The 49,626-nt window shown below is 38.4% G+C and carries 34 protein-coding genes; 8 read left to right on the top strand and 26 right to left on the bottom strand.

What is annotated here, in order from left to right; all coding sequences use genetic code 11:
• The 4 genes from MTN96_RS30015 to fabB all read right to left on the bottom strand — a co-directional run.
• Nucleotides 1-1,490: FimV/HubP family polar landmark protein (locus tag MTN96_RS30015; RefSeq protein WP_282452134.1), on the bottom strand; the 1,490-nt coding region annotated here is incomplete at its 3' end.
• A gap of 351 nt (nucleotides 1,491-1,841) precedes the next feature.
• Complete coding sequence (locus tag MTN96_RS30010; protein ID WP_013465468.1) at nucleotides 1,842-2,858, bottom strand: aspartate-semialdehyde dehydrogenase; 1,017 nt, start codon at nucleotides 2,856-2,858, stop codon at nucleotides 1,842-1,844.
• 45 nt (nucleotides 2,859-2,903) lie between these two features.
• Nucleotides 2,904-4,025 carry a 4-phosphoerythronate dehydrogenase gene (locus MTN96_RS30005; RefSeq protein WP_248533855.1) on the bottom strand — a complete coding sequence of 374 codons (1,122 nt, stop codon included), beginning with the start codon at nucleotides 4,023-4,025 and terminating at the stop codon, nucleotides 2,904-2,906.
• Nucleotides 4,026-4,133: 108 nt separating this feature from the next.
• Complete coding sequence (gene fabB, locus MTN96_RS30000) at nucleotides 4,134-5,345, bottom strand: beta-ketoacyl-ACP synthase I (protein WP_248533853.1); 1,212 nt, start codon at nucleotides 5,343-5,345, stop codon at nucleotides 4,134-4,136.
• A 179-nt stretch (nucleotides 5,346-5,524) separates the two neighbouring features.
• On the opposite strand from fabB, the gene mnmC reads away from it, so the two are divergent.
• Together mnmC and MTN96_RS29990 are read left to right on the top strand one after the other, a co-directional pair.
• On the top strand, nucleotides 5,525-7,534 hold the full coding sequence (mnmC, locus tag MTN96_RS29995; RefSeq protein ID WP_248533851.1) for a bifunctional tRNA (5-methylaminomethyl-2-thiouridine)(34)-methyltransferase MnmD/FAD-dependent 5-carboxymethylaminomethyl-2-thiouridine(34) oxidoreductase MnmC: 2,010 nt from the start codon (nucleotides 5,525-5,527) through the stop codon (nucleotides 7,532-7,534).
• A gap of 290 nt (nucleotides 7,535-7,824) precedes the next feature.
• Nucleotides 7,825-8,460 carry an NAD(P)-binding oxidoreductase gene (locus MTN96_RS29990; RefSeq protein WP_069438653.1) on the top strand — a complete coding sequence of 212 codons (636 nt, stop codon included), beginning with the start codon at nucleotides 7,825-7,827 and terminating at the stop codon, nucleotides 8,458-8,460.
• Here MTN96_RS29990 and MTN96_RS29985 read toward each other — a convergent pair.
• From MTN96_RS29985 to MTN96_RS29900, 18 genes are all read right to left on the bottom strand, one after another.
• Nucleotides 8,453-9,211 carry a sulfite exporter TauE/SafE family protein gene (locus tag MTN96_RS29985; RefSeq protein ID WP_248533849.1) on the bottom strand — a complete coding sequence of 253 codons (759 nt, stop codon included), beginning with the start codon at nucleotides 9,209-9,211 and terminating at the stop codon, nucleotides 8,453-8,455. The two genes, MTN96_RS29990 and MTN96_RS29985, sit on opposite strands and share 8 nt — an antisense overlap.
• Nucleotides 9,212-9,725: 514 nt before the next feature.
• Nucleotides 9,726-11,909 carry a protease Lon-related BREX system protein BrxL gene (gene brxL, locus MTN96_RS29980; RefSeq protein WP_248533847.1) on the bottom strand — a complete coding sequence of 728 codons (2,184 nt, stop codon included), beginning with the start codon at nucleotides 11,907-11,909 and terminating at the stop codon, nucleotides 9,726-9,728.
• A gap of 12 nt (nucleotides 11,910-11,921) precedes the next feature.
• Complete coding sequence (gene pglZ / locus MTN96_RS29975; RefSeq protein WP_248533845.1) at nucleotides 11,922-14,660, bottom strand: BREX-1 system phosphatase PglZ type A; 2,739 nt, start codon at nucleotides 14,658-14,660, stop codon at nucleotides 11,922-11,924.
• Between the two features lie 4 nt (nucleotides 14,661-14,664).
• Entirely contained in the window at nucleotides 14,665-15,399 is a 735-nt protein-coding gene (locus tag MTN96_RS29970) for a hypothetical protein (protein ID WP_248533843.1), read from the bottom strand.
• Nucleotides 15,392-16,087 carry a hypothetical protein gene (locus tag MTN96_RS29965; protein ID WP_248533841.1) on the bottom strand — a complete coding sequence of 232 codons (696 nt, stop codon included), beginning with the start codon at nucleotides 16,085-16,087 and terminating at the stop codon, nucleotides 15,392-15,394. Before MTN96_RS29965 ends, MTN96_RS29970 begins: the two co-directional genes overlap by 8 nt.
• Nucleotides 16,084-16,728, bottom strand: a complete 645-nt coding sequence (locus tag MTN96_RS29960) for a hypothetical protein (protein ID WP_248533839.1) — start codon at nucleotides 16,726-16,728, stop codon at nucleotides 16,084-16,086. Before MTN96_RS29960 ends, MTN96_RS29965 begins: the two co-directional genes overlap by 4 nt.
• A 331-nt stretch (nucleotides 16,729-17,059) precedes the next feature.
• Nucleotides 17,060-19,633, bottom strand: coding sequence for a nuclease domain-containing protein (locus MTN96_RS29955; protein ID WP_248533837.1), 2,574 nt, complete (start codon nucleotides 19,631-19,633; stop codon nucleotides 17,060-17,062).
• A gap of 2 nt (nucleotides 19,634-19,635) precedes the next feature.
• Nucleotides 19,636-21,762, bottom strand: coding sequence for an McrB family protein (locus tag MTN96_RS29950; protein ID WP_248533835.1), 2,127 nt, complete (start codon nucleotides 21,760-21,762; stop codon nucleotides 19,636-19,638).
• Nucleotides 21,763-21,785: 23 nt separating this feature from the next.
• Entirely contained in the window at nucleotides 21,786-25,133 is a 3,348-nt protein-coding gene (pglX, locus tag MTN96_RS29945; RefSeq protein WP_248533833.1) for a BREX-1 system adenine-specific DNA-methyltransferase PglX, read from the bottom strand.
• Nucleotides 25,134-25,595 carry a hypothetical protein gene (locus tag MTN96_RS29940; RefSeq protein WP_248533830.1) on the bottom strand — a complete coding sequence of 154 codons (462 nt, stop codon included), beginning with the start codon at nucleotides 25,593-25,595 and terminating at the stop codon, nucleotides 25,134-25,136.
• A gap of 1 nt (nucleotide 25,596) precedes the next feature.
• Complete coding sequence (pglX, locus tag MTN96_RS29935; RefSeq protein WP_248533828.1) at nucleotides 25,597-29,307, bottom strand: BREX-1 system adenine-specific DNA-methyltransferase PglX; 3,711 nt, start codon at nucleotides 29,305-29,307, stop codon at nucleotides 25,597-25,599.
• A gap of 83 nt (nucleotides 29,308-29,390) precedes the next feature.
• On the bottom strand, nucleotides 29,391-31,184 hold the full coding sequence (locus MTN96_RS29930; RefSeq protein WP_248533826.1) for a DNA-processing protein DprA: 1,794 nt from the start codon (nucleotides 31,182-31,184) through the stop codon (nucleotides 29,391-29,393).
• Nucleotides 31,185-31,270: 86 nt separating this feature from the next.
• Nucleotides 31,271-33,373 (bottom strand): ATP-dependent DNA helicase RecQ, encoded by a 2,103-nt coding sequence (locus MTN96_RS29925; RefSeq protein WP_248533824.1) that lies wholly within the window; start codon nucleotides 33,371-33,373, stop codon nucleotides 31,271-31,273.
• Nucleotides 33,370-34,611 carry a hypothetical protein gene (locus tag MTN96_RS29920; protein ID WP_248533821.1) on the bottom strand — a complete coding sequence of 414 codons (1,242 nt, stop codon included), beginning with the start codon at nucleotides 34,609-34,611 and terminating at the stop codon, nucleotides 33,370-33,372. Before MTN96_RS29920 ends, MTN96_RS29925 begins: the two co-directional genes overlap by 4 nt.
• 26 nt (nucleotides 34,612-34,637) lie before the next feature.
• On the bottom strand, nucleotides 34,638-35,252 hold the full coding sequence (gene ssb / locus MTN96_RS29915; RefSeq protein WP_282452133.1) for a single-stranded DNA-binding protein: 615 nt from the start codon (nucleotides 35,250-35,252) through the stop codon (nucleotides 34,638-34,640).
• Between the two features lie 8 nt (nucleotides 35,253-35,260).
• Nucleotides 35,261-38,950, bottom strand: coding sequence for a BREX system P-loop protein BrxC (gene brxC / locus MTN96_RS29910; RefSeq protein ID WP_248533819.1), 3,690 nt, complete (start codon nucleotides 38,948-38,950; stop codon nucleotides 35,261-35,263).
• A 35-nt stretch (nucleotides 38,951-38,985) separates the two neighbouring features.
• Nucleotides 38,986-39,591: a DUF1788 domain-containing protein gene (locus MTN96_RS29905; protein ID WP_248533817.1), complete on the bottom strand. Its 606-nt coding sequence runs from the start codon at nucleotides 39,589-39,591 to the stop codon at nucleotides 38,986-38,988.
• Entirely contained in the window at nucleotides 39,591-40,202 is a 612-nt protein-coding gene (locus MTN96_RS29900) for a DUF1819 family protein (RefSeq protein ID WP_248533815.1), read from the bottom strand. The genes MTN96_RS29905 and MTN96_RS29900 overlap by 1 nt, the downstream gene beginning before the upstream one ends.
• A gap of 477 nt (nucleotides 40,203-40,679) precedes the next feature.
• Here MTN96_RS29900 and MTN96_RS29895 point away from each other — a divergent pair, with 477 nt between their 5' ends.
• Nucleotides 40,680-41,519, top strand: coding sequence for a hypothetical protein (locus MTN96_RS29895; protein ID WP_248533813.1), 840 nt, complete (start codon nucleotides 40,680-40,682; stop codon nucleotides 41,517-41,519).
• Nucleotides 41,516-42,265 carry a hypothetical protein gene (locus MTN96_RS29890; protein WP_248533811.1) on the top strand — a complete coding sequence of 250 codons (750 nt, stop codon included), beginning with the start codon at nucleotides 41,516-41,518 and terminating at the stop codon, nucleotides 42,263-42,265. Before MTN96_RS29895 ends, MTN96_RS29890 begins: the two co-directional genes overlap by 4 nt.
• A gap of 330 nt (nucleotides 42,266-42,595) precedes the next feature.
• Here MTN96_RS29890 and MTN96_RS29885 read toward each other — a convergent pair whose 3' ends face one another.
• Nucleotides 42,596-42,802, bottom strand: coding sequence for a hypothetical protein (locus MTN96_RS29885; protein ID WP_248533809.1), 207 nt, complete (start codon nucleotides 42,800-42,802; stop codon nucleotides 42,596-42,598).
• Between the two features lie 810 nt (nucleotides 42,803-43,612).
• On the opposite strand from MTN96_RS29885, the gene MTN96_RS29880 reads away from it, so the two are divergent.
• Nucleotides 43,613-44,491 (top strand): hypothetical protein, encoded by an 879-nt coding sequence (locus MTN96_RS29880; protein WP_028834970.1) that lies wholly within the window; start codon nucleotides 43,613-43,615, stop codon nucleotides 44,489-44,491.
• Between the two features lie 35 nt (nucleotides 44,492-44,526).
• On the opposite strand, the gene MTN96_RS29875 is transcribed toward MTN96_RS29880, so the two are convergent.
• The 3 genes from MTN96_RS29875 to MTN96_RS29865 form a co-directional block, all read right to left on the bottom strand.
• Nucleotides 44,527-45,474 carry a replication initiation protein gene (locus MTN96_RS29875; protein ID WP_248533807.1) on the bottom strand — a complete coding sequence of 316 codons (948 nt, stop codon included), beginning with the start codon at nucleotides 45,472-45,474 and terminating at the stop codon, nucleotides 44,527-44,529.
• Between the two features lie 710 nt (nucleotides 45,475-46,184).
• Entirely contained in the window at nucleotides 46,185-46,469 is a 285-nt protein-coding gene (locus tag MTN96_RS29870) for a hypothetical protein (protein WP_248533806.1), read from the bottom strand.
• A 130-nt stretch (nucleotides 46,470-46,599) separates the two neighbouring features.
• The gene (locus MTN96_RS29865; protein ID WP_248533804.1) at nucleotides 46,600-46,992 is read right to left on the bottom strand and encodes a hypothetical protein; all 393 of its coding nucleotides are present in this window, start codon (nucleotides 46,990-46,992) and stop codon (nucleotides 46,600-46,602) included.
• A 653-nt stretch (nucleotides 46,993-47,645) separates the two neighbouring features.
• Between MTN96_RS29865 and MTN96_RS29860 the strand changes: the two genes are divergently transcribed.
• The 3 genes from MTN96_RS29860 to MTN96_RS29850 all read left to right on the top strand — a co-directional run.
• On the top strand, nucleotides 47,646-47,837 hold the full coding sequence (locus MTN96_RS29860) for a hypothetical protein (protein WP_024601266.1): 192 nt from the start codon (nucleotides 47,646-47,648) through the stop codon (nucleotides 47,835-47,837).
• A gap of 104 nt (nucleotides 47,838-47,941) precedes the next feature.
• Nucleotides 47,942-49,093: a site-specific integrase gene (locus MTN96_RS29855; protein WP_248533802.1), complete on the top strand. Its 1,152-nt coding sequence runs from the start codon at nucleotides 47,942-47,944 to the stop codon at nucleotides 49,091-49,093.
• A 252-nt stretch (nucleotides 49,094-49,345) separates the two neighbouring features.
• Nucleotides 49,346-49,626: transposase (locus tag MTN96_RS29850; protein ID WP_193038655.1), on the top strand; the 281-nt coding region annotated here is incomplete at its 3' end.

The raw sequence follows: 49,626 nt of genomic DNA, 5'->3' as shown, positions 1-49,626 counted from the left end.
TCAATATCCGCGTCTTTACTCTCTACATTAGCGGGTTGCTCTGCATCGAGTAAATCGTCAATATCAAATTCGTCATCGTCTGCTGATGTGTCAGTTGCCTGCTCATTATTTTCATCGAGTAAATCATCAATATCGAAGTCTTCGCCCTCTTCGGCGAGCTCTTCACTGAGTGCAGCCATATCATCATTCGATTCACCTTTAGGTTCATCTGGCAGAGCATCGTCATCTTCTTCATCAAGCAGGCTATCTAAATCATCCGCACTTAAAATATCATCCGATTCGTCAAGATTAATTGCATCGCCCGTGTCATCTTCATCAGGGCTATCAAAATCTTGTTGCATGAAAACATCAAGTTCATCGCTCTCAGTATTTTCATCTTCAAAAACAACATCATCATTAAGTAAGCTTTCTAACTCATCTTGATCTAATAAACTGTCATCATCGAGATCATCATTAAACTCCACTTCATCAAGTAATACGTCATCCATGTTCTCATCTAACTGCACACTTAAATCATCAAGTGGATCGGGAGCAGGCGCTTCGTCAAGCGTGGGTTCTGGCATTTCATCTAGAGGGTCAGTATAAGCAGGCGCTTGTGATATAAATTCATCATTGTTACTCTCAGGCTCTTGGTTATTACCACGCTTACGCAGCCACATAACTACAGCAAAAATAATCAACAACGCTGGAATGGTCATTAATAAAATGAGTACCAAAGGATTCGAGAGTAATGCAGCAAAGCTAAATTCATTCTCTTGCTCTGCATCTTTTAATTTTTGCTGCGCAATAATCTCGTTTTGCTTAACGATTAATTCTTTTAACTGTTGTTGAATTTCACTATCTTGGCTTAGTTGTAAACGAACTTTTTCTAACTCGTTTGAAATACCTGTCAGCTGTTTTTTAAGATTGTTGTTTTCAACTAAAATCTCTTCTACGTTACTAACCGAACTTTTAAACTGCTGCTGAAGCTCAACTAATTTATTACCTTGATCTGTTTTAATCGCTTTTAATTCTTGTTGTAATTCTTTTTTGGCTTCATCAACGTCTGCTTTGCGGGCTTGGGTTACTTGTGTTTGTGCTGAATTGATCTCTGCTTGAGTGAGTGTGCCATTTTTCTTTTTTTCCCACAGTTCATCGTCTTGCTCAGAACGTTGCTTAGCTAATTGCGGGTTTACTCGTCTAATTTCTGCCAAAGTAGGTATTTTTAAATACGAACCACTTTGCATGTGATTTAAGTTTTGTTCTAAAAATGAGTTGGGGTTTTTGTTATACAAGGCCTGCATTACTTGATAAATGCTGACTGAGTTATCTGGGCGAACTTTAACGGCAATACGCCAAAGTGTATCGGTTGGTTTTATTGGCCCAATAGAGCGACTCTGCGCGCCATAATCTGCGCCTTTAGGCCCTCTTAATTGGGTACTGTCTTGAGAGTAAACAGTCGTTACCATCAGTGCAGACGCTAATATAATAAGTGAAACGAAACCGCGCATGCTGATCCTTTAATGTTTAAATGTTAACGCAGCGCTTTAAAATTGGCGCTTAAACATTGATTATTCTTGCCGTTGTTAGCCACGTGGCCAACGCACATTTTTATTACAATCTATTTTTATTGCAAGCTCTATTCCAGTTACAAACTATAAACCAGTTAAGCCATAATATCCATCGCAACGCATTGAAAATAAATACCTTAAACATCATGATAAAAATGTTTTTATGTTGTTTATCAAGATGTTTACACTCTCTCAGTTAATAAGTGGCAAAAAAATGGCGGTTAAAGCATAAAAAAACGGCAAACCACTGTGGTTTGCCGTTTATTGAAATCATCACTATTTTCAGGCTAATTACATATAATTAGCAATCAGTTCTTCTGCTATTTGTACACTATTGGTTGCAGCCCCTTTACGGGTATTATCACTTACTACCCACATATTTAATCCATGTGGGTGTGAAATATCAGCACGTAAACGGCCGATATAAACAGTATCATTACCACTGGCATCTGATACAGCCGTTGGGTAGTCGCCAGCATCATCAATTAACTCAACACCTGGCGCATCACTCAAGAGTTGCTTTACATGCTCAAAATCATAAGGCATACGCGTTTCAATATTAATTGACTCAGAATGACCAAAAAATACAGGGACGCGAACACAAGTCGGGTTTACCGCAATGGTTGTATCGCCTAAAATTTTATGCGTTTCGTTTACCATTTTCATTTCTTCGCGCGTATAGCCGTTATCTTCAAAGCTATCGATTTGCGGTATCACATTAAACGCAATTTGCTTAGGAAATATTTCGTTTTCCATTGGACGTGCATTCATTAAATTTGCAGTTTGTTTAGCCAGTTCATCAACTGCCTCTTTACCCGCTCCCGACACCGCTTGGTAAGTTGAAACGTTAATACGATCAATGCCGTATGCATCATAAATAGGCTTAAGCGCAAGCATCATTTGAATGGTTGAACAATTAGGGTTGGCAATAATATTGCGATTTCTAAAATCGGCTAAGCTCGATGCATTTACTTCTGGCACAATAAGCGGCACTTCAAAGTCATTTCTAAAGTGCGATGTGTTATCAATAACGATACAGCCAGCGTCTGCGGCAATAGGGGCATATTTTTCAGATACACTGCCACCAGCAGAAAATAAACCGATATGCGCTTGGCTAAAGTCAAAGCCTTCAACATCACGTACTTCTATGGTCTCACCACGAAACTTTATATCTTCGCCAGCACTGCGGCTGCTTGCTAATAAAAACAGCTGATCGACCGGAAATTTACGATCTTCCAAAGTTTCAATGATTTGACGACCTACAAGGCCTGTAGCGCCGAGTACGGCAACGTTATATTTTTGCGACATATTTCATCCTCTGTAAGCACGATTAAAACAACCGTGCTAATTAAATTAGTTTGCTGTAGTAAAACCAAGCTGCGCAAGTGCAGCAAGCTCGGTGCTATCACCTTCAACCACCACGGTGCTAAATTCACGTCGGGTTGGATAATTTTTTCGTAAACTGTCAAAGCCTTCATCGGTCAAGTGACGCAGTAAAATGCCATCATCACGGCGTACGTCATAAACTAAATGCACTAAACGAGCTATATCTGTTTCGCTAAAACTATTTCCTAGGGCGACTTTTTTAATTGCAGGAGGCGGTAAAAAATCATCAAGCGATTTTATTGCGTTAACCCCTTTTAGCTCACACAAGCTTTGATACAACATTTGTGTGCCCCGAGCTTTACCCTCAAGAGTATGTCCGGCAATGTGCACACTGGCATAGCGAACATGCTCAAGTAACTCGGTTAAAATGTTAGGTTCGTTTTCCCACACATCCAACACTAAATCGAGCTCAGCGCCGGCTTCCATCACCTCAAGTAATGCTTGATTATCAATCACATCACCTCGGCTGGCGTTAATTAAAGTAAGCCCAGGTTTAAGCGTAGTTAAACGCTTTTTATCAAGCATGTGCAGTGTTTTATGCGTACCTGTTTTTACTAACGGCACATGAAACGTGACTATATCTGACCGCGCTAATAGCTCATCAAGCTCAACATGCTCGGTTAATAGCCCTTGCTCATGCTTAATTGGGTCGCACAATAGTAAATTAACGTTAAGTGCTTTTAGCTTGTGCGCGAGGCAACTACCAATATTACCCACACCCACAATACCAATTGTTTTCCCGCTTAATGGGCTGGCGTTTTCTTGACTTAATGCAAATAAACTACTGATCACATACTCAGCAACCGCAATCGCATTGCAGCCAGGTGCACTGGTAAAATCAATATTTTTTGCGTTGAGCAAATCGGTATCAATATGATCCACACCAATAGTGGCTGTACCTACAAAGCTTAGCTTATTAGCCTGTGCTAATAATTCACTATTGACCTGGGTGACTGAACGAGTCAGTAATACATCAACATCAATGAGTTGTTCTGGAGTTAATTGCCTGCCATCAAATCGCTCAACCTCACCCATATCTTTAAAGAATTGCTCAACTAAAGGCATATTTTGATCGGCAAGAATTTTCATTGTGAATCCGTTTGGCAAAATGAGACCCTATTGTAACGAACAACCGCCTATTTGCACAAACGAAAAAGCCGAGCATTTTGCTCGGCTTTAAAATAGTTAAAGGTTAACTTAGCCTTTGTATTTGCTCATTACTAATGTGGCATTAGTACCGCCAAAACCAAAGCTGTTAGACATAACCGTGTTTAGTTCAACGTCTTTGGCTTCAGTTACAATGTTCAAGCCCGCTGCTTGCTCATCAAGCTCATCAACATTGATAGATGGCGCAACAAAACCATGCTCAAGCATTAGCAATGAAAAAATGGCTTCATGTACACCTGCCGCACCCAGTGCATGGCCTGTCATTGCTTTAGTGGCACTGATCATTGGCGAGTTACCACCAAATACTTCTTGAATAGCGCCTAGCTCTTTAACATCACCTACGGGTGTAGATGTACCGTGGGTATTTAAGTAATCAATGCTGTCAACGTTTTGCATAGCTTGGCGCATACAACGTGCCGCACCTTCACCCGATGGTGCAACCATGTCGTAACCATCTGAGGTTGCGCCGTAACCGGTAATTTCAGCGTAAATATGCGCGCCACGAGCAAGTGCATGTTCAAGTTCTTCAACAACCACAATACCGCCACCGGCTGAAATTACAAAACCATCGCGGTTTGCATCATAAGTACGTGATGCTTTTTCAGGTGTGTCGTTGTATTTAGTAGAAAGCGCACCCATAGCGTCAAATTCCATTGCTAACGTCCAGTGAAGTTCTTCACCCCCACCTGCAAAAATAACGTCTTGCTTGCCTAGTTGAATTTGCTCAACGGCATGGCCAATACAATGCGCAGAGGTTGCACACGCAGAGCTGATTGAATAGTTAACGCCTTTAATTTTAAATGGCGTTGCTAAACAAGCCGAGGTGGTGCTCGCCATAGTACGTGGCACCATGTAAGGGCCAACGCGCTTAACGCCTTTTTCGCGAAGGATATCGGCCGCTTCTACTTGCCATTTTGATGAACCGCCGCCAGAACCCACTAATAAACCAGTGCGCTCGTTTGATACTTGTTCGTCGCTAAGACCCGCATCTTCAATAGCTTGCGCCATTGAAATATAAGAGTAAGCAGCCGCATCGCCCATAAAGCGCATTGCTTTACGATCAACATGCTCTTTAACATCAATATCAATTTTACCTGATACATTGCTACGCAATTTGTAATCAGCAAATTCTTGATTAAAAGCAATGCCACTTTTACCCGCTTTTAGTGACTCTAATACTTCTTCTTTATTATTGCCGATGCTTGATACAACACCGATGCCTGTTATTACGGCTCTTCTCATGGGTAATTCCCTTAGCTTAATACTTAATTGGGTTCTATTTTACGCGAATTTAATCACCGAAGTGGTCAGCTTTCTAGCGTACACTTGTACTCTGAACCTAAAGCTTATAAATAACGCCAGACTATTTCAAAGAAAACACGTAAAATAATTAAAAAATTATCTATAAAATTGAATTGGTCATGATAAAAAACGCCCACATACACTTTAATGATTTAGGGACACCGGTTGCTAATGACTTTGACGATGTTTATTTTTCTAATGACGACGGCCTCGCTGAATCGCATTATGTGTTTTATCAACAAAACAGTATAGATACACGGTTACAAAATCATGACCGTGAACACTTTGTTATAGCCGAAACCGGTTTTGGTACAGGGCTTAATTTTTTAAATGCATGGCAGCAGTTTTATGACCACCTGCAGTGCCTACAAGTTCAAAATGAACAACCAAATAAAGTGCAGCGATTACATTTTATTTCTTTTGAAAAATATCCACTTAGCGTAAATGATTTAAAACAAGCCTTGCAAGCTTGGCCTAGTTTAAGCCATTTGAGCGACCAACTCGTTGCCCACTATCCGATTAATTTAAATGGCTGCCACCGACTTGAATTTGCCAATGGCCGTGTAATCCTCGACCTCTACTTTGGCGACGTACTGGAATGTATTAATAGTATGAGCTACCCACAAAGTGGGCTGGTTGATGCGTGGTTTTTAGATGGCTTTGCGCCAAGTAAAAACCCCGACATGTGGCAGCAAAGTGTATTTAATGCCATGGTCGATATTTCCAGAAGCAACGCCACATTAGCCACATTTACCGCTGCGGGCTTTGTTCGTCGTGGCTTAATTGAAGCAGGCTTTAGCATGCAAAAAGCTAAAGGCTTTGGCCGAAAACGTGAGATGCTAGTTGGCACACTCGCTCAGGCTAATCTAAAACAATCAGCCCCCGCCTATTTTGAACATCACCACACTCCCCTTACTAATGTGGCTGTTATTGGCGGTGGTATAGCGAGCAGTTGTATTCTTTATAGCCTCGCCAAACGCGGTATACCAAGCCACTTATTTTGCCAAGATAAACAACCGGCTATGGGTGCATCACATAATATACAAGGGGCGGTATATCCACATTTACAAGCAAAAAATTCGCCACACAGTGAGCTATTTGCCCATAGTTTTTTATACGCAAAGCGGCTTTACAATCAATTACTCAACAATGGCTTTTTGTTTGATCACCAGTGGTGTGGTGTGCTGCAACATGCAGTAAAACAGCCATTGGCAGAGCGTCATCAAAATCTCGCTGATAAACAGCTGTGGCCAGAGCAGCTTATGCGAAATGTGACTGCTGATGAGGGTGATGCTATCGCTGGGGTTAAAACAGGTTACTCAGGGGTGTTTTTTGAACAAGGCGGCTGGGTTAATCCCCCCCAGTTAGTCTGTGCTATGTTAGATGCCGCACAGCAATTAAATAAGTTTGAGAGCCTATTTAATTGCCACATTGAGCAACTTAACAAACAACCCGATGGCTGGTACTTAACCACGCAAAAACAAACATTTGGCCCCTTTAGCGATGTGATTATTTGCGCCGGTGAACACAGCGATGCATTTGCGCAAACTAAAACGCTCCCTATTGTTGGCGTACGCGGACAGGTGTCACATGTTCAAGCAAGCACGCAATCACGTAAGCTAAAAACCGTGTTGTGTCACAAGGGGTATTTCACCCCCGCTTACTTAGATCACCATTGTATGGGTGCCACCTTTGAAAAAAACAGTAAAAGCCGTGAAGTGACCGAGCAAGATAATCAAACTAACCGTGAACAATTACTGAGTTTTTATAACAACACTGAATTTGCCACCAGCTTGGGCAAAATTAGTTCAGCTAAAGCCGCTGTTCGCTGTAGTTTTATTGATCACTTACCTATGGCCGGTGAATGGGTGGAGCAAACTGACTATACACATGCATTTGCTAATTTACGTTTGGGTAAGCGCTATCAATACCAAGCATTAAAAAAACCACAACAGGGCCTGCATATTTTTACCGGCTTTGGCGCGCGAGCATTATGCAGTGCACCGCTATCTGCCGAGCACTTAATTAGTAGTTTAAACAATGAACCTCGCCCACTAAGCGAACGCGTAAGCCAAGCTATTCACCCAGGCCGCTTTATTGTTCGTGACCTTATTCGCAATAAAATTTAAAGGTAATAATACCTACAAAGCTATTTACTGTAATTACCAAGAACGCAGTGTACGTATTGGCTTATACCACCGTAGCTTTGTAACCGAAGTAAGTATAATGATCGAGTAAAAAGCTCTAAAAAACGCCTTAAAAAATAGCTAATTTTAATACTCAGTTAAGTAATAACTTTTCACTAATATATTTTTTTAAATAAGCTCGTTTAAATCCCATTTACTCTTTAAAAATAATTTCCTACCCCAAGGTCTGTTTGTACGAACAATCTTTACACTATATTGAGAAGGAATTAATTATGAGTAAGACTTTAATTATTGGCGCAAGTGGTCAAATTGGTAAAATGGCTACCAAACTACTTTTAGAAAATGAGCAAAATGTTGTTGCACTTGTAAGAGACAAAAGCAAACTGCGTGATTTAGATAGCCCATTTTTAAGTATTGTTGAACAGGATTTAGAAGGTGACTTTTCAAATGCCGTTAATGGCTGCGACCAAGTTATCTTTGCAGCAGGTTCAGGTGGAAGTACAGGCACAGATAAAACCGTACTTATTGATTTGTGGGCAGCGACAAAAGCAGCAACTTATTCTAAAGAGCACGGTGTAAAACACTTTATTATGGTCAGCTCTATTGGTGCAGACGATCCTGATGCGATAGATAGTGACTTAAAGCCTTATCTTGTAGCAAAACATATGGCTGATGAGCATTTAATTCACAGTGGACTCAATTACACAATTGTCCGCCCAGGAACATTAACTAACGAAAGTGCCTCTTTGGAAGTAACAACAGAGCGCCCTAGCGATCAGTCAAAGGCTAAAATTAGCCGCGAAAATGTAGCCAACGCATTGCTTCACGTTGCTACAAACTCATTTAATAGCAATCGTATTTTTGAGTTATTTGATGGCGATAAACCAATAAAAGCCGCTACTAAGTAAGCATTACACTCACCCCTTGCCATGCAAGCTGCATGGCAAGCAGAGTTAAAATCACTTTAAAAATAACCCTAAAACGCGCCACCGAGAGCCGCTTAAGTAAACGAATGCCTAACCAGGTGCCAATGGCTCCGCTTAAAATCATCGCCAGTGTTAACGGCAACCATTGCGAAAAGCTAAAACCTAGCCCCGCATAAACAACGGCTTTTAAGCTATGCTGCAAGGTCATAATACTTGAAAAAGTCGCGGTAAATTTAAGCTTATCGTAATGATTAATGTGTAAATAACTTGCCACGAGAGGCCCACTTGCTCCCACAAAAGTAGAAATAAATGCCGTAATTACACCCGCTATTAAACGCCCTAATCGTGAGTCTTTATTAAATTCAGGGATTGTTCCCCACAGTAAATAAATCACAAATAAAGCCACAAACAGCTTCATACTATCAAGGTTAATATCGCTCACTACTTGGCTTGATAACCCGGCACCAATTAACCCACCCAAAGTAAAATATAACAACATCGGCTTATCAAGATGAGCAATACTTAACAATAATCGATTGGCATTAGAGCCTAACTGCACTAAACCATGTACCGGCACCACCACTGCTATCGGCATAACCGACGCCATGACCACCAACAGCATTAACCCGCCGCCCGCACCAAAAGCCGCCGATACAAACGAAGTAAACCCCGCCAGTAAAATGAGTAAAAGCGAAATTAAAGGGGAAATGTGTTCAGCTGTAAAAATATCCATATCAAAGCTCGCAGTTAATCATTGGCTCATAATACAAAAAATAGGTAAGTAAGCGACTAGTCTTTTAGTGGTATGGGGTTCGGGGTTCGGGGTTCGGGGTTCGGGGTTCGGGGTTCGGGGTTCGGGGTTCGGGGTTCGCAAGATAAACCAAAGCACAATAAATTCAATCATTTTAGCCATAAAAAAACCCGCGACTTGATTGCTCAAGTTGCGGGTTTTTTAGGGTTTTTTAGGGTTTTTAAACAAACGAATTTAAAAACCGTTATTGGTGGAGCTGGGGGGATTTGAACCCCCGCCTACCTCTTTAAAAACAATAGCTTAAAATCATTTGTGTATAAATGGTGTATTTTTTAAATTTGTATACCCTATATTTATAATCATCATGCGTAACTTTGATGAAAGAAACTGCCTAGCATTTGAGAATTAACTGTCATTTTTTCACCTATTATTTAAGTTAATTCCATTACTTTAAAGAGCTGTAGTTTCAATCAAACAAAATATTGCCCCACTTACATTAATTCACTCCAAGCGCCTTATAAACAGCATCAACAGGGTCACTGTAAAAACTTACCTGAAACTTAGTAAATGTTTCTGCTGGGACTGATGGGATATCACTGGCAGATGCCATTGGCAGGAGTACCTTGGTTGCTCCACCTTCTAGCGCTATTTGCATACTAGACGCCAGGTCTTGTACTGGGTTTACAACGCCTCCTAATGTGATACTTCCTAGAACAACCATTTGTTCTTGCATTGGCTTATTCAGCAATACAGAGCAACTAGCTATTAATGAAGCTAAGCTTGCCGAATGGCTGTTGCCAGAGGTTTGCAAATCAACAAAGTGTAAATGGAATTCATGCTCCGAAAATCGTGAATTAGCTGCAATACGATTTAAATTACCCTTGAAATATTCAAAGCCAACGCGAACTTGCTCTTTTGCAGAAGTGTCAGAGCCAAAGCCAGATGTAGAATGCCTTCCGTTGCCTGGTGTCATTTGAGTTTCAACTCGATAAAGCCCTAGCTTGCCAGCTGCCCCTTCACTAACAAAATGCAGTACCCCAGGGTTAGCTATTCCAGCAGGTATCAAATTAGAACCTCCTTGCTCAGGCACATTTACAAAAAACTCTTCAAACGTTTCGTTATCAATGTAACTAAAGTTAACATCAAAAAACTCCATACCGCCGATTTTCTTTAGCTGCTCTTTTACACGGCGTCGAACTTCTAAAGCATAAGTTAAACACGTTCTTACATCTTCTTTACTGTATTCACCATGAGGTACTAATAACTTTAATAAACCAGACGTTGTTCGACGTACACCAATTACATCTCGCTGATTTAAGTTATTTCCTAGCTTAAAGAACTTATCAATAGAGTCTGAGAACGTCGTCTTACGCATTTCGCGCATGTATTCAGCTAAGTAATCAGTTATTAAACCAAAGCGGTCTGTGAAGAACTCAGGGCGCATTTTAGGTATTTCCCAACCTGGGATGTAACCATGAAAGCGGTCAAAAAATGCAGAATCAATCATATCATCAGGGAATGGCGCTAAAAGGTGACTTGTTTTTACTAAAGTTTCAACACTATGGTCAATATTACCAACAAACACCATTGACGCTTTAGCCTCTATCGAATCACGGCCACGAGAGAACGAACCTGAAGCCATATAATCTTTCATGATCTGAATACCGTCTTTATCTTTAAAACGGATTCCGGCCACTTCATCAAAGGCAACAACGTCCCACATTCCCACTAAACCAATTTGGCGAGACGACATATTATAAAAAAGGTTAGCAACTGTAGTTTGTCCGCCCGATACCAAGAGCGAGTTAGGAGAACACTCTTTATAAACATGCGACTTACCAGTACCACGCGGCCCAAGTTCACAAACGTTATAATTATTTTCAACAAATGGGATCATGCGAGCAATTAAATGCCATTTAGTTCGGTGATCTAAATTAGCAGGTTCCATTCCAATTGAGCGCAGTAGCATATCGATCCACTGATCCATTGTGAACTTACGTCGAGCTTGATATACCTCTTCCATATTCATAGAAGGCATTTGAATTGGCTTTAAGCTAAATACACTAAAAGGTGATACCTTTTGGCCTTCTTCATAGTAATAGCTAACCGTAATAATGCACCAAATACCGCCAGTTAAGAGTTTCTCGTTTTCTTTAACAATTTTATTTGGCACAACCGCATCTTTGATACCGATATTAGATAGACTTGCTTCGTAAATATCTTTTTTCTGGTTTAGCTTAACCGTCACTTTATCTATAACTTTATGTGTGCCTTTTTCACGAATAAGCGACTTGGCCTTTTCTGCCTCATCTGGTCGAACATAGTTTTCCGTTAATATTTTCTTAACGTTTTTCATGCCTTCATCAATTAAGTCATCTTCAGCAGCAGAGCAATACATACCTAAAAGGTATTCCAGTACGTATACAGGAACGTTAGCACCTTCTTTTAACTGCTTTGTTAGATCTTTACGTACGATACGACCTTTAAATTCATTTATCATCAGCTCGTCTAGATCAATACTTCTTAGCTCCCCACGCTCAGTAAGCACCGGTGCAGTGTCGTCTATAGGGTCTATCGTCGCGTCATTTTCATGCATATGAACATGTACATTAATTTCACGTTCTTGGTTGGCAACTTGGTTTTCTTGATTATCATTTTCTAAATTGTCTTTGGTTTCCATTTTATGCCTTCCCTAAAAAAAGTCGTCTTCAAAAGCTAAATCAATAATCACAGAGTGTGTTGTTTTTACTTTGCTCTCTGTATCTTCCATCATTAGCTTGTAGCTCACTGTGCGGTCAAAGCCGCTACCTTCTAATTTTATTTGTACGTTGCGTTTACGATCGTCCATCTTCTCTGAAGTCGATTCAAACAATACCTTTTCACGTGAACTTACCTTTTTTCCATCGGAATCTTCAATCCATATTTCTAATTCACGGACCTTAAATTTCTCGCCTACCGGATCTGTTTGAAGGAATTTGATCCTATCGATATTAGATACTATTTTCACAGGATTATTGAGCGGAACAGCGTTTACTTTCTGCTTTGCGTGTTTCGTTTGAGCCTTTGTATCTAACTCTCTAATTTGAAGAATAGGAACACAAATTTCCTGTGGCATAATACCACCATGAATAAACTTAGCCCCACCAACAAAATTAAAACGATTACTTCCCCTTGGGATCATAAACTCAGCATCATCACCACCGTCAACATCTACGCCAGCAGTGTTAGCTAATTTGCCAGTCCAGTAATAACTGTCTGTAGGTAAGTTTGAGCCTATTACATAACGCTTTTTCGCTTCGGTTGTGCCTGCTGGTTTTGATTTAAGCGCAGTCTTATCTGAATCGGTCACGTCCGTCATTTTAAACAAAAAACCATGATCAGCGGTAATGAGTACTCTACTACCGTTTAAGCGATTAATGATACGACCAATCAATTGCTTAATTTCATCAACGGCATCGCGAGCGGCTTCAAAGGTTTGATTCTCTGTCGCTTGCTTATCGCCTATTGCATCAATCTCATCGTGATAAATATAAACTACCTGAGTATCACGTACTTTGTCTCGCCCTTCTTGATTTGTCCAGTTAAGAACCTCATCCGCTTTAAATGCAACACCACCGTGCTTTTCAAGGATTTTATGGCGGTTTTCATGCCCATGCACAGACATGCCATCAGCTTTATATTCTGGCTTAGTGCCAAGGTGAGCTGTCAGCTTCTGATGAGGTAACAAACTACCCATGCCCAGTTGAGTGTAAGAAGGTACAACGCCTAACTGAGACTTAATCTCAGACTTAAAGCGTTTTTCATCATTAATCTGCTGGTGAATATCATGCGCTACCTCGTATCGAAGTGCATCGGAGATGATGACAAAAACTCGTTTAGTTTGAGTTTTATTTAATACACCTTTAACTTCTTCACGGAAGAAGTCTTGCTGATTGTTTATTCCAGCTAGGCTCCAATTATCCAGTAAGTTTTCATCATCAACTAACTTACCCCAAACAATCGCTAAATCATGCAAGTACCAATCAACATATAAGTGCTCAATATCTTCAACAATACCCGTTGCTTTTAAAATATCAGAGCCGTTTTTACTAATTTCAATCGAGTTTTCACTAAAAATACGATACGCATGGTCAAACTTATAAAGCTCTGTTTCATAAGCTTTGTAAAGGCTCCTTGCACTTTCAAAAGCCAAACCATCAATATGCTTTTCTTTTAAGTCATAAAACTCTTTAGCGGCTCTTAATGCCGTATAAATAGCAGCATAATTAGCACTATCTTTATGTGAATCTGGTGAGCACCAATGGCTGCGTAACTTTTTCGAAACCCATTCATTAATTTCAACAGCGTCATATGCAGGTAAATTCGTTGCTAACGATTTAATTAGCTGCTGATCCGCTTCAACAAAGGTTTCAACATGTATCAGCTCCGACGGATGTTTAAACTCGGCAAGTTTATTCTTAATTTCTAGCTCTTGGGCAACTTCAAATGCCACAGCATTATATGAATCCGATAACGTTCTGCTCTCTCGCCAAGACGACACAAAGTTAACCACAGATGCACGTTTAGATGCCGCGTTCAATAGCAACTCTTTTACGCTCTTTGGTAGTGCCGTTGCTTCTTCGTCGCTAAAGCTCATAGGTAAAGTATGCGCCGAAAGGCTTGAGGCAAAACTAGTGGCTTGAACAGCAACGCCAGATGACTGCAACGCTTGGTAGCAATCAGTGACTAATAACTTAGTTAATAAGTCTTTAAATATAACGAGTTGAGTACTATTGGCTTTATCATCTATCCATAAACATTTGGCGACAAAACCAAACTCTTCAACAGCTAACAGCCAAAACACTTTACCAAGCTCAAATTTATTTAATTCAGATAGCAACTCACCTGCTTTTTCTGGCTGCTCTGCATACAACTTAATTAACTGATATAAAGCCGCAGTAAAAGAAACCGTTTCTACCTTAGCGATAACAGCAATCATCGAAAGCTCTAATGTTTGTTTATCTGCACCCTCTGGTAGCAACCGCTTTAGCTTGTTATAACGCTGCTGGTTTCCAAAAAACTTCTTATAGCGACTTATGTCTTGGCGAAACTCCATTCTCATACCTAGCTCATTCAATATCATCGAGCTTGAATCAGCATAAAACCGCTCTGCGTATAAGCGAATATCATATAGCCAATCGCGTGATGGCTCGTTTTGCGGTTTATTGCTATACAGCAAGAACTTTGAGCTTATTTCTTTTAGTTCAATACGTTGCTTTATTTCAAAATGTGAACACGCATCAAGCTCAATAAGTTCTACATCATTGCTATTAAGTTCGTCGTTTATTGATGGCAACTGTTCTTTAAATTCGACATCTTCATCTTGCCAAAATACCAATCGGCACTTTTCAAACTTGGCTAATACACCTTGTTTTATTTGTTCTAGGTTCATTAGATTACCCCTTGTTAGTCAGGTTGAAATAATTACAATTTCCAGACAAAACAGTGCAATTTAAATTTGCAGCGCCAATAAAGTCTTTGATAGCGATAACTGAGCTATCATCTTCCGTCTGCACTTGCTGCTTCGCCAATAAACTTAGCTGAAGCTCTGATGTTAACTCAGCCCAGAAACCATCAGATGCAACTACTAAAGATTGCTCTTTTGCGATATTAAATTGGAAAAGCTCGGGGTTATATTTTTTTCGCATATTTAAAGAACGGGTCAAAATATGCCTTTCAGGTAATAACTTCATTGAGTCTATAAAACTTTCACCAAAAGGATTGGCGCCAGTATGAACAGGAGAAAGCCAAATTATCTCATCCCTCACAGTGCCTATACGTGAGTCACCTACGGTATACCCCCACACATTGTCGGACTCATATGAAACAAAACACGTAATTAAGCTTGCTACTCCAGATTTGAACGACTGCTGTAACTCAATAATGACTTGTTGAAATACTTCAAGAAAAAGACTGGGTTCTGCAACACTTTCATTAGTGACCCGCTCTAAAATTAAGCCATTAAGTTGCTCTACAAAGCTTGCACAATTAAGCGATGAACTTGTTGAAACATCCAATAAATAAACCAACACTCCACAATCAAGTTCGAAAAGCCCAACAAAGTCCCTATTGCTCTCACGAGCACTACCTTGTTGTGAATAACAATCTATATCCATTACTCTGCTATCCATTGTCAGCAACGCCTTCTAGCCTTTCAAAAATCACCTTTTCTCTATCTAAATCACCATTTGTTAGGCTTTGAATCGCATACTCAAAATTGGAATCTTCTATTAGTAAAAATAATTGCTTTGAGATATAACTCTTCAAAGCCGCTGAAGCACTATTTATTTCTTCTACGATTTCCTCTCGGCCATCAAAAATATTAAGCAAATCTTCTATATCATGGCTAGATAAGCAATCTCCATTGCCACGCCCCAAGTAAGCTTCAATTTTTGTCGCAATAAAGTATTCCGGCGCAACAAGTTTGATCGTCAACTGATCAGTCAATTGATAATCTTGGGCCGTATCTACGGCATCTCTATACCACTTATTTGTAAAGCCGAGTGTTTTCTCATCCACAGGCATAAAATCAACTTTAAGCTCACCTAACAGCATACGGCACATGACTTCTTCACCCATATCTATGCTAAAGCCGTGCTCTCTTAATTGATCTTGTAAACTCGTCCAAGCAGGATACCCTACTACATCAACGATTAAGTCAACATCATCGGTATACCTAATTTGCTCTTTGGTGAAATCGTCTGTAATCAAAAGTCCTGTAGTACAGCCTCCCACAAACACAACTTCTTGAATCAATTGCTCACCAAGTGCTTCTGCTACTTTTGTTAGCATCTGCTTTTGTAAATTTATCGTTTTCATATTGTTGTCTTAAATAGTTGCTGTAAGGTTTCTAAAGCAAAGTTCCGTTCTCTAGGATTACCTAGTCTAATCGCGTCTGTTAACGCAAGGTATGCATACATTCTTGGATCTTTGCGAACAGCTTGAAAAACTTTGGGATGTAAAGGCTCTATAGTTAAACCCTTTGACTTGCCCTTGGCATAAGGCCAAACGGGTGAGAAATCGCCAGATGTCATTAACCTTCCTTGTAGCACAGGAGCAGCAATAGAGGTTGCAATTCCACGCGTTAATACTCCCTCTTTGGCAGGGAATACGTACCTAATACCATAAGCAAGGAACTCCAATAGTGCTTTAACATTTGTTTTAGGCACCGCTAGTTTTCTATCAAGCTTAACTAGCCCAACTTCAGTCATACGCTTTAAGCTCAAGTTGACTTGAGATTTACTAATTCCCGTATCACTTTCTAAAGATCGCATTGAAAAACGACGCTCAATATACTCATCGATTAAACTAGGTTCTTCAAAGTATACCTCCTCGCCATCACTCCAATCATCAAATTGCCAACTGATTTTTAATAATTCGCTTTCAACGGAGTTTTCGCCAAATAGCTCAGTGTGAAGGGACACTAACTTCAGCAACACGACGATATCTTGACTTTTCATTTTTACTTCCTTTTACTGTCCTCAGTCCTAGGACTGAGGACAGTATCCTTTAAACAATTTAAACATGTCAAGAATATTTACATGAAATACAAATAATCCCTTTTCCTAGCTTCGTATATATTACTTCACCGACTTCCCGTGGATAGTTTTTACGTTGTCGAAAGCAATTGCTATACGCTTTTCACACAATGACTTAATTGCTCGTCGCAAAACTCCACTAACTTCGCATATAAATTATTGCAAGTACTGATAAATGCTATTGTTTTTAAGCGATTACCAAACAATAACTCATCTTGATATAAAACTTCTTGAAACTTGTAACCAGTTATCATTAAAAATGCTCCGAACAGGCAGGACATTGAATATTAATAGGCTCTAAAGCCTCAATAGAATGATAATTCCAATAATCGCCGTTTTTAATTAATCTAGTTCTACATTCGCCATTAGAGCAATAGCTATAAATGGTGAAATGCTTACAATCATTACAAGTCGCCCACCATACTTTATCATTGTTACCTTGCGAATAATTTAAGTCGGTGCCACCACATTGAATACAAAACCCGGTTGAATCCGTAAGTGTAATAGGATGCTGTTTATTAAGTTTGTTATTCTCAACCCCATACTGTAAACACATACCTACAAGCCTTTGTAATTCATCCAGGTAACTGACCGTATCGATAGGAGAAAGCTTAATTGCACCATATTTATGATACTGTTGCTCACGCATAGTATCGTCCCAATCAAACATGGTTATCTCACCTAAAAAGCTATGCTGTGCCCAAGATTGCGGGTTAATTGCGACAGGTACAGCGTCATTTGAAGGGTGTAATACAAAAACGCCATTTTGACCCTTCTCTGAATAATCTTTATCAAAATAAAGATGCTTTATAACTTGGCTAATACCACCATGTTTGGGGTCATTAATGTCTTGATAAAACTTTGCGTCAAATACAAAAGACCTACTATTAACTCGTCCATTATCGCCTTGTGCATTAACTTCAAGTAAAAAGTCTGGTGTACGCTTATTACTTAATACTTTCTCGTACCATAAGGTAATACCTCGACCTGCTGCTTTATTTGTAAAAGATATAGAAATGTCTTTTTCATTATTTAATACTGACGCAATAAGTTTTTCTTTCCAGCCTTTTTCTGGCTGATATCTAAATTTAAATATCAACACTTTAAAAAACTGCAATAAGCACCATCTTTCATAAAGAGACGATATATTTATTAACTTCAGATTGTCAGACTTTTGAATTGCCTCAAATACATTATCTTCATTAAAACCAGAAAAATTAATTATGCTCTTATATGCTTTATTAGCATTACTGTAAGTTCGGTTTTGAATGTAGGTCATAGATGAAGGGAAATTGCCCGTCACGCCTATTCCTAATCGTTCAAATTTTACTTGTAGCGATTTTAAAGCTTGAATAAATGGCACAAAATATTGGGTTAAACGATCAGCTATATCTACTTTTGCTCTGAGCCTAGTATGCATTTCCTGTAGTGAGGCAAGTTCACGCTGCTGAGCTGTTTTTTCATTTTGTCGCAGTGGCCTCTTCCAACCGTTTTTCGCTAACGTTTCTGCCTCTGCTTCCATACTATTAATTTTATTGGTGAGCTTTTCAAATTTATCGCTTCCAAGTAAATCTATGCGGTTTAGCCCTCTTATGTTTATTTCGATAACAGACTTCCCTCTTCGGGTTCTCTTATCATATTGCCAATTACCCACAATCCGATATACACAGCCAATCTCAACAGGAACCTTGACACTAAATAAAACCAGATTATAACCATCTAAGCCGTTTAACTTCCCATCATGCCAAGGCTTATTCGCAGAACTTTTAATCTTTGCAAAAAAACGATTTTTACTATCACCAAACTGACCTGTTAAATGAACAAACAATTCCTTGTTAGCGGTTAAATTGTTTTTTGAAAGACTTTTATTAAAATTACCTAACCTTGACTGCATCTGCTTGCGTTGTTCTTTTAATCGACTTATAGCATTTGTTACCGCATCAGCATTAACCAAAACATACTGACTAAACTCATCAATACGAGATTGATAACTTTTTACTTTTCGAGAGTCAGTATCATATTGTTGCTGAGCAATATTCTTAATAACCCCTAACATAAATACGGTTTGCTTTAACATAAAGTGTGCATACCGATTCTCTGCATTATCAGTAGTTGATGTTGCCATTCGGCCACTATAATTTTTAGCGTAGGGGTTTTTTATGTATTCAATAAAGGTTTTATTAGTTGGCCTAACTCTTCCCCTTGGCTGCGGAGATAATGTTTCAATTAAATCGACTTTAGGATTCGCCACAATCGCGGTGATAGACTCAACAAAGGTATCTAACGTTTTAAAAATATCTTCATTTAAAACTAAATTATCAAGTTTACCTCTGCTGGTAAGATAGCTTTCATCATCGAGTAATAGCTCTGAAAAATCGAGCTTAAAGTCAGATAAATATCGGTCAAGCTGTTCATAAGTAAAAGTAGAGGCTGCAACTCTTAGCTCTAATTCTTCAGCGCCTAAACTTAAAATAACCGAACCAACACCCGTCAGCATTCTCGACTGCCATTGGTTTCGGTCGTTATCCCATTTGTCTTTTTCAACCCACCAAGTTAACCCTGTTTTAAAATCAACAACAGGCTGTAGCGGTAGCTTATCGGTTCCATTAATAATAAAAGGGGTAAACTCAACACTATTGAGCGGCCTAACAGCAAACTGCCCAAATTCACTTTTGTCATCGTTTAAAGTTGAGTAGCTAATAATATCAGCACAATATTCACCTTCACCAACAGTCTCAACGTCTATAGGCTGAGCCGATAGTTTCACAGATCCAACATGAGTTTTGTCACGCCAACGAATATTAATAAAACGGGCTTCAAAGTTCATATTTACAGCCAAAAATTAACGTTCCAACCGTTTGCCTCTGCTTTTTTCAACAATGCCCCCAGTAATTTAACTGAAGAAAAAGACTCATTAATTTTTATGTCATCACCAATATCTTGCTTAAGCTCCCCATGCATTTGTAATAGCAATTCATGTTTATGGTATTCACCAACTTTTACTGTGCCATCAAAGTTAAGCTTTGGTAACACCTTAAAAAGAAAAAAGTTATTTAATGCTTCCTGCTCACTAGTGTTTACATCATTAAAATAATGCTGGTAATTCAAGCCTTGTCTAACCGGTCGCATACCAAAGTCTAAACCGAGTGGATGAAAAAATTCTTTAACGTATTTTGTCATTAATTCACAAAAGGGAGACGAAGTATCAAATGCCGGATACTCATGTCTTCTACCCATTTCGGCACTAGAAAACATGACTGGTAAATCAAAGCGAGAAACACCTAATTCATATAACCCCTTCTCTTTATTCAACTCAATCTCTGCTTTAATCCCCGCTAAATCCATTAACAAAGGGCTTTGAAACTGCATCACATGAACACGATCAAGTATTTTTGGCGACAAAAAGTGCGTAGTATCATCAATATTAACAGAGCCAACAATACGAACATTTTCAGGCAGCGTTATTACTGAAGGCTTGTTGGTACGCTCAGCAATTAATCGACGAATATCACCGTGGTATTTAACTAACGACTCCTGATCACTCATGCCAAACGCCAAACGAAGCTTCTTATTAATAGCTTCATCTTGAATCAATTCAACAAAACTCATTGAATCGCCGTTTTGACTGTTACTGCGAGCATCTTGCAATATAGTCAGTACTGTTTTTATTTCTGAAAGGGTATGCCCAACAGAATCATCACTGTATAGGCTTATTTTAGGCGCGCCGTTGCGCTCTTCCATTTTTGACAAAAAGTCAGCAAAATAATATTCCACCTTAGCTAAATTCATTTCGTCTAAACAGATTAAATAAGGTTTTGTAGGGTTATCTCTCGCTTCAATTAGCGCATCTAAAAATGGGGTCGAAATATACTTTTTTTCAATCGGATTATAATAACCCACTAAATCTTCTGAGCCCGTCCAATTAGGTTTAACAGGAATAACCTTAGCAACGCCTCCTATGGCTTTAGCAAATGCCTTAACCAAACTTGTTTTACCTGCGCCAGAGTCACCTGCTAACACAATTAAATCATTACATCGCAATAAGGTAATAAAGTTATCAACAATTTCCTTAGGGTACAAAAAACCATTTTCTGCCAAATTAGCTTGAATATATTGCGAAACCAACGAGTAATCACTGTTAAAATCAGATGAGAAATTCAAATGTTCACCTTCATCCTCTTCTTCAACTTTAGATGACTCATCTACCTTATCAATCAAGTCTAATTGCTCTAAAACTCTCGTTTTTTGTTCTATATAGCGTGTAAGTTCAGATAAAGACTGTTTCATTTCAATTTCTTTTCCCTTAACGCTTTCCAGCGCTTTTTGAGCTTTAATCAGTTGTTCCGTAGCCGAGTCTTTTTGTTGCTGAACTGACGCAATACCACTTTCAATAGCGTTTATTTGCTGTTCTTTAATCTTAACGTCCTCAATTAATGAGGCGTTTTTTTGATCTAACAAATCTTTATTTATATTAGAAACATGTTCGATGATCCCCTCAGTAATATAGCCCCACTGATGTTGCTCATCTTTTAATTCTGACAGCTCAATTAAAGGTTTAATGCTCGAAGGCTGAACCTTTAATATAAAAGGATTATTATGCTTTTCTCTTTCTTTAGCTTCTGATAACTCAACAGCACAGGTTATCCATCTCACGCCTTTTTCCGTGTAAAATTCCCTTGCAACTTTACTACTCAGAAATACCCCTCGCCTTGGAATATCATGTTGAGTGGGTAAATCGACTGGATAGGTTAATAACTGCGTTTGATTAACCGCTTTTACATTCGTCAATTTAATAAATGTGTCTTCAGCCGTATTAATCTCAATTAACTCGCCCCAAACGAGCAATTCATCGCTTTCAATTTGCCAATGTGCTTTTAACACTTGCAGCAAATCATCGTCAGAAAGCGCTTGAGCTTCAGCAATTGTTAACAATGGTTGTGTATTGTCTGTTTCCATCTTATTTCAATAGCCCCATCATATTACTTCACTGCCTTGCCGTGGATAGCTTTTACGTCGGCTAATAGGTTACCAAATTTGCCATAGTTGGCTTTTACGCCGTCGTCTAAGTCCAGCGTAATGCGTTTTTCGGCGTAGTGTTTTAATTGCTCATCGAAAGTGCGCAGTTCGGCTTGTTTCTTCTCGAGTGACTTTAAGTCTTTTTCGATACCACGAGATTCAGTACCTGTGGCTTGTAATTGTTGCTCCGAGAGCAAAGTATGTTGTGCCTCGTATTTACCCATAAGAGGCGTAACATACTCTGTTCGCATACGTGACAAAGTGCCTTCGTTATAGCGATGCATATAGACTAAACACTCAAAGGCTTTTTCTTTGCCTGAGCTAAATAACCAGTATATTGGCTTTCTTGCATACTTAGTGACATGGTCCTTAAAAAACTGACTAGATAAGTATCTTCTAATGGTATTCTCTGCTGGCTCAGCCTTCTTAGGATTAATTGCATTAAGTATCAAGCTCTCGGCAATGAAATTAATATTTTGGTTTAAGCTCTCAGCCCCCCAAGATTTTTTTACAAACTCGACTACTCGGCCTGTTGCATCATCTTCATATACCCAAGAATCTTCTGCTAACGGTACAATTGCATCATCATCCGGCTGAAACCCTGAGTAAACCTCCTTGTTTAGTAACGATTTAAGCTGACTAACGTCTTGGTTTGCAAAAACCACCCCGTCACCGGTATAACTAAATCGGCCCATTATGCAGCCTACAATGTAACTTATTAAACTAACGACGGTATCCGATCTAAAAGTATTAAGCACCTTCGCTTTATAAGCATCAGGTTCGCTTTCGTCTAAATTCGTACCAATAGTAAAATAGGGATTTTTATAGAAAGACAAATCAGATGCAGATATTACTACTCGCTCACTTGCGTCAATTTGATAGCTTTCATCTACATGCCCATTTAAGCTTTGCTCCAGCGAGGTAATATAATTAACAAATTCCTGTGTATCAGATTCAAGCGTTAAAAAGTCATCGGCTATCAATGTAGAACTTGCCTTAAGATGTTCAAGCATAATAGGATGGCTGCCAAACGCTATTGATGTTTCTACGCTGTGCCAGTCTTCTTTTGAACACTTAACGAGTTGCTCTACAGTATTTGCAATGGCTGCTTTTTCATCATCAACAATAGGCAGCACAGCTAAATCATTTGGCCTTATTGAGCCTAAAACCCCTTCCGGATAAACCGTTTTAACTAAACGGTTAAACATTGAAGAATTTAACAAACCCAACTGAAACAACCTTGTTTGCTCATCAGTAACATTTCTACTTGGAGCAAAACAAGGGCCTGAAGCATCATAAATAGCGTCAGATGGTACTTCTCGAGCATTAAACGTCGGCGCTAAAGCGGTCCAAGAGTTAACTTTGCTTTCTAATTGTTGATTAAGCTGACCAATTTCAGGTTCCTTCGTATTTACATAACCATTAATATTTCCATACCAACGCCTATACTCTCCACCTGATATTATGGGCTTCCAATTGCCTTGTTCGCTATTTAAATCATGATGATTTAGCTCCCACCACTGCCTAACAAATTTGTCACGATCAATGTTTTTGCCTGCTGGCAGTGTTGCCACACTAGACTTAAAAGGCTGCCCCAACGAAAATGCATTCTGTAAACCTTCCGATGCCCAATACGACAACGGTTTAGTTGGAACGTTTGACATTTTCGCTAACGAGTTGCACACATTGCGTGAATTATCACTAGGAAAGCTTTTTGGTTTAGGCAAAATGTATTGCTCTTCTAATGTATCAGAGCTTTCGTCTATTTGTTTATCAGTAATATCCGCATTGCTTGTAAAGCAATATCGCGCTTCAAAGCTTGGTAGATGGCTATTTCTGATCACTACAGCATTCATCTGGTGTTGATCCGGTATAACCCCACGCCCTAAATGTGCCAAACTGCATATTGAGTGGTTATCAAATAAAATATCTCGCATTTTTTCGTATCGAGACATAAACATCCAACTATCTTTTAAAATCAAAGATGTAAAACCATCAGGCTTAAGTAAATCTAACGTTCGACTAAAAAACATTGTCGCCAAATTACTCTTGGTTTCGGCAAAGTCTTTTTTAGCAACGTCCTTTAAATTTATTAACGACTCATCAGCACCTAATATCCCTAAATTAGGTGGGTAAGTAACAACAACATCATATTTTTGCTCAAGAGCTTTCTTAATAGCAAAACTATTTTCACTATCATCAATTTGCTCTGGCGATGCAATTGTACCTAGCCCGCCAGTGTCAGACAGCTGTAATATATTAGGTTGGTATCCTCTCGTTAAAAAGCGCCTATCTTGTTCAGCAGCTCGTAATACCAATATAAGAGATGAAATTTGAATTGCTCGCTCATCTATATCAAAGCCCACAAGGTTATGCTCAAAAATTTCTTGCGGAATATCCCGTAATCTAAACCCTTTTTCTAGATAAATATTCACTAAAATATCGTACGCGATTAACAAATTTCTACCAGAGCCACATGCGGCATCTAAAACTTTTAATTCGCGAAGGTCATAACTAGGCGTTGTCGCAATATTAGCAATATGTTGGTTAACTTCATCAAGTTGTTCTGCATCAGGCAAAAAGAACGCCAAAGAGCTAGCAATAGTCGAATCAGGAAACAACTCAAGCCACCTTCGAGCTAAAGAGTTCTCTACCATATATTGGCTAACCCACTTGGGCTCTGTCGTTTGAGTGGCTTTTGCCAACTCATTAATACCTATTTTTTTGGGTAACTCTTTTTTTATATCGGCGTAATAAGCAGAAAACAACTGATTAAACACATCAAGGGTCTGCCAAAATGATTCATCTAAGCCATCTACAACAAAACGAACAATAGATTTAGTCCGCGTTAAATCACAAGGCAATAGCTCATTAACCCAGCAAGTCTCTTCACCAAATAACTTATTAACTCCCTGAGCAAGTTGTTCACATTGACCAAGTAATGCCATTCGAAATAGCTCTTCGTCGTGAGTTCCCTCTAAAACTAACTCTACCACCTGCGATTTGTCTAAATTAAAGTCGTCAGTTAGCGTTTCTAAATTTTCTATAATTTGAAACGCGTTTGTTTGCAATGGGTGTGATAAAACCCTAAAACCGTGCGGTAACTTATCATTAAGCTCAAGGTATCTAATTGCACATAAGCGGTTAAACCAGGTATAGGCAGCTTGTTCTACAACTTCTTCCTCCCCTAACTGATTGATTCTTGCAATCAAACCATCGCTTTTATTAATTAAGTCTAACTGTGATTTAATTGCAGTTCTAAATAAAGCTCGTGCTGCTAGTGCATATTTTTTTATTAATTTTAGTTCCATTTACTTATTTCCCTTTAAGCTAATTAGTTCATGGTGAACTTTCCAAAAGTCAGCGGCTTTAAACATACCAAATAGCTTTATTTGATTCGAAAAGCGGTGTTCAAAAACATACCAATTTACATTCCTAAAATTAACTTTTTCTATATCAGCATGACCTGCAACATTTCTTATATGGTAAAAGTAGCTTTTCAGAATATTGCTTTTTGCATTATGAAAATGTATTACGTTTTTGCTCTCACCGGTTAGGTTCAAATCAAAAGTATCAAACTCAACGTTGGTTAACTCTAAATTTGCATGAGGTACTAAGTCAAATGCATACTGTTCTTTCAAACGCCTATAAGCTTTACTTGAACGAATATTAAAGCGCTGATTTAGCAAGTCACCATTTTCCCACATAAGAATTAGCCGTTCGTAAAAGTCAGCTAATTCTTTACGGGTAAAATGCTGCGGATTGCAGTTCACGCTACTTCACTGCCTTGCCGTGGATGGCTTTTACATCGGCTAATAAGTTACCAAATTTTCCGTAGTTAGCTTTTACGCCGTCGTCTAGGTCGAGGGTGATGCGTTTTTCGGCGTAGTGTTTTAATTGCTCATCGAAGGTGCGAAGTTCTGCTTGTTTCTTCTCAAGCGACTTTAAGTCTTTTTCGATACCACGAGCTTCGGTGCCTGTGGCTTGCAGCTGTTGCTCAGTCAGCAGTGTATGCTGGGCCTCGTATTTACCCATAAGAGGCGTTACGTACTCGGTACGCATACGCGACAGCGTACCTTCGTTATAGCGGTGCAGATACACTAAACACTCAAAGGCTTTTTCTTTACCTGAGCTAAATAACCAATAGATAGGGCGTTTTTTGTAGGTCTTACAGTGATCTTTAAAGAATTGAGTAGAGAAGTAACGACGAATGGTTTCTATAGGGCTCTCACCCTTCTTAGGCTTCAAGGCATGTAAACATAGGCTTTCAGCAACAAACTCTAGGTTTTCAGATAAATGCTCGTCACCCCAAACCGTTTTAACAAACTCTTTAAAACGAGTGGTTGCATCATCATCAAATAGCCACTCTTCTGAAGCTAATGGGACTATGCCATCATCATCGGCTGAGAAAGATTTAAAAGCTCCTTCAGATTCTAACTCTCTAAAGCCTTGATTACAGGAGTGAGCATAAGCTAGACCATCTCGATCTAATGAAAAACGTCCCATCAATAACCCTATTGAAAAGGATATCACTTCAGCAAAGTAATCACGTTGCATCTTATTAGAGTCACCTTTGTAAGAGTATTCTATATTTCTAAACAAAGAGATTTTTTCTAAAGAGTCGGTTACAACATTTTGTTTTTCTAGTCCAAATAGTTCTGCAAATATTAAATTATTTTCATTTTGTAGATTTAATAATTTTTCACAAATACCTGACCAAAAGCTTTTACGGTTTAAGTATGATTCAGATATTGAATTACTCTTTGCGTTAAGTAAATCTAACTTAACAAATTCCCATGATAATTCTGTGCTATCCCAATCAAGCTTAGAAAGCTTGTAACATTCTTCCTCAATGTCTTCACATTTAGCTGGTATATCGGGAATCGGTAACTTCTCTAAATATCCAGAGCTAAAATCGACTGTTGGAGATAACACTTTTATTATCTCACCAACTATATTTGAATTTAAAAAGGCAGAAATTGAAGAGTATGACATCTCTGAAAATAAACACTGCCCTTTATCTGCAAAAATAAAGCCTTCTCCGAACCTACGTACACTTAAATCTGAAGAACTAAGCGATGACCAGGTTAGACCCTGCCTGAAGTAAAAAGACCTTCCGTCGTGCCTAAAACCAGGTGTCAACCCAAGCTTGTTATCAGATATTAAATCTCTTCCTGAATGCTCGTAATTTAAAACTAATTCATTGTTACCATACCATTTCCGAAAGCTTCCTCCTTTATTGTATGGAAACCATTTTTTTCTAGCTCCATGCTCGGCGTAGGTTAAAGGTGTATTAAACTTATCTAAATCAACTTCATGCCAAAATCTTATAAATTTTTCATTATTCCCAGTAGACATACCATGTTTCAATCTTGCCTTTTCATTTAGTAAGGGCAGAGATTTGAACTTAGAGCGAATGTTATCGTTTACCCAGTAAGCCACTGGCGAGCCAGGGATATCATTAAAATCTTCAACAGATAGAGAATCAAACCTATTTTTTTGTGAAAGAAGCTCTTGCCTTTTTTCATCTTCATTCCCAGATGTGAGTCTGAAAAACACAGGTTTATAGCTTTGAATATTAGTATTTTTAATCGTCCAAGCGACTGTTTGAACTACTTCTCCAGAAATTTGACCAAAAGCTCTTGGTCCTAAGTGGGCCATATTGGTCATGCATTTTGAGTTTAAAATGAAATCTCTTAGTCCGGAATAACTTGAAAGGAACATCCAGACTTGCATATTGACTTGTGCATTATAGCCGTTAGGAGTCAGCAAGTTGAAAGCTCTTTCCATAAACATAGAAAACAAATCAGCTTTTGAGTTTGGGAAGTTTGTTCTAGCAAACTCTTTTAACTCTAAATTCATTCCTTTACTCCCCATATACGGAGGGTTAGCAATCACAGAGTCATATCGCTGAGCTAATAAAGTAGCTTGGTTAACCATAGGTAAAACCTCTAATGCAGCTTGTTTAGCAGCAGGATCTGAACCTTTCTCTTTCGCTTGCAATAATTCTTTTAAAGCTAATAATTGTTGTAAATGTTTATTATCAATATGTATTAACGAGCCAAATGTTTTAGCTTGTAAAAACGCAGTTTTCAATATTTGTAGTAACTGGTAATAATCAGCATAAATACTTGCTTGCGCAGGTATGGTTTTATCGCTCTGTTCGTTGTAAGCAAAGTCGTTTGGCTGTACTACCTCATCAAATAATCCTGCGGTTGTGCCACTATGATGTTTTCCCTCTAAATCAAGCGCATTCCAAAGCTTGTGTATATCAAGGTGCTCAGAAGATTGCAGTGATAATACATTAAGAGTTACTTCACCGTCTTCAACGCGTTGAAAGATGCGTCTGTCATCTTCACGCGCTTTCATCATTAAGGCAAAACCTGCAAGCTGCGCTGCACGGTCGTCAATATCTAAACCATAGATATTCTTGGTAAGGATCAGCTCTGGAATTTCACGAAGACGGTAGCCACGCTCTAGGTATATTTCGCGCAATACTTCATATACTTCAACCAAAATATGTCCTGATCCGCAGGCAGGGTCTAGCACTTTGATCTCTTCTGGGTCGATGCTTGTTGGCGTAATGGCTTTTAGCTGTTCAATAACATCTTCAGACTGCTCAGCAGGTTCGATGTAGTATTCCATTTTGTCTTTAAGGTCTGAATCTGGGTAAGTGGCTAACCATTGTCTACCCACAGAGTTTTGTACTAAGTATTTAACAATCCAGTTTGGCGTAAATAACTGAGTGGCAGCGGGGATATCTTCTGACTTGACGACTTTACCTATAACAGAGTCTTTGTGCTCTGAAATGTAAAACTGATATAGCCAACCAATAACTTCAATCTCTTGCCAATCTTCCTCAGGAATATCATTAATTAGCCCTTTAAGTATTGAATCGGTTTTAGTTAGGTTATTTGGCAGTAATAGCTCGGTTGCATCATCAATGCTCTCAAACGCTAAACCTTTAAATATCTGAGGCATAATTTTAGCTAATTGATGGCATTGGCCTAATAGCAATTCACGATACAGCTCTTCTTCTTTATCACCCGCAAGCTGTAGCTCAATAATATGGTCTTTATCTAAATTTAAACTGTTTGCCACATCGGATGCATGATTTAAGATTTCAGGTAGGCTATCAGCGTTACTAAGATGACTCTTTGCTGGGGAAAGCACACGAAAGCCATGATCAAAGTAGTCATGTATTTCCATATAACGCAATGCTGCGAGGCGGTTAAACCATGTGTAGGCAATTTCACGCGTGAACATGTCATAGCCACGTTCTGCTAGTTTGCTTTCTAAACGTTTACGTTGCTTACCTTCTTTGCGAGTAAAGGCACGGCCTTCAATTATGGCAGCGCCGCCTTCAATGCGAACTTCTGCTATTCGGTCTTCATATATACCAAAGTGAGCAGCACGTTTTTTAACGGCTTCAATAAACTGTTTACGTGCTTTAGGAGCGTATGATTTTAAGTTTTTAGTGTTCATAATTTTCTCTTTACTGGGCCGCTATATCTGGCCTCTGTATCTAATCCCTGATGTTAATTTGTTTCGCAGTCTTGCTTGTTACTTTATGTTGGCGATATTACAGGCAATGTGAATTGCTTTTTCTTAGCTGACGGACGTACTAGTTTGCCTTGCTCAACTAGGTGCTTTAACCACTTATCTAATGCCTGCTTGCCCATTATTTCAAACTCGGGAAAATGGCTGTCGAGTGTTGTTTTATCAATAAGATGCTGTGGTTGCTGTTCAATTAATTTGCATAAATGAAGATAAAAGCTATCCAGCAAAGGCGTTGTTGATTCCTCAGGTGATTGCTCTTCTAACTGTTCTGGTATTTGCTGCGATATTTGCTCTGGTATTTTTTCGTTGGCTTGCTCTGGTGCTTGTTCTGTTTTTTGCACCTCACCTGCGTGTTGCTCTGGCTCCACATTTAGCAATTTAGTGTTATCACACTCATCGCTTTGTATTTCATTACTTAAATTAACCTGTTTATTTTTGGTCTGCTCTTGCGGTTCTGATGACGAGGTTGAGCTGAGCTCTTTATGTTCGCCTGCTTCAAGTTGATTGTTTTTAACGTCAACACTTTTAGCCTCAATATTTTTAACCTCAACACCTTCTATCTTCGAGTATTTATTGGGTGAAGCCGATGGTTCTGGTTCACTTTCAAGTTCATTTTTTGCCATAGAAAATAGATCGTCTTGAGTCTGAATATTACTTATAGGACTTTCTGTATAGCTAGCGCTAGTTGTTGAAGCATCTAACCCGCTCAGCAGTGAACCTTGACCTTTTTCAACGTATTTAATTGATTCGTTGGCTAGTTTATTTGATTGTTGAGAGGTTTCTTTTTCTGAAGTTGAGAATAACTCTAACAATTGTTCTGTGGTGTTATCAGGCGAAATTGAACATGCATTAGCCAGAACCTTACCTAAGCCCTCGCCATTTATTAATGCTTGATTACCCGCTTGTAAAGGCTGTTTATGCTCTGAAACTAAAAGTGGTACCCACCCTTTTTTTAGGTTCTCTTTAGCGCCTTCCCACGTACCGCCTTTCTCACCTGAAGTTACAACAACCGTTGCACTTGATAAGAGGTAAATAAACTTATTACGCGCCATAGCATTGGCGGGTGTAAAGCGCCCTTCAGGGTAAAATGGACTTATAAGCACTAAGTTATTGGCTTTTAAGTGCTGACGCCATTGTCTTGCTGCGCTTGCTTTGAACAGGCTATCTGCCAATATGCCTATTGCTGTATTACCGTTGTTAAGAGAAGCAAGCATTGCATGAGAGTCAACGCCTTTGGCTGCCCCCGAAACAACTTGGTAATTTAATTGGTTAATTTGTGAAACGTACTGATTGGTTGCTTGTTCATCTTGCCCATCACAATCTCTAGAGCCAACAAAGCCAATTGCTTGCTTTGAGAGTAATTCAGGGTTACCAACACCAAAAAATAAAGCTGGGCTTTGATGCTTAAGCTGCTTTTTAATCGCTTTAGGGTAGTGCTCGTGTTGTCGGTCCATGATCCACACACCCGCACTCTGCCATTTGTCGAGCGCTAGGCTTAAACTTGCACCTCGATTAAGTAGAGTTTTAATACGCTCATACGTTAGTTTTTCAATTGTATTGTCTAAACGAGCAAAATCGATAATTTGTTTCGCTTTAATATGACTTAATGGTTCATCCCAAGATACCCAAATACTGTCAAACGTTTCTTCATTCAGTAAATCTACAGGCTTAAAACCATTTTGATGTAACCAACATGCGAAGTAACCGTACTCATTGACTGTCAGCGTTTTATATTCTTTCACTTCATTCGCGTTAAAAAAGCTTGTGAGTAAAAGTATTGCTTTTGTATTTTCAGTTATCATTTAAGTATCTACTATTATCGATTTTATAATTAGGTTGCTTTACTTGTTTCTTAATTTTACCTTGCCACTTTTTTGTCTTAGTTTACTTAGTTATTTTTACTGGTACTAGTTAATGCTATAGGCACTACGCTGGTTACACCATTTTGCCTTAATAAGGCGCCTGCAATGGTAAATGTCCACCTTGAGTCTACCGCGTCATCTAATAACCAAACAGGTGAAGAATACCCTTGTGAAGTATCTATACTAAAAGCACCATCTAAATTTTTACTTTGGTGAAAGCTATTTTCCATCGTTTTTTGGGGTGGTCTTAATTCAGCAATATTAATAGTGTCTTTACATTCAACATTTAATGCAGCCGCTAACGCATGTGCAAAGTTTTTAACTAAGTTAGGGTGCCTAGGAGATGGAATGTAAGTAAGCCAACTAGGCCTTTGCTCATAAGGGATACTATTAATCATTTTAACCATTGGCGGAATTAAGTCATGGCTAAATACGCCTGAAGCTTTGCCCTCTGCAACGAGGTCACCCCAGCCGCCATCTTTCCATGATGAAAGCGCCATCCCTTTTTCAATATTTAAATTAGCTTTATTTGCGCTATAGGGAAGACCGTATTTAGTAAATGCTAAGCGGGCATTATTGCCAGAACTAGCAAAGGTTGCTCTTGGTTTAATAGCAATGTATCTATGCCTTAAGTAATCATTCGCTTTTAATACCAGCTCACTATCGACTTTGTCAGGTAGTTTATTTGCTGGGTTACAATTTTCACATTTACCGCAAGGCTGTGAATCGGGATCATCCAACTCTTTTGACAAAAACTGCATTAAGCATGTATTAGATTTATGATAATTATTTAAGACTTCCCACTCACCTTGTTTAATAATATTTAGACGTTCAATTTTTTCTTCTGGTATTTGGTAATCAAACTGTGTTCTAAAATATTGAGGACCGTCTTTTAATATTGGTGATGGCTGCTCTATGCTTAAAAACTTTAAAATGTCTTCTATTGTACCTTTTGAGAAGTTAACGAGCGGCTCTAGTTCGGTTACTTTGAGGCCATCTGCATTTTCTATGACTTCTAATAATTGATTAATTTGTTGCTCTTTAGGGAAAGCATTTTCAATAAAGTATTGCTGTATTCTGCCATCTTCTTTACCTAGCATCATTATACCGATTGCTTTATCTATTCCGCGCCCTGCACGGCCTACTTGTTGATAATATTCAACAACGTTTCCTGGTGATTGGTAATGAATGACAAAGCCTAGATCGGGCTTATCGAATCCCATACCTAATGCAGAAGTAGAAACAAGTGCTTTGATTTTATTATTTATTAGCGCTTGTTCGAGCTGTTCTTTCATCTCGTTCGTTTCTAATTGGCTATGATAAGCATGAGCGTTAATACCTTGCGTTTGCAAAAAGCCTGCAACTATCTCACTGTCTTTAGTTGTTTTGGTATAAATAATCCCAGTACCTGAAATGTTATTTAAATATTGAGCTAACCACGCGAGGCGTTCTGATTTATTTGAAATATCAATATTTTGCAGCTGTAAGCTTTTGCGCGTGAGCGCTCCTCTGATTATAGATAAGCGATCTCCTAATTGATTTTTAATGTCATTAACAACGCGGTTATTCGCTGTAGCGGTTGTCGCTAATACAGGCATATTCTTCGGCATATTTTGTAATACGCGAACAATACGGCCATAGTCTGGCCTGAAGTCGTGCCCCCAGTCTGATATACAGTGCGCTTCATCGACTACAAACAAGCCTACACTACCACTAATGCGAGTCAAAATATTCTCGGCAAAGTAAGTTTGCCCTAACTGTTCAGGAGCAACTATGATTGCGTCAACTTGGCTAGCGAGTATTTGATTTTCGGCAATTTGGCGCTCACTTTTGTCCATTGATGAATTATATGAAACCACCTTTAAGCCTAGTTTTGCAGCAGAGTCTATTTGGTTACGAATCAATGATAGCAAAGGCGATATAATTAATGTTGGGCCAAAGCTTTGAGAGCGACGAATTTTTGTGGCGATAAAATATACGGCACTTTTACCCCAACCAGTACGCTGAACGACTAGTAACTGATTTTGTTTATTCACCAGTTCATCGATAGATTCCCACTGGTCTTTATGAAAAGATGCTGTTGGGTTTCCCGTCATTTCATGTAAATATGCTTGTGCTATTTCTTTCATCGTTTTTCTTCCTTGGATGGCTCTTCAAACAATTTGTCGTCGAGCTTTTTTAATCCTTTAACTAATGTGCGACCAATAAACCTGCTTGGTTTTGACATTGCTGCCTTGTAAACCATTTCACCCGCATCAACTAGGCCTTTGGCAGTTCCTTCAATAGCAACACCTGCACCATCAAAAATAGCCTCTACCCCATCAACGCCCTTATTATAGCGTTCAGAAGCGTGGTTAATTCCGCTAATAGTAGCGAAGATACCCAGTGTACCAACACCTGAGAGAATGGCATCAACAGCAGTGTCTTTTGCGTCAATCACTCCACCACCTAGTGCTTGTTCTACTGTATTATTAAGTTCTTCATTGGTATACCCCCCATCAATTGCAACGGTTTGTGCTGCAATTTCACTTGTTGCTATTACAGGGATTTCTTCATCAACTGAGGCAATATAAGACACGCTGTCTGTTGCTTTGATTTGCATCTCTATGCCATCAATTGTGATATCTGTGCCGGGGTTATTAAAGTGTTCAAATAATTCTCCCCCTGTATCATCTGCAACGAGCTGCTCGAAATATGCGCCTTTGGTTAAACTGACCAAACCTGCATGACTTTCGGGTGACATCCAAAGTGTTTCAAACCAAATTTCGGTATTAGACATATTTTTAAAGTTGCTATTAACAGCTCTAAGTGAATCATATACTTGATTGGCGCTATATAGATCCGCTGAAATTGATACAGGAACCGATAAACCAGCAAACCAAGCTGCGGCAACTGAAGTGTTATTTATATCCTTTACTAGGTTTTTATCTACAGCATCTTTTAGTGTTTTATGTGCTCTATCAATTCTTTCTTCGCTTAAAGACGCTAATGACTTGAAATGCGTGTCTATTGCTTTGCAATCGTTACCGTATTTTTTGTCAAATTCTTTTAATGCTGCTTTTAATTTTCTTATTTCTTTGTCTAACGAACTTAAGTCTAGATTTTCATCATGTTTTAACTTATTCCACCATGAAAAATCAGCATATGCCTGTTGCCACTGAAGGTTTAGTTGAGTTCTCTTAAGCTCAAACGTTGACAGAGTGGCTACTAATTTATTCCTTGCCGTTATGACTGGAATTGCATTTATTTTCTTCGCTAACTGCTCATTGTTACTTTGCTTCAAAACTTTCTTCTGACGAGTTAACTCGCTTTGCTTTTCGCAAAGAATTTGTTTTTTACTTTTGAATAAATTAGCAAAGAAGCCCATTTAACTTAATCCCTTAGCCGTACTAGCTAGAACGGGATGTCATCATCAAAATCTATTTCTACTTTTGGAGGATTTGTTACCGTTTGATTATTGCTTGGCGGCTGTCCTTGAAACTGATTTTGATTGTTAAATTGGTTCTGGTTCACATTTTGAGTATTTGGTTGCCCCTGAAACTGATTACTATTATTGAACTGAGTTTGGTTATTGTTATTTTGAGATGAAAAATTATTGTTTGATGGCTTCGCTACTGCATTTGGAGTGTAAGTATTATTCGGCTCACTTCTAGTTTGAGTATTTCCACCTAACATTTGCATTTGACCACCAGAATCTACAACAATTTCAGTCGTATATTTGTCTTGGCCTGTTGTTTTATCCTGCCACTTGCGAGTCTGCAACTTACCTTCAAAGTATGCTTGTGCTCCTTTTGTAAGGTACTGCCCTGCAATTTCAGCAAGCTTTCCAAAGACGACTATTCTATGCCACTCTGTTTTCTCTTGTTTTTGCCCTGTATTACGATCTTTCCAACTTTCACTTGTCGCTAAACTGATATTTGCCACAGCATTACCATTAGGTAGGTATTTAACTTCAGGGTCTTTTCCTAAACTACCAACTAGGATGACTTTATTTATTCCTCTAGACATAATTACCTCTATTTAATTCGTACTTTATTATTACTGCTTACTAATGCTGTTAGTTTTCCTTTGAGCGCTGCAAGGTAATTATTAATATCATCTTCAGTTTCGATTATTCCTGCGCTATTTACTTCACGCATAACACTTGAGGTATCTATAGATACTATTTTTTTAGGTGCTGGCTCTGCTACTTTTTTTGGCTCAGATTTTGTTGGTTTGTAGTCACCACTTTCTGAGTCTATACCTGATGCTGAAACCGATTCAGGGGCTTGTTTAGCCTTTTGCGCTACTTCTTTGGCTTTTTGCTCTGCGAGTGCTTGTTGCTGTTCAATAAACTTATTGATTAGTTCGTAAGCATCTTCTTCAAGTGTGGCTGCTTCTGTGATCTCTTGATGTATTTCAGCAATACCTTGCAGCGTATCAACACGCTTTTTAGCGTTTTGAAGTGGATAAAGCGCTTTATTGCTAATATCGCTATTTACCGCGCCTGCTGCTTTAATTTGCTCAGTTACATGTTCAATCCGAATATCAATTCTTGCCTTTGCATGAGTGCGCTTTTCAGTTAATAAAGCCTCGTTAACTTTGTTTACACTTTCAATAAGCGGTTCTACGTCGCGTATGTCACGGTATGGGCGTTCTTTATTAAAAATAGATTCTAACTTTTGCAGCGCCGCTATCGCACTTTCGTCTTTTTCGAGTGCTATGCGGTTGCGGTCAAAGTCGATAGTGAGTGCTTTGTATAACTTTTGCCAAGTTGAAAATTGAGTTTCGTAGAAGTTTTCAAGATCTTGATAGTCTTCTTCAAAATCAAGTAGATCATCACCATTAGCTAGGAATGATTCAATAAACTGATAGCTTGATTGTGCTTCAATTAAACCTGCTAGCAATACTCGGCCATTATCAATATCTTTTACACCTGGATAATGCCCCGTTGATGCTTTATTGGCAAAGCCATCAAGCTTCTTTTTCATGGTGTTAATATTAGCTTGAGCAATATTAAAAAGCTCTTTTTCACTGTCTGGAGCATTTTTTCCAAACACGTTTTTAAACAATTTAGCTGCACGGTTTAAGTTGGCTTCAGACTGTTGTTTAATACGTCGAATACGAAGCTCTGCGCGCTTTCTAACTTGTGTTAGATTGTCGTATGCACTTTTTAAAGGAACTTCTTGCTGACGCATTTGAAAGCAAATTTTGTTAGCGAGTGCTAAACGCGAAATGATTAAAATTATTTCTTCATCATTCCAACCAAATGGTCGTTTTGAAAAGCGTTTTACAATGTCTTCTGCGGTAATAGCTCTACCAGTGTCGTCACCAAGGGTTATGAACTTTTCTACCTCTAGTGAAGCCAATGGGTTTATTTCGTCAGCATTTAAGTCAAGACCAATTTGACTTACATCATCAGCAACTAGAGTATTTTGAATTTCGCGGCGTATATCACCTGGAAATGGTTTAACTAACTTTAATTTACTGAATGTGTTTTCAATTACGTAGCGATAAAGCTCTTGAAGTATTGAGCTTACCGCTCCGCCTTTTGGATTTTGTTTAGAGCCTAATGCGTAAAATTCAGCATCTTTTAGTAGCTCCTCTACTTCTCCTATCAAGCGGCGATTGCGGTCTTGGTTTTCTGTCGCTTTTTGATGAAGTAACTGTTGTTGTTCTGGGCGTTTACCAGAGTTACCACGTAAAAACTTACTTGTTCGGATAAACGTTTCGATGTCTCTGAATACTCTGTTACTTTCAGCCAGCTTGATGATTATCGAGCCACTATCGCCGTCCATTGAACGATTAGCACACACGGTAGATGTATACTCATCGTAGTTTGGATCTCTTGGCGTAATCACTTTTACTACTAAGTCGTTTTCTTGAGAGCCATCTCGTGGACTACCATTACAAAAACGGCTGATAGGGAAATCTTGCTTGTTTTCAGGGTAACGATAGTTCGCTTCACGACGCAACACATCATCGAAAATTAGATCACTGATCTTTTTAGTTTGATCAGATAACTCTATTTCTGTTTTTTGAATTTCCTGTTCAATTTCTTTTTCTTCGTTGGTAAGGAAGATATACTCGTCACCTTGACGAGCGATAAGCATATTAAGCTCTAGGGCATTTAAAGCCTGCTCAATTTCGCGCCTTAACGCTAGGCGGTCTTCATCGACTTTGCTTACACACAGGGTTACTAAGTTATCTAACGTTGACTTAATTACATCGACATAACGAATTAAAAACAGGGTTTTTAATATATTCAGCGCAAACGGTGATATAGATTCTTTAACAGATGCCTGATCTATATCTTTTTTAACAGATGTATCGAGGAAGCTTTCGATAGCTGGATAGAAAAAATATAACGGGATTAGAACTCCGACATTTTCATTTCGGACTTGTTTGGCAGCGCTTTGGAATGCATCTAACAAAGAGCGTTCACCACGACTTAAATGTAAGCCTGTTGCACCCGCTTTACGAATAGCTTCAAATATTTTCTGAACTAGCGTGTAGTGGTATGGCACAAATGGATAGCTGTTAATAAAGCTACTTGCATCTTTATAGTTCGCTAACTCAGCGGTTGTTGTGCTGTCAAAAGCTAACTGATTTCTTAGAATGTCACCTTTTTGATCATACAAGTCCTGAAGCTCGTTGCGGGCTGCATCTTCTTTTGATAGCAGTCGTTTCTCTATCACCTCACTAGTATTTGAACTTGAAAGAGATAGGCGTTCAAAGCGACCTTGGATTTTTGAGAAGTCGTGACCTTTTGAGCCTGTCATTTGCCCTATAACTGCATCGATGTCTTCTTGAGAAGTAACTACCACCCAAGCACGGCCTTCACAAATAGTACCGAGGTTTTCAGTGATTGTTTGTAATTTGAGCATCATCTGGGTGTTGTTACCAATGAACTGACCTACTTCATCCACAAAAAACAACACTCGGCGGTCTGAGCTTACATCTAGGTATTCTTTTACCCATTTACAAAAGTTGCTGACGTCTAAGGTGAAGTTGTTTTCAAGTTGCTCAACCCACTGCCTTGCTGATTCAGTTGATTGATTAGTTACTTTACCAAGCGCATCAGCCATGTCATCGCGGTAAAAATCGTAAGCATCTCTTTCTTCTATCCAGTTAGCAGACGCTAATGCATTGAATTCTTGTTTAAACTGTGCAAATACACCTCGCTGGTCTAACTCGCGTTCAAGATGCGCAATATGAGGATGATCACCACTGAAGCCCATTTGCTCATTAAAAACTTTTAAGAACACTTTTAGAATTGCATCATCGCCGTCATCAGTATTGGCACGGCTGTCGATGTTAAAAAGGATGACAGTATTATCTTTGGTAACCGCAGTGTCTATTTCACCCAGTAAGAAGCCATCTAGGTTTTTATCTTTGAAAAATTCGATAGCTGATTTATCAAACTGACCATTTGTCGCTTGAATGTTTTGTAAAAGGTAAGACAATATTTTGATGAAGTGAGATTTACCTGAGCCAAAAAATCCACTCACCCAGATCCCTAATTTGCCTGATGCCGCTTTTGCTTTTGGATCGCGTACTGAAGGCATATACGCATCGAAGAACTCTTCGAAATGTTTTGCTAATTCGGTGGTAATTACATATTCATCTAGTTCGGTAAAAACGGTGTTGTTTTCTAATTGGTCGGCTTTTACTACACCATTAATTGGACGATTAATATCTTTAGTAAATAAGTCTTTAATTTGCATGTTATTTTATCCTTTTTGTTTGATTGCAAGTCCGTTTACGGTACTAATTTAAATGCACGGTAATAGTTATTTGATTCGATTCTGCCAAACGGCTTTAGCGCTGTACCGTCATACTCACCAGGATAGAAAAGTACCGTTGGTACATTGCCTACCTTAGCATGTAGAGCGTTTAACAAGCCGTGGCCACGAATAATAGGCCATGCGCTCCCAAGCCCATGAAGTAAAATAAACTCGGTTTTGTTTTTTTCACAAGAGCCGAAGTCGATTTTTGAAGCTATAAAGTCGGCAACTCGGTTTTGCTCAAGAGGCCCTTTTAGTGCGTTGAATAGTGCATCATCACCGCGCTCTTTTTGCACTTTAAATGCTCTTTCAGTAAGCTTGCGGGAATCAAGCAATTCAATAATTGCTTCAAATAAATTGATGCTTTTGAAATTACGCCCACGTTTATCAAGGCGTTCTGTCATGTATTCTAAATGCTCTCTTACAGTCAATTCTGACTCTGGTGGGTAGTCGAACACGTAAAAACCAATTTCATTTCCTAAACCTTGGTTTTTTAAAAAATCTTCACTTTCAATCTTGGGCTGAATTTCATCAAGCCGCTCGTGAAGTCGTTTTTGTTGTTTGGTTTTAAGCTCAACCATTAATGCAACTCCATCGCTGAAATAATATCGTCTTTGTCGATCTCTAAAAGTAAGTCTCTCACTTCTGGTAACAAATATACATTTTGTATTTTTTTATTCCGCGTTGTTTCTATATAACCAGCGTCAGCTATGACTTTAAAAGCGACTTGAGATATTTTGTAAGTCGATGATTCTGACATTTGAGCTAACTCAGGGAATAATCTAATGCGTTCATCCCAAAAGGACTCCCAATCAGCTACATCTAAACTTTCACGGAACATACGTTTAGCATCTAACACTACATTGCGCATGAAATCAGCTAGCAAAGTGCAATTAATTAACGTAGCTGCAAACATTAACTGAGTTGATAGCTCTGTGCTACCAAATGCGATAAGTTCTAGGTATTTGTCTGACATACCTTCCAAACGCTTTTTGATAGTAGCCGCATTCCTCTTTGCTGAAGCGTCAGAGCGCTTTTGGAGAACATTCTGATTTACAATGGCTTCCACCCATTCTTCTTGTGATGGTTTTTTAAGTAATAGCTCAGCTACAGTCTGACTTTCTTTGATCATTAAGCTGCCGCCAATAAGATCGCCAAGGTAGTCTTTGTATGAATTCATTTCTTTAAGCATTAATTTTCCAATTCTGCAATGTAACGAGGAGCAAAAAACAAGCTGTTGTAGCAATGTAGTAAGCGGTAATACTGCATTAGGGTATCATCGATATTCTAATGTCTTAATGAATAAGCAGCTAAAGCAGCACTTATCAAAACAATATGTATACCTTTTTCATTTGTACCACTTTTAAAGAGGCATTGTTTGTTAATTAAAGTAAACACAAATCATCGTGAAATTATACTTGATTTAGCAAGATCCCTAAACTGATTACTTTAGCGGTGCTAACTTTTGATATGACGGCGCGAACTGCTTCTCTTAGTTACTCTGATAGCTAAGCAGAAATAATAACTCATTGCTATTAGCTGAGATTTATAAATGTTTTCCCCATTTATAAATCAATGGTATGAATCAAGAGTACTTTTGATATAAGTACTTTTATTAAAGCGTTAGCATAAATCGTAGGTTAACCTATATAAGTCGGAGGGTGTAGCTATGTCCCATCAAGTTATTTGTTTAGAGGTACAATTACTTAATAAAGAACAGCTGAATGAGCATTACAGGTTAACGTTACCTACTTATTGCTTAGTTGAGTTTGCCGAAAGACTCATTAATAAAGTACACAAGGCTCGTCAGCTTCTAGAAGAAAATAATCTTTATGAGGTGATTGTTAAAACCGCGGAGGTAAATTGGTTTTATGGGCTAACCAATCGGTATCATCACTCAATGACTTCATACATACATGTAACTAGCACAAAAATTGCATTTTCAGGGCTGTTACCCCCAAATAAAGAACCTCACTTCATTACCCCATATGTAGATATTAACGATATAGCACTATCTGAGCGAACTATTAAAAGCGTTATATTAGATAACAGGCGTGTGCCATTAGTTTTATCGTTAATTCGTGAACTGGAAGCTAAACAAGAGGCGTTTGAAAACACCTCTGACCTATACTGGAAACTTGAAAATATAGTTTCGCCGATTCGAGATTTAGATGACAAGTGCACCAATGTGCTAACGACAGGTTGTGATGAACTATTATCTAACTTAAATGAAGAGTCGAACACGCTAAGTGTACAAATTGAACGGCTTGAACTGGAGATTGAGCAAATAGTATTAAGAGTCATAAAGCGTATTTTTGGTGTGGTTTATGGTGACTTAATTACTCATATTGACACTAAAAATAGAACCGCTAGCTTACGGTTTGAACATGCTTATTACTTCGATAAAGAAATTACATTTAGTGGTACAGGCATTACAAAGCAGGGAAAGATTGGTAAGCGACACCAGTCTTTTAGCATAAAGATTATGGCTGATCGGGAATCTGTATGAATATTCAAACTTTGCTATCAGAAATCAAACAGGCCAAAAAGCGCAGGGTGATTCTTGATTATCACCCATCACCAGTTAGTGGTGTAGATGTAATGGCAAAAGATTGGAAACCAAGCTTGGTACTATTACATGACTTATTTAAACTATTTAAAGCAAATAACTGCTCTATTAAAATTACCTGGTGGGGCCAGATATTTATTACCCCTGAAAATAGCAACACTGCATTTGAGTTAGCACTTGGCTACAAATTAGTAAATGTTGAAATGCACGATGTACGCACTTTAATGAGAGAGCAAGATTTCACTATTTTAAGGCTGGCAACGGCAACCCCTTATTACACAGTAAGTTTAAGAGCGCACAGAAGTAGTACTAAGTGGAAGGACGTACCTTTTAATATAGGCTGTGACTTTGCTGAAAAACTTGCTACTACACTACACTTAGGCATGCTTATTAAGATTAAAAATTACAGTAGTGCTGGGTTACAGATTGAAAAACATAGCTTATCTGACGATGATTTAATGGCGGTGTTACATTATGGTGCTGCAAAATTTGGTATTAATTCGCAGTTTTACAGCATCTCTTCAGTAATACTTAATTCTATGAGGAGGTGGGAAATTGAGTTGATGGAAAATCAAATCACAGCACAAACCCAGTACCCAATAACAAGCAGAACTTTTCAATTAAATGATAAAGAAGTTGTGTTTTTAAGATCCCTTTTACCACCCATAGTTTGTAAACCTGAGTAATTTAAAAACACTCAAATACTTATAAAACTAAAAAAGCGCCCTGATTAACTCGGAGCGCTTTGCATTTCGGACAAATAAACAAGGATTATACAAATTTAATAAGGAGATGCTTAAGCATGACCTTCATGCTTGGGGTGTCACTTTTTCGATAATATTCGTAGTTATAGATACCTGTTATCATTTTAGTACAAAAAAAACTTAGAGCGATAAACCAAGTGAAGTTTTCAGTGGATTGGAACTGTAAACACAATATAGCTGCCCCAAAAAGTGCAATGCACGAGTAAACAATCTCTATTTGATAACCACGAATAGCTTTTAAAAATTTGGACATTAAAAACCGTCATCGAACGGGTCAAAAGCATCAAAACAGTCATCATTGTTTGAATCGGCTATCGAATCTTCAATCTCATAAACAGTCATTACCCTGTCTGGCTGGCCCACCACATTGCCACCAACATCTACGATATTAGTACTGGCATTTGTGATAGGTAATCCTGTTGAGGGGTTAATTGCGATATCAATAGCGTCGTTTTTCATTTTTTAAACCTTATTAATCATTAATTACAACTTCACAATTTAATGATTTCGTGATAAAAAACAAACTCGTTTGACTGCGCAGCTCAGCAACAAACGGTTTGCATAAATAAATAGTTCCACCACCTCTTACTTTACCTATTTTTATTTAACTAAATCCCTTATTCTTTTCTAAAAAATTCATTAATAAGTTTTTTGAAGGCGGTTTTTTGTCTGAAAGACAGGTTTTGAGCTCGCATTTTTCGGCACGAAAAACTGCAAAATAGCGCCTCAGAATGAGGCCAACAAGCGCGTAATGTGGTGTAGGCGAAGCCGTAGACACATGGAGAAAGCGCGAATGTACAGCTGGTCTGTACTGACCGCGATAGTGTTTCGCATCAGCGAAATTCGATTAAAATTTGGCACAAATTGTATCGAACCATCTATTTTCGTAGAAAATAAAAGCGAAGAAAAATGCGGATAATGGGGCACCCATCGCATTGTCTGTAGCGGCGGTATGGCGGTCAGTACAGAGCGTAGCTCGGTGCATTCGCGCTGGGTCAAAAACGCTAGCGCGTAGCGCGTTGAGCCAGCTCGTTGCGGAGCAACATCAGAGCTGGCGTGCGTTTTAGGCCCTATGGTTGAACAACGAAGTTGAGAAGCCATCAGCTGAAAGCTGCTTTTTGTTGCGATAATTATCGCGACAATGATTCCGTGCATGCTGTCAGAGCATCTCGGAATGAAAAACGGCAATGTAATTATAAAATGATGATAATTTTTGTGTTGCGGTGCTAGTTAATTTTAATAATTAACTCACTAAAAGGATTTTGTGAATTGACTCAGAAACCATCAAAAGATTTAGAAACGAACAACCTACTTCTCACTCACTACCCTCGCTATTTTGATATTGATATGCGGTATTATCCAGGCGCAAACAATCATCAAAAAGGGGTTAACAGAACCAAGCTCTCGGTGCTTATTGCAATTCGGTTTTCTATTGTTACACCAGGGATTATTCGCTGGCTCTACGGCATTAATCATCGGTTATCCTTAGAGCATTTAAACCGGCTAGAAAAGGACAGTTTGTTGCGTGTTGTAAAAACACACCGCAGTCCAGATGGTCGTGTCTATGTTCCTACCTATACTGCTGCCAAATTTGCCGAGGAACTTATGGGCATCGACATACATTTTAGAGCGAATAAAAACCCTGCACTGCAGTTCAATAGTAACCATGTAATGCATAACCTGATTAATGCATTTGTAATGTTGCGCGGTATACATAATTACCATAGTAATGAGACATATGCGCCCATGTGGAATGGGTTTATTACTGAACCTGAATTTCAACGAATTAACGGCCTATCCGCTACACGAACTGTGGATGGCGCTGTGCTTCTTCCTGATGGCTCAATAGCCGCTATTGAGGTGGAACACAGTTTCAAAAATAAAACTGCACGACAAGTCATTTTGCTAAAATATTTGGCCTCGTTAAAAAAAAGCGATTACAGTAAGATTTTTTTATTCTCTCAGTCGGTCAAAATTTTTGATGATATAAAACGATTACATGAGCAGCTATTTACGGAGCTACCTGAACGTTATGACAAAAAAACACGAGCACCACTTCTCAGTGAAAGTGATGCTGAGCTGCTGCGTGCCTCAATAATATACCGTACTAAATTGTGTGAAGAAATTAATGAAATGTTTTACTCGTAATGCAGTAGCATAAACATTGAGACATTATGATTATTTTAGTTGCGTAATTGATGAGAGTAATACGACTTAGCTTTATCGTCACCAAGAATTTTTGCATACATTATACAGCGTTCGATATCGACTTTTTCGAGCCTAAAGGAAGGGTTTTCATTTTGATTTGATAGCTCATAGCCTCCTAATCGATTGAGGTTTACCCGAGCCCAAACTCCCTCTTCATGCGAGCCCTTTTTGACCTTAGGACGACGAGCTAACCTCGGCCTAGCTATATGCTGACCGTCGGATTGAGGGGTGTATGAAAACTCGATGGCAGTAATACAGTTACCCATTTTTTTTGGCTGAAAAGTTACACATAAATCTGTGTGGGCATTAATTTTTTCTATAGCAGGTAGCAGTACGCGATTTTTAAAATCCCGCCATGCTCCATATGATTCAGATAAAAACAACTTCTTTTTCATCTCTGGTAGTTGTAAATTCATAACTACAGAGCCCCGTCGTTTGTAATTTTTATAATTTCGCACCTCGTTTAGGAGTCCATACAACCGAAATGATGCTAACGTGTTAAGTTTTACTGTGTTATGAAAAAATAACTCTGTGAAATTACCCTCTATATTAAAAATATAGGGCTCTATTTCTTTTGAAAACTCTATATTAATGAATGAGCCCTGATTTTTCAGCTTTTCATATTTAGCGCTACTCACCCAAGGGATTGAAAGCGTTTCACCACTATCATCTAAAATAGTGACAGATTTATCTCTTAGTGACTCTGCGGCAGAACTCAGCTGCTCATAAACGCTGTGCTTACTCAGACCGAAACACTTGGCATATTCCGTTGGATAAATCAGAATTTTTCCTGGGTTAGACTTTTTGGAATTAATTTTAGACAACGCTAGATTTATTAATCGCTGCTCATTAATATCGAGTGAATAACCCGCATGCAACAGCTTATTAGCGAAAACAATTTTTGGAGAATTCTTACTGCTCACTTCTCTTCCTCATTTCTAGTTGATGCTGTTATGCTAACCGCGCCCCAACCAATAAAAGAAATTTCGGTAAGTTTTTTGGTAAATAAAATTTTTATTTATTCACGGTAAAAGTGTCCCCCTAAACCGTATAAATTGCCTACTCAATTCCTATAAATAGTCACAATAAACACATAAATTGCCCACTAACACTGGGAATATTACAATTTATTACAGTGACTTAACCCCCTCTAAAAGTATAAAAATAGAAAAATAGAAAAATAGAAAATTAAATGAAAAGTTGTCACTTTTATTTTTTATTAATTCATTTAGTACGGTAAAAAAATAATTAATTATTTTTTTAAATCTTTCTTATACTGCCACTATAATTTGTAATGATGCTACTGAGTGAACTAACTGAAATACGCACAAGGGAGATAGATATAAATCTACCTCCCTTGTGCATTTGACCTATCCACCTTGCCAAACATTATTACAATGACTGCTCTTTTGAGTCACCGCAACGAAACCCTGTATTTGCGCAGGACTCCCTCCCAGGTTTTATACTCAGTAACTGAGTAAAATCAGCCCTATTGAACGCTATTGCAGTTAGGGCGGCGAATCAGCAAATAATGATTCACGGGCATATTTTGGGAGACATGGTTAGGCTGTTATTTTGATTTTGAAAATAACTATTTAGGCCTGGTTCAACTGCTAATTTTTCCAATTTAACCCTAAGAAAAAATATCATCCTCGAAGTCACACGGCAGCTCCACACGCTCTACTGGGTCGCTAATCAGAGCATGCATAAGCTCGTAGGTGAGTTTTCGCATAGCATACTGATTTAGGTCTTTATTCGCTGTAATTTCAGAGCCAATGACCTCCCAGAGCTCATGTAAATTCGCATTATCACTGTGTAATTCTAATAGGTTTATCTGGTGGTCATTTGCGGTGATTACCCGACTAAATGTTTGTAATAAATTTAAAAAATCCAATGTTGATACGTATGCATGTTTCATGTTTTCACTATCCTTGTGTGGTTTGTTATCAAAATCGATAACTCATTATTAAGTAATAAACAGGTATGGGTATTTAAATCGGTTTACGAAAAATATTATAAAAAAAGCGAACAAATGTTCGCTTAGGGGGTTATGCATTGTCGATAATATCGACCCAATCATTCTCTGCTGCTGCAAAAAATGTAGCTGGCGTTTGCATAAATATTTGCTGGAACTCCTCAGAGAACAGCGCACAAAACTGTGTTATTTGCTCTATGTAGATAAGTAAAAAAAGCGTCATATCTACTCCCTCTAAATATCGATTTTCAAAACTCGGATTTTTTTCTAACATTTGATTTGAAATACTAATACCAAGTATTTTTCCAACGCTATCCCTATGTAAATAGATGTAATGATTGAAATTTAGCTCCATCGCTTGTTCGTTAACTACATCTGCTAGCAATAAAATTGTAGAGCAGTCGTCCCACGGAGATTTGCTGGCTCGAACGTATTGGCGAATGAATTGAGATTTAGTATTTTTCATTATTTGTCCTAATTAATTGTCCTCAAATTAACTAGGGCCAAGCGGTGGGGAAAAATAAAGAATTGCGTTTTTGTTGGCTAAATTTGCAAAAATAATAAAAATCATTAAGGTTAAAAAGAGCTCCCAACCTCAAGGCAGAACAATATGACTGATTACATTTGGATAATACCAGCGGTAGTACTGACACTGATTTTGATAAAACTTGTTCTCACACACGATAAAGAAAGTTAAATCTGTGAATATAAACTAAACCCCCTATTTAATTAAAAGCAAAGCAGTATTGCTTTTTAATGAGTGGCCAAATTAACTATGCCCTACATAGATACTCAACTTAATAATAAGCTTTTCATCTATACCCTTCCGCATCCTCTCAGAGTCACCTTTTAAACTATACACACCCTAATCAAAGTCAAATTACATACAATAAATTTTAGAAATGTCGATAATTTGAATAACATCAATAAAAAAATAAAAAATATTTTAAAAATACAACCCATTGATTTTAAAGTAATTAAATCTTTACTTTTATTATTTTTTTACTTTTCTTGGTTTTTTTCCCGCTTTACTACTTAAAAAGAATTTTCCAATGTCGATATATAGATAGAAAAGTAAAGTATTTTTCAATAAATCTAATACATTTCTAAGAGGTCTAAATGATAGATGTAGTACTAATCAGCAAATATTGCGAAGAGTCAGGTGAAAGTAAAAAAGCCGTAGAATCTCGAATCCAGAGAGGTGCGTGGGTAGAAGGCAAACATTTTTATAAAGTTGAAGGCGTCAGGGAGCGTTGGGTTGATCTAAATAATGTAACTGACTGGGTTAAAAATCAAGGGGGATTGATTTAGTTACTAAAGGGTTTTGGGCTGAGCCTTGCAGCAAAGAACCCTTAAAATACAGTATTTTATGGATAAAATATATAAAATTAAAACATTAAAATGATAACTTTAAAATGCTATTAAAAACTCAAAAGATTAAGCCCCCAGCGGGCGTAGTAATTCGTTACAACTCAAAAGGTGAAGCTACATCATTCCAACTGACCTTCACCTACAAAGGTATTTTATGTAGAGAAAAAGCACCATTCATCCCTAATAAACAAGGCCTAAAATCTGCAGGTTTTTTTTTGGGCCAAATCAAAAATGAAATAGCGCATAACACATTTGATTATGCCAAATATTTTCCAAAATCTAACAAAGTAAAGCTGTTTACAACTACCCCAAACGACGCAAGAGTTGTTGAGTATATGGACTTATATATTGCAAGGGGAATAGACAGGGGATTAGAAAAATCAACGATAACTGGTTATCAGAAGGCAAAAAACGGTCTAAAAACACTATGGGATTGTAAAATTTCCGAACTAGAAAGTATTGATGTTGTAAAGTTAATCGAAAAATCAACTGTATCGAGAAAAACACTATCAAACCGGATTTCATTTTTACGTTGTTGCCTAGCTCGAGCTGTGATCGATAAATTAATAAAATCAAACCCTGTTCAAAATATCCGAATAGAAGAGTATTTACCTAAAATAAACAACATAGATTCAAGAGGAGCACATAAAGATGTGTATCCATTCACACCTCAAGAAAAAGCAAAGATAATACATAAATCATCAGGGACAATACGAGCAATTGTGAGCCTAGTATTCAATACAGGCATTCGCTCTAGTGAATGGGTTGCTCTAAAAAAAACTGATGTATGTTTAAAAACAAAACAGATATCTATTTTCGATGCAATTGTTGACGGTGCTGTAAAAGGCACTAAGACAAAAGCTGGCCGAAGAAATATTCCTATTTCAGAAGATGTTTGTGATTTATTAGCATTAGAAATGAAAAAACACGACTCTGAATACTTGTTTTTAAATTCTCAGCAAAGAGTTTGGAACCAAGATTCGTTTAGAAAGCACAGATGGAAAAGCTTACTAGGCTCATGCGGCGTAAAATACCGCTACCCCTACCAGATGAGACACACGTTTGCATCTAAGTTAATTTCTGAGGGAGTAAACCACTGGAAGATATCTAAGCTTATGGGGCACTCTTCACCCAATACACTCTATCAGCATTATGGTAATTTTATCGATGAGTATGAAAGAGAGCATCATGCTTAGTTAAATACAGACTTAAAGGGGGGGATGATAGGCTTGATACGCATTCTACTCAGCTAACCCTCCCCTGCTACTTAATAATAGCTATTTAGCCCAAGTCAAACTTCTGGAAAGTGCCCAGACTGTGTGAAAACTCTGATCACCTTTTGGTCTAAGTATCTGCTGCTTATGATCGATTAATCTATACATTTAGTTCACTTAATATACTGATATTTATATAATAAGACTATTGATTCAGTCGAGGGTTGAGGCAATATGTCAAAGTTTATAAGCGGTGAAGATCGTAACCAATCAACGTTATTTCCAGAATCGTTGGAAGACTACGTCAGTGAAGATAATACGGTCAGAGTAATTGATGTTTTCATTGAGGAACTAAATCTAGCTGAATTGGGGTTTAAAGGATTAACCTTAAAGTCCACAGGCCGCCCTAAGTATCATCCAGCCACACTATTAAAGCTTTATCTTTATGGTTACCTCAACCGTATTCAATCATCCCGCCGATTAGAAACCGAATGCCAACGCAATATTGAACTGAT

This window comes from Pseudoalteromonas sp. 2CM28B (genome assembly GCF_023161935.1).
This window is presented reverse-complemented; position numbering and strand designations above follow the sequence as displayed.

Coding starts and splice junctions, on each gene's coding strand:
- MTN96_RS30010 (WP_013465468.1), bottom strand. CDS start 2,858: ATGTCGCAAAAATATAACGTTGCCGTACTCGGCGCTACAGGCCTTGTA.
- MTN96_RS30005 (WP_248533855.1), bottom strand. CDS start 4,025: ATGAAAATTCTTGCCGATCAAAATATGCCTTTAGTTGAGCAATTCTTT.
- fabB (WP_248533853.1), bottom strand. CDS start 5,345: ATGAGAAGAGCCGTAATAACAGGCATCGGTGTTGTATCAAGCATCGGC.
- mnmC (WP_248533851.1), top strand. CDS start 5,525: ATGATAAAAAACGCCCACATACACTTTAATGATTTAGGGACACCGGTT.
- MTN96_RS29990 (WP_069438653.1), top strand. CDS start 7,825: ATGAGTAAGACTTTAATTATTGGCGCAAGTGGTCAAATTGGTAAAATG.
- MTN96_RS29985 (WP_248533849.1), bottom strand. CDS start 9,211: ATGGATATTTTTACAGCTGAACACATTTCCCCTTTAATTTCGCTTTTA.
- brxL (WP_248533847.1), bottom strand. CDS start 11,909: ATGGAAACCAAAGACAATTTAGAAAATGATAATCAAGAAAACCAAGTT.
- pglZ (WP_248533845.1), bottom strand. CDS start 14,660: ATGAACCTAGAACAAATAAAACAAGGTGTATTAGCCAAGTTTGAAAAG.
- MTN96_RS29970 (WP_248533843.1), bottom strand. CDS start 15,399: ATGGATAGCAGAGTAATGGATATAGATTGTTATTCACAACAAGGTAGT.
- MTN96_RS29965 (WP_248533841.1), bottom strand. CDS start 16,087: ATGAAAACGATAAATTTACAAAAGCAGATGCTAACAAAAGTAGCAGAA.
- MTN96_RS29960 (WP_248533839.1), bottom strand. CDS start 16,728: ATGAAAAGTCAAGATATCGTCGTGTTGCTGAAGTTAGTGTCCCTTCAC.
- MTN96_RS29955 (WP_248533837.1), bottom strand. CDS start 19,633: ATGAACTTTGAAGCCCGTTTTATTAATATTCGTTGGCGTGACAAAACT.
- MTN96_RS29950 (WP_248533835.1), bottom strand. CDS start 21,762: ATGGAAACAGACAATACACAACCATTGTTAACAATTGCTGAAGCTCAA.
- pglX (WP_248533833.1), bottom strand. CDS start 25,133: ATGGAACTAAAATTAATAAAAAAATATGCACTAGCAGCACGAGCTTTA.
- pglX (WP_248533828.1), bottom strand. CDS start 29,307: ATGAACACTAAAAACTTAAAATCATACGCTCCTAAAGCACGTAAACAG.
- MTN96_RS29930 (WP_248533826.1), bottom strand. CDS start 31,184: ATGATAACTGAAAATACAAAAGCAATACTTTTACTCACAAGCTTTTTT.
- MTN96_RS29925 (WP_248533824.1), bottom strand. CDS start 33,373: ATGAAAGAAATAGCACAAGCATATTTACATGAAATGACGGGAAACCCA.
- MTN96_RS29920 (WP_248533821.1), bottom strand. CDS start 34,611: ATGGGCTTCTTTGCTAATTTATTCAAAAGTAAAAAACAAATTCTTTGC.
- ssb (WP_282452133.1), bottom strand. CDS start 35,252: ATGTCTAGAGGAATAAATAAAGTCATCCTAGTTGGTAGTTTAGGAAAA.
- brxC (WP_248533819.1), bottom strand. CDS start 38,950: ATGCAAATTAAAGACTTATTTACTAAAGATATTAATCGTCCAATTAAT.
- MTN96_RS29905 (WP_248533817.1), bottom strand. CDS start 39,591: ATGGTTGAGCTTAAAACCAAACAACAAAAACGACTTCACGAGCGGCTT.
- MTN96_RS29900 (WP_248533815.1), bottom strand. CDS start 40,202: ATGCTTAAAGAAATGAATTCATACAAAGACTACCTTGGCGATCTTATT.
- MTN96_RS29895 (WP_248533813.1), top strand. CDS start 40,680: ATGTCCCATCAAGTTATTTGTTTAGAGGTACAATTACTTAATAAAGAA.
- MTN96_RS29890 (WP_248533811.1), top strand. CDS start 41,516: ATGAATATTCAAACTTTGCTATCAGAAATCAAACAGGCCAAAAAGCGC.
- MTN96_RS29885 (WP_248533809.1), bottom strand. CDS start 42,802: ATGAAAAACGACGCTATTGATATCGCAATTAACCCCTCAACAGGATTA.
- MTN96_RS29870 (WP_248533806.1), bottom strand. CDS start 46,469: ATGAAACATGCATACGTATCAACATTGGATTTTTTAAATTTATTACAA.
- MTN96_RS29865 (WP_248533804.1), bottom strand. CDS start 46,992: ATGAAAAATACTAAATCTCAATTCATTCGCCAATACGTTCGAGCCAGC.
- MTN96_RS29860 (WP_024601266.1), top strand. CDS start 47,646: ATGATAGATGTAGTACTAATCAGCAAATATTGCGAAGAGTCAGGTGAA.
- MTN96_RS29855 (WP_248533802.1), top strand. CDS start 47,942: ATGCTATTAAAAACTCAAAAGATTAAGCCCCCAGCGGGCGTAGTAATT.